Source organism: Sanguibacter hominis ATCC BAA-789 (assembly GCF_012396185.1).
GTDB lineage: Bacteria > Actinomycetota > Actinomycetes > Actinomycetales > Cellulomonadaceae > Flavimobilis > Flavimobilis hominis.
In genome coordinates, this window is sequence record NZ_JAAXOW010000006.1 from 1 (window position 1) to 56595 (window position 56595).

Here is a 56595-nt window from a genome sequence, read left to right on the forward strand (position 1 = left end):
GCCGAGGGCCGGCGGACGTCGTGACGAAGTCCGCCGGCCCGACGCCGTACCTGCCCGCCACGCGGGCGAACATCCCCCCACCGCTGCGTCCTGACGCAGCACCAGAATTGGAGTCGACGTGGCCGTGACCAGCTCACCCACATCGTCCGAGACGTCCGCCGAGACACCAGGCGGAGAGGTCCGGACCGGCGCAGACCGCGCACCGGCAGCGCCCGACGGCGCCACCGTCGCCGCCGAGGTCTTCCTGCGCACCTCGGGAGCCCGACGGCTCGCCGACAAGATCTTCCACGGCGTCTCGGCAGCCGCCGGCGTGACCATCCTCGTGGTGCTCGCCGCGGTGGCCGGGTTCCTCGTCCTCCGCGCCTGGCCCGCACTGACCGCCTCGGACGACGAGCTCGCCAAGATCTCCTGGCTCAAGGGCGCCTCGATCCTCGAGTACGTCGGGCCCCTGATCTTCGGCACGCTCCTGTCCGCGTTGCTCGCCCTGCTGATCGCGGTGCCGCTCTCGGTGGGGATCGCGCTGTTCATCTCGCACTATGCGCCGCGCCGGGCGGCGCAGGCGCTCGGCTACGTCATCGACCTGCTCGCCGCGATCCCGTCGGTCGTGTACGGCCTGTGGGGCGCGCTGTGGCTGTCGGGCGTGCTCGACCCCGTCTTCCGGTGGTTCACCGACGTCCTCGGGTTCGTGCCGCTGTTCGAGGACTACACGGCCCCAGCCCGCAACGTCCTGATGGCCTCGACCGTCCTCGCCGTGATGATCCTGCCGATCATCACCGCGGTGGCTCGCGAGGTGTTCCTCCAGACGCCGGTCCTCCACGAGGAGGCGGCGCTCGCCCTGGGCGCCACCCGCTGGGAGATGGTCCGCACCGCGGTCCTGCCCTTCGGCCGGTCGGGCCTCGTGAGCGCGTCGATGCTGGGCCTGGGACGCGCGCTCGGCGAGACGATGGCCGTGCTGATGATCCTGTCGCCCGGCTACCTGTTCTCGTTCTTCCTGCTCAAGCCCGGGCAGCACCAGACGATCGCCGCGAACATCGCGGCGAAGTTCCCCGAGGCCTCGGGGCTGTCGGTGAGCGTCCTCATCGCGACCGGCCTCGCGCTGTTCGTCATCACCTTCGCGGTCAACATGGTGGCCCGCTGGATCATCTCGCGCCGCGCCGAGTTCTCGGGAGCCAACTGATGACTGCCATCGACACGAACGAGCCCACGACGGCGGCCCTGCTCAGCTCGGGCGGGTACCGCTCGCTGCCGCGCTGGGCGCCGTGGAGCGTGGCTGCCGGCTCCGTCGCGGTCGCCTTCCTGGTCCTGCTCGTGACGGGCACGCCGACGATCGTCTCGGTCGTGGCGTTCGGTGCGCTCGTGCACCTGGTGGTGCTGACCGTGCTGTCGCGGACGCTCGAGGGGCCGCGCCGCTCGGCGGACAGGCTCGCGACGACGCTCGTGACGTTCGCGTTCGCCCTCGCGCTCATCCCGCTCGTCTCCCTGCTGTGGACGGTCGGCTCCCGCGGGATGGGACTGTTGTCGGCGGAGTTCCTCACGACCGACATGGTCGGCGTGTTCGGCGACATGACCTCGGGCGGCGTGGTCCACGCGATCATCGGCACGCTCATGGTGACGCTCACCGCGACGCTGATCTCGGTGCCGATCGGGCTCCTGACGGCGATCTACCTCGTCGAGTACGGACGCGGCCCGGTCGCACGCGGGATCACGTTCCTCGTGGACGTGATGACGGGCATCCCGTCGATCGTCGCGGGCCTGTTCGCCTTCGCGCTGTTCACGCTCATCATGGGGCCCGCGTACCGGTCGGGGCTCATGGGTGCGGTCGCGCTCGCGGTCCTCATGACGCCCGTCGTCATCCGGTCGGTCGAGGAGATGCTGCGGCTCGTCCCGAACGAGCTGCGCGAGGCGTCGTACGCCCTCGGGGTGCCCAAGTGGCTCACCGTCGTCAAGGTCGTGCTGCGCACGTCGATCGCGGGCATCGTCACGGGCGTGATGCTCGCGATCGCCCGCGTGATCGGTGAGACGGCGCCCCTGCTGATCACGGTGGGCATCGTGACCCGGACCAGCTGGAACGTCACCGAGGGCCGGATGGCGACGCTGCCGGTGTTCGCCTACAACCAGTACCACCAGGGCGGTGTGGGCGTGGACCGCGCCTGGGCTGCGGCCCTGACGCTCATCCTCATCGTCATGCTCCTCAATCTCGTGGCCCGCGCGATCAGCCGCCTCTTCTCCCCGAAGACCGGCCGCTGAGCCGCTGCCCGGCCATCCCCCGAAAGGACCCTCCAGACATGTCCAAGCGCATCGACGTCTCCGACCTCAACGTCTTCTACGGCGACTTCCTGGCAGTCCAGGACGTCAACATGGTGATCGAGCCCAAGTCCGTGACCTCGCTCATCGGCCCGTCCGGCTGCGGGAAGTCCACCTTCCTGCGGACCCTGAACCGCATGCACGAGGTCATCCCGGGTGCTCGCGTCGAGGGGAAGGCCGTCATGGACGGCCAGGACCTCTACGCCCCGGACGTCGACCCGGTGCAGGTGCGGCGCCAGATCGGCATGGTGTTCCAGCGCCCGAACCCGTTCCCGACGATGTCGATCGCGGACAACGTCCTCGCGGGCGTCAAGCTCAACAACAAGCGCATCTCGAAGAGCGACGCGTCCGACCTGGTCGAGGAGTCGCTGCGCGGGGCCAACCTGTGGAACGAGGTGAAGGACCGTCTGGACCGGCCGGGCTCGTCGTTGTCCGGCGGGCAGCAGCAGCGCCTGTGCATCGCCCGGGCTATCGCGGTGAAGCCGCAGGTGCTGCTGATGGACGAGCCCTGCTCGGCGCTCGACCCGATCTCGACGCTCGCGATCGAGGACCTGATCTCGCAGCTGAAGAACGACTACACGATCGTCATCGTCACGCACAACATGCAGCAGGCGGCGCGCGTGAGCGACTCGACCGCGTTCTTCAACATCGCCGGGACGGGGCAGCCGGGCAGGCTCATCGAGATGGGCGACACCGCGACGATCTTCTCGTCGCCGACCGTGGCCGCGACCGAGGACTACATCTCGGGCCGCTTCGGGTGACCTGTGCGCCTGCCAGGCCCGTGCTCGTCCGGGTCGTGGTGCAGGCCGTCGAGACGCCCGCCCGGCTCGCCCGGGCGGACGACGAAGGCTCCGCTCCCGTGGGGGGAGGCGGAGCCTTCGTGCGTTCGCGCGACGCCGAGCTGGGCGCCGGTCCGGGGTCTCAGCTCGCGGCGGGGACCAGGTCTGCGTACTCGGGCAGCGTGCCGTCGAGGACGGGCACGAACACGGTCTCGCCCGTCGCGCCGTCGAGGCCGACGGTGAGCTGGGCGTTGGCGCCGGGTGCGGCGGTGGTCTGGTCGATCACGAGCTCGTCGCCCGTGCTGCCGCCGAGCAGGACCGTCGCGCCGGCGGGCACCTCGACGGTCACGTCACCGATCACGACGGACGCGGGCTCGGCGCCGTTGTTGACGACCCCGCCCTGCAGGGCGCCCGGGGCGCCCTCGGCGGCGGCGATGATCATGAGGTTCTGCACGCTGACGGTGTCCGAGACCGCGACGCGCACGCCGTCGGACGCGGCGTACTGGATCTTGGTGGTGATGGGGGAGCAGGCGCCGAGCCCGGCTGCGACGGCGAGGGCGATGCCGACGGCGAGGCCGCGGCGGGTCTGGTGGCGGTTCACGTGCTCTCCTGTGGTCGGGCGGGCCTGGAGGCCCTGGGGTCGTCGTGCCTCAGAACCGACGCCGTTGCGCACAGGTCCTACGTGAGGTCCTAGGTTGCGAGGTTCGCGCCGTGGTATCCGAGAGCCGAGGCCCACTCTAGTGGCTGAGGGTGCCGGAGGACGACCGTCGTTGCCGCCGTACGTGGCCGTTGCGAGCGTCGGCGGCGACCGCGCGGCACGCGCGCCAGCGCTGGTCGGGGAGGTGCGGGGGCGCAGACTACGCCTCCTTGGCCCAGATCGGCCAGATCCCTGGGAGAGTTGAGAACTTCGCATGATAAGATAAGGGTCCGCGAAAGGGGAATTTTGCCGATGACTTTCACAGTTGGGGAGACGGTCGTCTACCCGCACCACGGAGCAGCTCTGATCGAAGAGATCAAGGTCCGGACGATTCGCGGAGAGGAAAAGACCTACCTCAAGCTGAAGGTCGCCCAGGGCGACCTCACGATCGAGGTCCCGGCTGAGAACGTGGACCTCGTAGGCGTTCGTGACGTCGTCGGGCAGGAAGGCCTGGACCGCGTGTTCGAGGTCCTGCGCGCGCCGTACACCGAAGAGCCGACCAACTGGTCGCGCCGCTACAAGGCGAACCTCGAGAAGCTCGCGTCGGGCGACGTCATCAAGGTCGCCGAGGTCGTGCGCGACCTGTCGCGCCGCGACGCCGACCGTGGCCTGTCTGCAGGCGAGAAGCGCATGCTCGCCAAGGCCCGCCAGATCCTCGTCTCCGAGCTCGCGCTCGCTGAGCACACCGAGGAAGAGAAGGCCGAGGCGATCCTCGACGAGGTCCTCGCCTCCTGAGCCGCGCACGCCCGTACCGCGAGCCTCCACCCTCTGGGTGGAGGCTCGCGGCACGTCCGGGTGCCGGTCGAAGCCTGTCGCCCGGCGGCGCAGGCTGGCGCGAGCGTCGCAGCCGCGCGATAACCTTCGAGCGTGACGCGCGCTGCCCCGCCGCGCGGCGACGACCAGACCCGTCCGAGGAGCGCTCATGACCCTGCCCCGCACGGGGATCGGCGTGGACGTCCACGCCCTCGCCCCCCAGGACGCACCTCGCGAGCTCTGGCTCGCCGGCCTCCACTGGCCCGGTGAGCGCGGCCTCGCAGGCCACTCCGAGGCCGACGTCGCCGCCCACGCCGCCGCTGACGCCCTGTTCTCCGCATCCGGTCTCGGCGACCTCGGCTCGAACTTCGGCACGGCAGCCCCCGAGTGGGCCGGAGCCGCAGGGGCGACCCTCCTCGCCGAGGCCGCTCGTCGGGTCCGCGAGGCGGGGTTCGAGATCGGCAACGTCGCCGTCCAGGTGATCGGCAACCGCCCGAAGATCGGGACGCGTCGCGCCGAGGCGCAGGACGCCCTGAGCGCCGCCGCCGGCGCACCCGTCACCGTCACCGCGACGACCACGGACGGGCTCGGGCTCACGGGCCGCGGCGAGGGGGTCGCCGCGATCGCGACCGCGCTCGTCGTGCCGAGCAGCGCGCCCGGCCGCTGACCCCCGCCTCAGTGCGTCATCGGACGTCGTGAGCGGGGCAGCCCGCTCACGACGAGGTCGTACGCATCCTCGACGAGCTGCTCGAGCAGCCCGGGATCCAGGTCCGGGTGCAGCACGACCGACACCCAGTGCTTCTTGTTCATGTGCCAGCCCGGTAGCACGTCGTCGTGCGCCGCGACGAGGCCGGGCACGAGCTCCGGCTCCGCCTTGAGGTTCACGTGCCAGTGCTCGCCCCCGACCTTCGGGTTCCGGGTGAGCAGCGCGAAGATCTTCTGCGCGACACGGAACGTCTCCGCCCCGGGACCGAACGGGAAGTCCGACGTCGCGTCCGGCAGGTCGAGGCACAGCAGACGGCAGGCGCGCGCCTCGGGCGACAGGTCGTCGGTCACGAGGTCGCCGGGCACCGACGCGTCGTCCGCGCTCACCGGCCGAGCACCCGCTCGAGGTACCGGTTCGTGAAGACCCCGTCCGGGTCGACGGCGTCGCGCACCGCCAGGAAGTCGTCGAACCGCGGGTAGAGCTCGCGCAGCCGCTCCGCCCCGAGCGTGTGGACCTTGCCCCAGTGCGGCCGCCCGTCGTACGCGGACGCGATCTCCTGCACCGCCGCGAAGTACCGCGACGCGTCGGTCCGCCAGAACTGGTGGACCGCGACGTACGCCGTCGGGCGGCCGTACGACGTCGACAGCCACACGTCGTCCGCCCGTGCGAAACGCACCTCGACGGGGAAGGACACCCGCTCGGCCGTCCGCGCGAACCAGTCCTGGACGTCCCGCAGCACCTCCCCGACCGTGTCGAGCGGTACCGCCCACTCGGACTCGACGAACCGCACGCGGCGCCGCGACACGAACACCTCGTACGACGGCGCCGTGAAGCGTCGCGCACCGAGAGCGCGCGACGACACCCGGTTGATCGTCGGGATCGCTGCAGGCACGGCGTGCGCGAGGCGGTTCGTCAGCTCGAAGACGCCGTTCGACAGCAGCTCGTCGTCGACCCAGCCGCGCAGCGCGTCGAGCGGGGCGTCGTCGAGCGCGCGCCGGGCGTTGCGCTTCGTCAGCGCGGTGCGCGTGTGCGGGAACCAGTAGAGCTCGGCATGGTCGCTCGCGAGGAACGAGCCGTCCGCGACCGCCTCGAGCGCGCGCTCGAGCGGCCACGGCTCTTCGCGCGCCTCGAGCACGTACGCGGGCTCGGCGCCGACCGTCACCGCGACGAGGATGCCGAGCGCGCCGAGGCCCAGGCGCGCGGCCTCGAACAGCTCGGTGTTCTCGTGGCGCGACGCACGGACGACGGACCCGTCGGCGACGACCACCTCGACCGCGCGCACCTGCGCCGCGAGGCCTGCGCCCGTCCCGGAGTCACCGCCCGTGCCGTGCGTCCCCGTCGAGATCGCGCCCGCGACCGACTGCCGGTCGATGTCGCCGAGGTTCGACAGCGCGAGCCCGTGCGACGCGAGCGCGTCGTTGAGCGCGTGCAGCCGGATCCCTGCGCCGACCCGCACCTCGTGCGTGACACGCCCCTCGGGCGTGGGCAGCCGGACGGGCTGGTCGACGTGGTCGAGTGCGTCGATCGAGAGCATCACCCCGTCCGTCGTCGCGACCGGGGAGAAGGAGTGCCCCGCGCCGACCGCACGCACGGTCAGACCCAGCGTGCGCGCGCGCTGCACGACCGTCACGACGTCGTCGACCGAGCGTGCCGCGAAGCGGTGCGCAGGGCTGCAGGACGCCGAGCCGCCCCAGGTCGTCCACGGCTGCTGCGGTGGGCGGGCGACGTCGCCCGCGCGGGAGGAGATGGCCACACCGCACTATCCGCGCACGTCGCCGCGTGAGTCAATGGTCCGGGAGAAGGAGGAGCCATGGGCCTGAGGGAACGTCTCGACACCGCGACCGCACACCTCGCCGGACCGCTCGTTGTCGTCGACCTGGACGCGTTCGAGGCGAACGCCGACGACCTCGTGCGGCGCGCCGGCGGTACGCCCGTGCGGCTCGCCTCGAAGTCGGTGCGCGTGCGCGGCCTCGTCGACGCGGCGCTCGCCCGGCCGGGGTGGGCGGGCGTCATGGCCTTCTCGCTCGCTGAAGCGTGCTGGCTCGTCGAGCACGGGCACGACGACGTCCTCGTCGGCTACCCGACGGTCGACCGCGGCGCCCTCGCCGCGCTCGCGGCCTCACCGGCCGCGCGTCGTGCGATCACCCTCATGGTCGACGACGTCGCGCAGGTCGCGCTGGCCGCGCACGCCGTGCGGGAGCACTCGCGCCTGGGCGGCGCGGACGGCTCCCCCGTGCGGCTGTGCCTCGACGTCGACGCGTCGCTCCGGCTCGGCGTCGGGCGGTGGCGCGCCCATCTCGGGGTGCGGCGCTCGCCCGTGCACACGCCTGCCGAGGCTGCCGCGCTCGCCGCGGCCGTCGCGGCGTACGACGGGGTCGACGTCGTCGGGCTCATGTTCTACGAGGCGCAGGTCGCCGGGCTGCCCGACTCGAGCCCGGCCGTGCGGCTCGTGAAGCGCATGTCCGTCGCGGACCTCGCCGTGCGCCGCGCACAGGTGCGTCGCGCGGTCGAGGCCGCCCTCGGGCGCGCCGTCACCCTCGTGAACTCCGGTGGGACCGGCTCGCTCGAGACGAGCGCCGCCGACCCGACCGTCACCGAGGTGACGGCCGGCTCCGGCCTGTACGTGCCCGGCCTGTTCGACGACTACCGCACGGTCGCCCGACGTCCCGCCGCGTTCGTCGGGCTCGACGTCGTGCGCCTTCCGCGCGACGGCATCGCGACCGCGTTCGGCGGTGGCTACGTCGCGTCCGGCCCCGCGAGCAAGAGCCGCCTGCCGCGGCTCGCCTTCCCCGCGGGCATGCGCTACGTCAGCACGGAAGGCCCGGGCGAGGTGCAGACCCCGCTGCGGCTCCCGCGCGGCACCACAGCCCGGGTCGGGGAGCGCGTGTGGATGCGGCACGCGAAGGCCGGCGAGGTCATGGAGCGGGTGACCCACGTCCACCTCGTGCGGGGCGACCGCATCGAGCGGACCCTGCCCACCTACCGGGGAGAGGGCAGGGCATTCGCCTGAACGCGCTGCCAGCGGGGGCAGATGCCCCGCGGACGGTAGCCTTGGAGCCGTGACCCTACGCCTGTACGACACAGCGACGCGCCAGGTGCGCGACTTCCAGCCGCGGACACCCGGCAAGGTCGGCATCTACCTCTGCGGCGCCACCGTGCAGAGCGCACCCCACATCGGGCACATGCGCTCTGCCGTCGCGTTCGACGTGCTCGTCCGCTGGCTGCGCCGCACGGGACTCGAGGTCACGATGATCCAGAACGTCACGGACATCGAAGACAAGATCATCGCGAAGGCCGCCGAGGCGGGCCGACCCTGGTGGGCGCACGCCTACCTCAACGAGCAGGCGTTCACCGAGGCGTACGACTCGCTCGGCGTGCTGCGCCCCACGTACGCGCCGCACGCGACCGCGCACGTGAGCGACATGGTCGAGCTCATGGAGCAGCTCGTCGAGCGTGGCCACGCCTACACGACGACGCCCGGCAACGTGTTCTTCGACGTGCAGTCCTGGGCCGAGTACGGCTCGCTCACGAACCAGCGCCCCGAGGACCTCACGGTCGCCGCCGACTCCGACGGTGACGAGCTCGGCAAGCGCAACCCGCACGACTTCGCGCTGTGGAAGGCGAGCCGTCCCGGCGAGCCCGAGACGGCGTCGTGGCCGACCCCGTTCGGCCGTGGCCGCCCCGGCTGGCACCTCGAGTGCTCCGCCATGGCACGCCGCTACCTCGGCTCCGCCTTCGACATCCACGGTGGCGGGCTCGACCTGCGGTTCCCGCACCACGAGAACGAGCAGGCGCAGTCGCGAGCCGCCGGCGACGAGTTCGCCGGGCTGTGGATGCACTCCGCGTGGGTCACCCAGGGCGGCACGAAGATGAGCAAGTCGCTCGGCAACGGGCTGCTCGTCACGGAGCTGCTGGGCCGCGCCCGCGCCGTCGTCGTCCGCTACGCGCTCACGGCGGTCCAGTACCGCTCGATGATCGAGTGGAGCGAGGACACGCTCGCGGACGCGGAGGCGACCTGGGCGCGACTCGAGGGCTTCGTCGAACGGGCCTCCGAGCATGTCAGCACGGTGACCGACGACGAGGTGCGCACGGCCGAGCTGCCCGCAGCGTTCGTCGACGCGATGAACGACGACCTCAACGTGTCCGTCGCGCTCGCAGCCGTCCACGAGGCCGTGCGCGCCGGCAACTCGGCCCTCGCCGCCGGGCAGGTCGCGGAGGTGCGCGAGGCGCTCGTGCAGGCCCGGGCGATGCTCGACGTCCTCGGCCTCGACCCCGTGTCGGGCACCTGGGCGAGCAGCACGACCGACGACCGCGCAGCGCGCGCGCTCGACGCGCTCGTCACCGCCGAGCTCGAGCGGCGGGCCGCCGCACGCGCCGAGCGAGACTTCGCGACCGCGGACGCCGTCCGCGACCGCCTCACCGCCGCCGGGATCGTGGTGGAGGACTCCCCGAACGGAGCCCGCTGGTCCCTGGCCGCCGACACTCCGAAGGACGAGAACTGATGGCAGGCAACTCCCAGCGCCGAGGCGCGACCCGCAAGCCGGGCTCCAAGAAGGGCGCCCGCGTCGGCACCGGCGGCCACAGCCGCAAGGCTCTCGAGGGCAAGGGGCCCACGCCCAAGGCCGAGGAGCGCCCGTACCACCCGGCCTACAAGGCGAAGGAGGCCGCGGAGCGCCGCGGCGCCGCGCAGCGTCGCGGCAGCCAGGCCGGACGCCGCAGCGGCGGCGGACGGTCCTCGACCCACGAGATGGTGGCCGGGCGCAACTCGGTCCTCGAGGCGCTGCGCGCCGACATCCCCGTGACGACCGTCTACATCGCGTCCCGTCTCGAGGCGGACGACCGCACCAAGGAGATCCTGCTGATCGCCTCGGAGCGACGCATGAACCTCCTCGAGGTGACCAAGCCCGAGCTCGACCGCCTGACCGACGGCGCCGTGCACCAGGGTGTCGCGCTCCAGGTCCCGCCGTACGAGTACGCGGACGTCGACGACCTGCTCGACGCCGCAGCCGCGTCCGGTCGGGCCCCGCTCGTCGTCGCGCTCGACTCGATCACCGACCCGCGCAACCTCGGTGCTGTCCTGCGCTCCGCGGGTGCGTTCGGCGTGCACGGCGTGCTCGTGCCCGAGCGGCGCGCCGCGTCCATGACGGCTTCGGCATGGAAGGTGTCCGCCGGTGCCGCGGCGCGCGTGCCAGTCGCCCGGGTCACCAACCTCGTGCGCGCCCTCGAGACGCTCCGCGAGGCCGGCTGCTTCGTCGTCGGGCTCGACGCCGGCGGCGACGTCTCCGTGCGCGACCTCCCCTATGCGGCGGACCCGCTCGTGCTCGTCGTCGGGTCTGAGGGCAAGGGCCTCTCGCGGCTCGTCCGCGAGACGTGCGACGTGATCGCGTCGATCCCGATCGCGTCCGAGACCGAGTCGCTCAACGCCGGCGTCGCGGCGGGCATCGCCCTCTACGAGGTCGCAGGCCAGCGCGACTGAGGGCTGACGCAGAGCACGAAGGGCGGGCGCTGAGCGCCCGCCCTTCGTTGCGTCCGACCCCCTGCGGCCAGGGATGCGGTGCGGTCCAGGCCTCTTCGGGCCGGGCACCGGGTGACTAGCCTCCGAGCAGCGCCGCCTCGTCGCGACGGTGCCGCAGGACGTTCATGACATAGCTCGCGGTCGCCTCGCTCATCGGGACGTCACGACGCTGCTGCTGCGAGATGTACCAGCGGTGGTCGAGGATCTCGTGGAACATCTGCGCCGCCTCGAGCTTCCCCCGCATCTCGCGCGGGACCGCGCGCACGGCAGGCTCGAAGACGCTGGTGACCCAGTCGTGCGCGACGAACTCCTCGTCCTCGTCCTGGCGCCCGCCCGACGCGCGGTACTCGTCGAGGTCGTTGAGCAGGCGGCGCGCCTGGTTCTCCTGGACGTCGAGACCGGTCAGGTGCAGCAGCCGGCGCGAGTGGTGGCCAGCGTCGACCACCTTGGGCTGGATGCGGACCGTCGTGCCGTCGTCGTGCGTCGAGATGCTCAGCTCGCCCACGTCGAAGCCGAGCGCGTTGAGCCGCTCGATGCGCGCCGAGACACGCCAGCGCTCGTTCGAGCCGAACGACTCCTCGTCCGTCAGCGCCGCCCAGAGCTCGTTGTACCGGGCGACGAGCGCGTCACCGATCGCGACCGTGTCGACGGAGTCCTCGAGCAGCTCGCCAGCGGCGAGGTCCATGAGCTCGCCGATGATGTTCGTCCGTGCGAGGTCCACGTCGTAGTTGCGCTGGCCGTCGGTCAGCTTCTCGTGCATGTCGCCCGTCTCGGCGTCGACGAGGTAGGCCGCGAAACGGTCCGCGTCTCGCCGGAACAACGTGTTCGACAGCGACACGTCACCCCAGTAGAAGCCGACGAGGTGCAGACGCACGAGCAGGACCGCGAGCGCGTCGATCAGACGCGTCGCAGTCTCCGGGCGCAGCTCCTGGCTGAAGAGCGCGCGGTACGGGAGCGAGAACTGCAGGTGCTTCGTCAGGAGCACCGCCTCGAGCGGCTCACCCTCGGGCGACCGTCGGCCGGTGATGACACCGACCGGCTCGACGCACGGCACGCCGCCGATGCGGTTGAGCTGACGCAGCAGCTCGTACTCGCGGTAGGCGACGGACTCGCCGATCTCCTTGATCGCGATGACGCCGGAGTCGACACGGACGAACCGCACGATGTGCCGGGAGAGGCCGCGCGGGAGCGCGGCGATGATCTCCTCCGGCCACGACTCCAGCGGGATGTGCCACGGCAGGTCGAGGAGCGCGGGGTCCGGGGAGACGGCGGAGATGGTGAGCTGCTGCTGCACGGTGGCCTCGAGACGAGAGGAGGGGCGAGAAGAGATGGCTGTCACCAGCATAGGAGGGTGCTGGTACGCCCGAGGGGGCGGACCCGGACGAGCCGGACCGCCCCCTCGGGGTGCAGCGGGAACCGATCAGGTGATCAGTTCGGCAGACGCAGGCCGGAACCGGCGGCGAACAGGTGCTCCTCGCCGGGGCGGATCGCGACGTAGATGCGCTCGCCCTTGGCGGGCACGTTGCGCGGGTCGATACGGATGATGATCTGGTTGTCGCCAGCACCCGAGTGGAGGTCCGCGTCAGCGAGCGAGCCGCGGAGCGTGCCGTAGACGAACGCGTCGGAGCCGAGCTCCTCGACGATGTTGACCTCGACCGGGAACGCGGACGCCTCGGCCTGCGACACGACGTCGAGCGCCTCGGGGCGGAAGCCCAGGGTGATCTTGTTGTCGTCCTCGGGCTTGAGGGCAGCCACGGCGGCACGCGACACGGGGATCCGCGCCGGGCCGACCTCGGCGATGCCGCCGTTGACGCGGAACGTGCCGAGGTTCATCGCGGGCGAGCCGATGAAGCCGGCGACGAACACGTTGGCGGGCGTGTCGTACATGTCGCGCGGGGTGCCGACCTGCTGGAGCAGACCGTCCTTGAGGACCGCGATGCGGTCACCCATCGTGAGCGCCTCGGTCTGGTCGTGGGTGACGTAGACCGTGGTGACGCCGAGGCGACGCTGCAGCGACGCGATCTGCGTACGCGTCTGGACGCGGAGCTTGGCGTCGAGGTTCGACAGCGGCTCGTCCATGAGGAACACCTGCGGCTGGCGGACGATCGCGCGACCCATGGCGACACGCTGACGCTGACCACCGGAGAGCGCCTTCGGCTTGCGGTCGAGGTACTCGGTGAGGTCGAGGATCTTGGCAGCCTCCTCGACGCGCTGGCGGATCTCCGCCTTCGGCGTGCCGGCGATCTTGAGCGCGAAGCCCATGTTGTCGGCGACCGTCATGTGCGGGTACAGCGCGTAGTTCTGGAAGACCATCGCGATGTCGCGGTCCTTCGGCTGGACGTCGGTCACGTCGCGGTCGCCGATGAGGATGCGGCCGGAGTTGACGTCCTCGAGGCCCGCGAGCATGCGGAGCGAGGTGGACTTACCACAGCCCGAGGGGCCGACGAGGACGAGGAACTCGCCGTCCTCGATGTGGAGGTCGAGCTGGTCCACCGCGGGACGCTCGGTCCCTGGGTAGACGCGAGAAGCCTTGTCGTAAGTGACGGTAGCCATAGCTGTCGCCAATCCCTTCACCGGCAGGTACGTGCCGGACGATCCGAGTGAAGAGTGCCATGTAGCTGCGGGTCCAGTAGATGTCCTCGCTGACACGACGTCTGCCGACGGTGGCAGGCGCTACGGGTCATCCTGCCACATCAGACGGGTGCCTCGGAGAGACCCAGGTCACAGACGTCCGGTCAGGTGGCCTGCACCGGCCCGGTCAGCAGGTCGGCGAGGCGCGCCAGCACGTGCGCGGCCTCGTCAGGTCCGGCGACGCGATGCCGGGCGACGGTCTCGCCCGGCCCCACCCTGACCGACACGTCGTCGTCGCGGAGGACGGCGAAAGCACGCTCGTCCGTCACGTCGTCGCCCATGTAGAAGACCGCGCGCGCCCCTGCCTCGGCGCGCAGCGCGTCGAGCGCCTGTCCCTTCGACGTAGCGACGACCCCCGTCTCCACGACGTCCTTGCCGCGCATGGCCGGTAGGCCGAGCGACCCGGACGCCGCGACGGCGTCCAGAGAGGCACGTGCCGCGTCGTCGGGCGAGGCGAGGCGGACGTGGAGGACCGCCGCGGTCGGCTTGTGCTCGACCCACGCCCCCTCGGCGCCCTGCGCGATCGCCTCGAACGCGGCCGTGAGACGTGCCAGCCGCTCCGCCTTGTCCGTGTCCAGGGTGACAGGCGAGTGCTCGAGGCCCTTGGCGGTCATGTGGCCCCGCTCGGCTCCGTGGCTGCCCACGAGCAGCGTTCCCGCGGGGACGCGGGACACTCGCGCCAGGTCCTCGAGGCGGCGCCCGCTCACGAGGGCGAGGCGTGCCACCTCAGGAGCGCACGCCGCGAGGCGCGCGAGCGCGGCCGCAGCCCCGGGGGTCGGGCGGGACGCGTCGGGCTGGTCCACCAGCCTCGCGACGACGCCGTCGAAGTCGGTCGCGACGAGCACGGGGCCGCTCGCGGCCTCGGGAACGCCGCGAGCGTCGCCCGCGAGGCGGGAGAGGTCGCGCTCGAGAGCGTCAGGGAGCTGGCGTGCAGGGTCAGGCACCGGCGTGCTCCAGCGCTTCCTCGGTCGTCGCCTCCGGGTCGGGCGCGCCGAGCGACTCGGCTGCGAGCTCGCGTGCTGCAGCGGGGGAGCCCGGCTCGGGGACGGCCCGGAGCGTGTCGAGGAAGCTGCTCGCCCACGCGGCGACGTCCTTCTCCATGACGACGCGCCGCAACCTGCGCATCCGGCGACGCATCTCCCGCGGGTCCATCTGCGCCGCGCGGACCAGGATCTCCTTGAGCCCGTCGATGTCGTGCGGGTTGCACAGGAGCGCCCCCTTGCCGAGCTCGTCGGCGGCACCCGTGAACTCCGAGAGCACGAGCACGCCGCGGTCGTCCGAGCGCGCGGCCACGTACTCCTTCGCGACGAGGTTCATGCCGTCGCGCAGCGACGTCACGAGGAGGACGTCAGCAGCCAGGTACAGCGCCGCCATCTCCTCCGCGGGGTAGGAGTGGTGCATGTAGTTGATGACGCTGTGGCCGATCTCGCCGTAGTCGCCGTTGATGCGGCCGACGAGGCCTTCGACGTCTTCGCGGAGCTGCTGGTACGCGTCGACGTTCTCCCGGCTCGGGCTCGCGACCTGCACGAGGGTCGCGTCCTTGACGTCGAGGCGGCCGTCCGCGATGAGCTCCCCGTACGCCTTGATGCGGTGGCGGATGCCCTTCGTGTAGTCGAGCCGGTCGACGCCGAGCATGACCACCTTGGGGTTGCCGAGCTCGGACCGGATCTCGCGGGCGCGCTCCTGGACCTCGGGGGTGCGGGCGAGCGCGTCGAACCGGGCGGAGTCGATCGAGATGGGGAAGGCCTGGACGTGGGCGAGGCGGTAGGCCGGGCCCGGGAGGGGGCCCGACGAGCTGCGCGGGGCCTTGGCCGGGACCGTGACGACCCGACCGCGGACGTTGTGCCCGGTGAGCCTGCGCGCGACGCGGAGGAAGTTCGCGGCGTCGCCGGCACGCTGGAAGCCGATCACGTCCGCGCCGAGGAGCCCTTCGATGATCTGCGTGCGCCACGGGAGCTGGCTGAAGATCTCGAGCGAGGGGAACGGGATGTGGTCGAAGAAGCCGATGCGCAGGTCAGGGCGCAGCGTCCGGAGCATCGCCGGGACGAGCTGGAGCTGGTAGTCATGCACCCACACCATCGCCCCCGGGGCGGCTGCGGCCGCGGCGGCGCGGGCGAACCGGTGGTTGACGCGGCGGTAGGCGTCCCACCACTGACGGTGGTAGGACGGCGTCTCGATGACGTCGTGGTAGAGCGGCCACAGCGTGTCGTTCGAGAAGCCCTCGTAGTAGCTCTCGACGTCCTCGGAGGTCAGCGTGACCGGGACGCAGCGGATCCCGCTCGCGTCGAACGGGTCGTGCTCGACGTCGGCCGTGCCGGACCAGCCGACCCAGGCGCCGTCGGCGCCCTCCATGACCGGCGCGAGCGCGGTCACGAGGCCGCCGGGGGACCGCTTCCAGGAGACGGAGCCGTCCTCGGCGGCGGTGAAGTCGACGGGCAGGCGGTTGGCGACGACGACGAGGTCGTACTCGCCGGGCTCAGCGACGTCCGACGGGGACGGAGCAGAGCGGGGCGTCAGGGCGGTGCGCGGGTGCCCGGGGGTCGCCGGACCGCTCGGGGAGTCTCCCAGCGGGGTGGCGTTGTCGCTCGGGCTCGGGCGGGTCGGCATCAGTTCTCTCCCTGTCTCAGGTTCACGGGTGGCGCGGCGGCGCTCCGCGGCTGATCTGCTTTGCGTGAAGTTGACCTGACTTTGCTCGCTTTTGGCGCTCCACGAGCATACCGGTGCCCTGTCGCCCCCGCCCGGCGAGAGGAGGAGGAAGCGGGGAGCGTCACACCCCGAGACGCCTGCGCGTCCTCTGGCAGTAGCTCACCGGCGTTTACCCGGCAGGAGACGCGACCTCGCCGCGAGCCGCAGCGCGCGCCGCCCCGCGGGTGCCCGAGGACTCGACTACCGTGCCGTTATGGAGCGCAGCGAGAGGACTCCCGGCGACGACGTAGGCGGCTACACGATCGTGCGGCCGCTCGGCACAGGTGCGACCGGGACGGTGTACGTCGCCGAGGACGGCGGCGGCACCCAGGTCGCGCTCAAGGTCCTCCACCCCGCGTACGCGGCCACGCCCGACTCCCGCGACCGCCTCCTGCGCGAGGTCGCCTCGATGCGCAAGGTCCGCGACGACGCGTTCGTCACCGTCCTCGACGCCGAGGCGGACGGCCACGAGGCGTTCATCGTCATGGAGCTCGTCGACGGCCCGAGCCTCGAGGACGAGGTCCTCGGCGGCGGCCCTTTCGATGCCGAAGACCTGCTCGAGCTCGCCGAGAAGCTCGCGCGAGCACTGCGGTCGGTCCACGCGGCGGGACTCGTCCACCGGGACGTCAAGCCGTCCAACATCCTGCTCGCCGAGCACGGCCCCGTGCTGATCGACTTCGGCATCGCGCAGGCGACCGCCGACTCCCGGCTCACCTCGCACGGGTTCGTCATGGGTACCCCGGGCTACCTCGCGCCGGAGCTGCTCGACGGCGCCGAACCGTCCCCTGCCGGGGACTGGTGGGGCTGGGCCGCGGCGCTCGCGTTCGCCGTCACGGGCCGTGCGCCGTTCGGCGTCCGCCCGCTCGAGGCCGTCCTCGGCCGGGTACGTGCCGGTGAGGTGGACCTCGCGGGAGCAGGGCCCCTCACCGCGGAGGCGCTGCGCGGCGCGCTCGATCCGGACCCCGCCCGGCGGACCTCGCCCGACGAGGTCATCGAGGCGTTGCGTGACGCCGTCGGCACCGGCGAGGAGCACGAGCTCGTCCCGACCGCCGCGCCCGGCGTCCCCCGCCCGGTCGTCGTCACCGTCCCCCTCGACGCGGCTTCGGACCTGCCCGCGGACCTCGTCGAGCGCGAAGGTGTCGGCCCGTACGGCGAAGGGGTCTCCCGCGCCCCTCTGACGGGCGACGTGCCCGTCGAGCGGACCGCGGTCCTGCGCGTCCCCACCGGCGTGTTCGAGCAGCCCGCGGCCGACGACGAGGACGCGGCCGAGCCCGCCACGGTCGGCGCGCTGCCGCCCTGGCAGGACATCGTCGACCGCGACCGGGTCCCGACGACCGCGCTCCCCGCAGACGGCCCCGGGCGCACGCTCGCCCTCCCGCAGCACGACGACACGGGTGCGGTCCCGCCCCCCGACCTCGGCGCGGCCGCTCGCCGCGAGCCGGACCCGGACGAGCACGGCTCCGACGAGCACGGCATGGTCGAGCCCGAGCCCGAGCCCGAGCACGAGCTCGAGCACGACGGGTACGAGCGGCCGCACCACGGGCGCCGCCCCGTCGCCCTCCTGGCGCTCGCCGCCCCGCTCTGCGCGCTCGCGGGGCTGTTTCCCGTCGCGACGTTCATCGGGATCGCCATCCTCGTGCTGCTTCTACGGTCGGTCTCCGTCACGACCGACGCCCTGCACACGCGCCGCGAGGAGCGTGGCGTGCGCCGCGGCGACGCGCTCCGGGCCGCAGGCGCCTACCCCTGGTACCTGCTGCGCGCGCTGACGACCATGATCCCCGGGCTGCTCGTCGCGGCGAGCGTCACCGTGACCGTGCTCGGCACGCTCTGGTGGCTGCTGCAGACCAACCGCTGGGTGCCCGTGCCGCGCGGTGAGGCGCCCGCCGCGGTGCTCACCGGCGGTGTGCTGCGCGGCCCGGACGGAGAGGTGGTCGCGGCTCTCGGCACGCAGAACGCGAGCTGGGTGTTCGTCGTCGCGCTCGCGGTCACCGCGCTCGTGACCCTGCTCGTCCTGTGGTTCGGACCCATGTCGTGGCCTGCGCGCGACGGCGCCCGCACGCTGCTCGGGCACCTCGCGCCCGGCCGCGGCGGGACGGTCTTCGCGGTGCTGGTCGGTATCGCGCTCACCGCCCTCCTCGTGCTGTGGGCGGTCGTCGACAAGCCGATCGTCTGGTGGCCGTTCGGCGGACCGCCCGACCTGTCCTGACGCCGACCGCCCGCCAGTCCGTGCCGGGTCGCGCTGGCGCAGGGGAGTGCCGTCTCCCAGCGCCGTGGGCTACCCTCGGCGCGTGGACCTGCGACTGCTCTCGACCGCGACGCGCGCCGTGCGCGTCGTGACCGCTGCGGTCTTCGTGCTGGTCGTCGTCGGGCAGACGTGCGCGAACGTCGGCGTCGCCCTGTCGCAGCGCGGCCTCGCCCTGACGAGCGGCTGCCTCTCCGACCAGCTCGGTCTGGGCTGGTGGGGTACCCACCTCGCGATGGTCCGGACGTCGGCCGAGTGCCCGGAAGGAACGCTCGCGGTCGGCGGCGAGCCTGGCGTCGCCGCCGCGGTCGTCGTGTCGGTCGCGCTGCCCGCCCTCCTCGCCCACGCCCTCGCCGCGCTCGTCAGCGCGGGAACGCTCGGCGCCGTGCGCTCCGCCCTCCACGCCGTCGGGCACCTCCTCGGGCGCGCCACGGCGCGCCTCCCGCGCCCCGCCACCGTGCCCGACGTCGAGGCGCGGCCCAGCTTCGTGCGCACGGTCCACGAGCAGACCGCCCACACGCTGCGGCTCGCGCTCGCCCCGGTGCGCCGAGGCCCCCCGGTGCTCGTCCCCGCCTGACGGCCCCGCCGTCCCGGACCGACCACCCCCGCGCCGTCCCGGCGCCCCCAGACCTGAGGAAGATCATGGCCAAGAGCTCCAGCAACACCAACAAGCAGACTGCGCGCCAGCTGTCCGCGCAGATGCGCCAGGACGCAGCCCGACGCGAGAAGAGGTTCCGTCTCATCTCGATCGGCGTGCTCGTCGCCGCAGTCCTCGGCCTCGGCATCGCCGCCGTGCCGATCGTCAAGGGCTACCTCGACGAGAAGAACAAGTCCGCGCCCACGCTCGGCGACGTCACGCGTCCTTCGGTCGTCAACGCCGACGGCGGCATCACCGTCGGTGCTGACGGCGCCGCAGGCTCGACCGGCGGCGCGGACGCCGTCGAGGTGGCGACGTACGTCGACTACATGTGCCCGGCGTGCGGTGCGTTCGAGGACGCGACGGTCGGCCAGATGGACCAGCTCCGCGAGGCAGGTCTCGTCACCCTCGTCGTGCAGCCCGTCGCGATCCTCAACCGCTACTCGCAGGGCACCGAGTTCTCGACGCGCGCAGGTGCCGCTGCCGTATACGTCGCCGCGAACGCCCCGGAGCAGTTCCTCGCGTTCCACACGGCGATGTTCGCCAACCAGCCCGAGGAGAACTCCAAGGCGCTGACCAACAAGGAGATCGGCGCGATCGCGCTGACCGCGGGCGTCCCTGCCGAGGTCTCCGACGCGATCGCCAGCGACAAGGCGGAGGACGAGTACGCCGACTGGATCGACGCGCAGACGGCCGACGTCGCGGAGCGTCCCGAGCTCCAGTCCGAGCGGGGCTTCTCGACGCCGACCGTCACGATCGCGGGCAAGCGCTGGGACGGTAACTGGACCGTCGAGGGTGCGCTCGTCCAGGCCGTCAACGAGGCCTCCGGCTCGACCGAGGGCTGACGCAGGAGGGTCCCGCCCGGAGGCGGTGGTGCCGACCACCGCCTCCGTGCGGGCTCGCCCGTTTGGTAGTCTCGGCTCCGCGCCGCCTTAGCTCAGCTGGTAGAGCACCGCTCTTGTAAAGCGAAGGTCGTCGGTTCGAACCCGACAGGCGGCTCCGACACGAGAAGACCCCTGACCTGCGGCGACGCTGGCAGGGGTCTTCTTCGCACGACGTCGACCGTTCCCGCCGCACCCTGAAGGAGCACACGATGGCTACGACCGCACTCATCGTCGTCGACGTCCAGAACGACTTCTGCGAGGGCGGCACGCTCGCCGTCGCGGGCGGCAACCAGGTCGCGGCCGACGTCGCCGAGCTGCTCCGCACGAGCCGCTACGACCTCGTCGTCACGACCCAGGACTGGCACGTCGACCCGGGCTCCCACTGGTCGACCGAGCCCGACTATCGCGACACGTGGCCCCGGCACTGCGAGGCAGGCACCCCGGGGGCTGAGCTGCACCCTGCTCTCGCCGCCGCCGTCGCCGAGCTCCCGACCGCGCCGGTCGCCGTCCGCAAGGGCATGTACGAGGCGGCCTACTCCGGCTTCGAGGGCACCACGGCGACCGGCCGGTCTCTCGCCGACGTGCTCAGTGAGGCAGGCGTGACCGACGTCGACGTGGTGGGTCTCGCGTTCGACCACTGCGTGCGGGCGACAGCGATCGACGCGGTCGACGCGGGCGTTCGTAGCCGCGTCCTGACGAACCTGACGGCTGCTGTCGCGCCCGAGACCGCCGCGCTCGCCCGCGACGAGCTCACGGACAAGCACGTCGAGCTCGTCTGACGACACGATGCTGGCAGGCAGGTCGACGCCCGTCCAGGCCAGTACCGTGTCGGTGCAGCCGCCTCAGGCGGGGCCCGTCTCCTCGATCAGCCGCAGCGCCGCGCTCACGCGCGGGTTCCGCTCGGGCGAGGCGTCGATGCCGAGCGTCGAGTAGATCGCGTTGACGTGGTTCTGCACCGACTTCTCCGCGATGCCCAGCTCGTGAGCGATGCCGCCGTTCGAGTAGCCGGCCGCGAGCAGGCGGAGCACCCCGTACTGGCGGTCGGTCAGCTGGGCCACCCGTGACCCCGCACGGGGCTTCATCCGGTTGAGCAGGGCGGGGTCGAGCGTGGACCCTCCCGCGGCCGCGATGTGGATGGCCCGCAGCAGTGCGGCCGAGTCGTTCGTCGACGTCTTGGACAGGTAGCTCCAGCCACCGGCGATGTCCCGCGGCAGGTCGAGCATGAGGTCCATCGCGTCCTGCGCGCTGAGCAGCACGACCTTGATGTTCGGGTCGGCGCGGCACAGGACCACGCCGAGACCGATGCCGTTGCCGTCGGGGAGGTCGACGTCGAGCAGCACGACGTCCGTCGAGCCCGGCGTGATGCGGGCGCGAGCCTCGGTGACCGTCGCTGTCGAGCACGTCAGATCGAGGGCGTCGTCGTCCCCCAAGATCTTCTCGAGCATGCTGCGGAACAGGGTGTGGTCCTCGACCACAGCCACGCGAATCCGTGCGTCATCACTCGTCATCTTCCTAGTATTGCCGAAGATCGGCGCAATACTGGGTGGATGGACAGCACGCGCGGACTCGCGGCTTGGATCCGGCAGTCTGACGAACGCCAGGACAAGTGGGCGCTCACCGCCTCGACGTTCGCGATACTCGCGCTCTTCTTCGTCGTCGGCGGGTTCTACGTCGCCACCGTCGGGGGGCTCGCGGACCCGAGGACGCTCGTGGGAGCGAGCGTGCGCGCGCTCGCCAACCTCGTCGTCTCGCTGTTCTTCTGCGGCCTCCTGTGGTTCAGCGGCGTCGTCAGGTTGCGGGCGTCGTGGCGCTCCGCAAGCCGGGTGATGACAGCGGCCGCTATCGCCGCCTTCGTGCGCAACTGGGCGTTCGTCGTGACGGGCGTCGTCGACGAGCACAGCGGGCAGCTCCACGTAGCCGAGCTCGTCGCCGGGGTCGCCTTCTTCACGACGTCCGCCCTGCTCGGGCTGCGCTACATGGTCTCGCAGCACCGGCTCAGACTCGAGGAGCGTCGGCGCGCCCACGAGAACCTGCAGCGCGAGCTCGCCCTGCGCGCACTCGAGAAGGAGGAGATCAAGGTCCGCCGGTCGATCGCCGAGGGGCTGCACGGGAGCCTCCAGCAGCGGCTCGTCATCCTCGCGGTGCGGCTCGACCAGCTCATCGAAGCAGCGGCGGAGCACGACGCCCCACCCGGGGTCGTGCAGCAGCTCGCAGAGATGCGCGCCGACCTCGACCGCACCCGCGAGGACGACGTGCGCGCCATGAGCCGCATGCTCTACCCCGAGGGGCTCGAGATCGGCGTGGTCGCCGCCGTCCGCATGCTCCTGCGCCGGCTGCCGACGGGTATCGCGACGCACCTCGAGGTCGGGGAGGCGCTGCGCGAGATCGACGAGTCCGGCAACTCGATGATCAGCGAGTCGGACCGGCTGCTCGTCGTGCGCATCGTCGAAGAAGGTGTCACCAACGCGCTGCGGCACGGGCACGCCACCCAGTTCCACCTTGAGCTCGACGTCGTCGACGGGGCGGTGCTCGTGCACCTGTCCAACAGCGGCGACACGGTCGACAAGGCGCGCCTCGGTCAAGGACCCGTGCTCGCACGCCTCCGCGAGCGCCTCGAGCTCGTGGGGGGGACGGTCGTCCTGACGGACGACCTGCACCGGCCGGGAGCCGACCTGACGCGCACCGAGAGGCTGCACGTCCACCTGCGTGGCGTCGTCCCGCTCGACCTCGAAGGGCACGACCGCCTCACGGCGCTCGAGGCGATCGACGTCCTCGAGGGCTGGACCGTGCGCGGCTTCCTCGACCCGGCACGGCGCGACGCCGTCCCGACGCCGACGAGCCCGAGCGAGCCGGCCGCGGAGGCGCCGGAGGTCACGCGGGCCGACGACGCCCGGGAACCGCTCGCATAGTCCGGGCGCTGCCGCTAGTCCTGGGAGCGGCGCACGGCACCGGGCACGGGCTGCTTCGCGACCCGGGAGTCTCCCGACGACTGGTGGCGCACCCGCCGCTGGACCCACGGGTACGCGTGCTCGCGGACCCACTGCGCGTTCTGCCGCACGCGGTCCGCCCACGCCGCGGCGTCGGGCGGCGGGAGCGGCGTGTCCCACTCGGGGTCGTCAGGGACGAGACCGAGCGCCTCGAGCGCGCCCTGCGCCATGCGCCGGTGGCCCTCGGGGGTCAGGTGGATGCGGTCCTCCGACCACATCCGCCAGTCCTTGAGGAACCGCATGCCCCACAGGTCGAGGACGTACGCGTCGTGCCGGCGGGCGATCGACCAGATGTGCGAGTTGAAGATCGCGGTCTTCGAGCGGGTGAGCTTGATGACGGGAGACTCGGCGGTGTCGACGCCTGTCGAGATCAGGACGTCGGCGCCGGTCTCCCGGATGCGCGCGACCGTCGACTCGAGGCGGTCGGCGAGGAGGTCGACGTCGGACCCAGGCCGCAGCACGTCGTTGCCACCGCCGATCACCGAGACGAGGTCAGGCTCGGACCGCAGCGCGGCTGGGACCTGCTCGGTGAGGATCGGCCGCAGGAGCCGGCCGCGCACGGCGAGGTTCGCGTACTCGAGGTCGCCGCCGCGGCGAGCGTCGAGGATCTCCGCGAGCCGGTCGGCCCAGCCGCGGCAGCGGTCCTCGTCGCCGGGGGTCGGGTCCCACAGGCCTTCGGTGAAGGAGTCGCCGACGGCGACGTAGCGCCGCCAGCGCGGGGTCGGGGCGCTCTCGTGGGCGGGGACAGGCCGGGCGGAGTCTGCAGCGGTCACAGGAGAGTCTCTCTCTGCTCGTGGGCGAGGGTCCAGTCGACCGGTGCGCTGCCTGCAGCCCGCAGGTGTGCGTCGACGGCGCTGAAGGGGTGCGACCCGAAGAACCCGCGGCGTGCGGAGAGGGGGCTCGGGTGCGCGCTCGTGAGGACGGGGTGCGGTGCGAGACGCGGGGCGAGGCGTGCGGCGTCGGCGCCCCACAGCACGCCGACGAGCGGGGCGGGCCGCGCGGCGAGCGCGTCGACCGCGACCTCGGTGACCTCTTCCCAGCCGTGGCCGCGGTGCGAGCCGGCCTCGCCGGCGCGCACCGTGAGCACGCGGTTGAGCAGGAGGACGCCCTGGTCCGCCCAGGCTGACAGGTCGCCGTCGGGCGGGGGCAGCAGCCCGACGTCGTCGTGCAGCTCCGTGAGGACGTTGCGGAGCGATCGTGGCAGGGGGCGCACGTGGCGGTCGACGGAGAACGCGAGGCCGTGCGCGTGGCCCGGGGTGGGGTAGGGGTCCTGCCCGACGACGAGGACGCGCACGTCGTCGAACGGACGGCGGAACGCCCGCATGATGTCGGCGCGCGGGGGCAGGACCTGGTGGCCCGCGCGTTCCTCGGCGACGAGGAACGCGGCGACGCGGTCGAGCGCGTCCGTGGCCGGTGCGAGCGCGCGGGCCCAGCCGGGGTCGACGTCGTCGAGCAGGTGTGCCGCGGTGAGGTGTGCCACGGTTTGTGATGCTACGGCGCCCACGGGGGAGGGGGCGAGGGGAGCGGGCGAAGTCCGGACCAGCATGAATGACACGCGTGTCATTCGCGCCTACGATTGGACGTACGCATGCCGGAGACCAGGGAGGGGCGCGTGATGAACGACGAGCACGAGACGCACGAGGCGGCGGCGCCGCCAGCGTCCGGCATGTCGGACCGCGACCACAAGATCCTCGCCTTCGAGCGGCAGTGGTGGAAGTACGCGGGCGCCAAGGAGCAGGCCGTCAAGGAGCTGTTCGACATGTCCGCGACGCGCTACTACCAGGTGCTCAACGCGATCATCGACACCCCCGAGGCGCTCGCCTCCGACCCGATGCTCGTCAAGCGCCTGCGCCGTATGCGCGCGAGCCGCCAGAGGGCGCGCACCGCGCGTCGGCTGGGCATGGAGGCCTGATCTTCCGCCGACGGCGGTAACCTGTCCACCGTGACCGACTACCCGTACCCTGCCGACGAGTTCGACGAGGCGCCGGCTGGCGGCCAGTCCGCAGGCATCCACCGAGCGCCCGTCTCGCGCTGGAGCCGTGTCTGGCCCTTCCTCGCTGTCGTGCTGATCTTTGCGGCGCTCGCCACAGGTCTGTACGTGTGGTTCACGAGCCAGTCCCCGTCGACGCCCGCCCCCGCGCCGACCGTCACGGCGCAGGAGACGACTCCTGAGGAGCCCACGACGACCGAGGAACCCGCGACCACCGAGGAACCGACGACTCCCGACGAGACGACGACGGACGACGCGACCACGGACGACGCGACCACCGATGACGCGGCAGGCGACGACGAACCTGCCCAGGAGCCTGACCGCACGATCACGGTGCGCGTGCTCAACGCGACCCGCACGCAGGGCCTCGCCGCCGGGGCGGTCGCCGACGTCAAGGCGCTCGGCTACACGGACGTCTCGGGCGACAACTACCGCGGCGCCGCCGTCAGCTCCTCGCAGGTCTGGTACAAGGGCGCCGAGAACGCCGCAGCGGCGAAGGAGATCGCCGACAAGCTCGGGATCGCCTCCGTCGACGAGGTCAGCTCTCTCGTCGGGCACCTGTCGGTCATCCTCGCCAGCGACTTCGCATCCTGAACCCTCCTTCCCACGGGCTTTTCCAGCCCCTAGGCTGCGAACATGCCGTGCGACCGCACGGTTCGTAGGTGCCGGGCCGCGGCTCGGCAGCAGCATCTGCAAGGAGCATCCATGGCCCAGGGCACGGTCAAGTGGTTCAACGCTGAGAAGGGCTTCGGGTTCATCACGCCCGAGACCGGTGGACAGGACCTCTTCGTCCACTTCTCCGCCATCCAGACCGACGGTTACCGCACGCTCGACGAGGGACAGGCAGTCGAGTTCGAGGTCGGCCAGGGAACCAAGGGCCCGCAGGCCGAGCAGGTCCGCCCCCTCTGACATCCCCGCAGGTCGTCGTCCCGGCGCTGCAGCCGGGACGACGACGTGTGCGAGCATGAGCGCGTGAGCATCCTGAGCAGCGCCGCCGTCCTCGTCGAAGGGCCCGGCCGGTCCTCAGCCACCTACGGCCGCTGGCACGGCCCCGACGTCCCCGTCGTGTGGGGATCGGTCACGAAGCTCTTCCTCGCTGGAGCGGTGCGCGAGCTCGTCGACCGCGGCGGGCTCACCTGGGACACGCGAGTGTCGACGATGCTCGCCGCCGTGACGCCCGCCGACGTCACCGTCCCTCCCATCACCGTCCGTCAGCTCGTCGAGCACACGTCCGGCCTGCCGCGGCTCCTGCCCGAGCAGATGAAGCTGGTGCAGGACCCGTACGGTCCGTACGACGACGCCCGCTTCGACGCCGAGATCCTCGGCCGGCTGGGCGACCTCCGCAACGAGTCGCTCGCCGACGGCGCGCCCCAGTACTCCAATCTCGGCTACGCGCTCCTCGCGCGCGCCGTGACCGTCGCGACCGGCAAGCCGTGGATCGACACGGTGCGCGAGCTCGTCGTCGTCCCCGCCGGCGTCGACCCCGCCGAGGTGTTCGTCGCGAGCGGCGACGCCCCGCGGCCGCGCGCGCAGGCGCGCACCCTCCGTGGGAAGGCACAGCGCGACTGGAACCCCGCGTCCGGCCCGTTTGGCGGAGCGAGCGGCCTGTGGGCCAGCGCGACCGTCATGCTCGAGCTGCTGCGCAGCGCCCTCGTCGAGGGCTCGCCGCTCGACCCGCGCCGCACCCCGAACGCGTGGGAGGGCAGCGCGCCCCGGCACACCGTGCACGGCGCCATCATGCGCCAGGGCGGATACGTCCTCGTCGACACCGACGAGCAGCTCGTCGCGGTCGGTCATGTCGTCGGCGGCACCCCCGGCCGCGGGTCGGAGCGCGCCGAGAAGCTCGTCCGAGCCGCGCTCAAGCGGCGCTAGATGGTGCGGTCGCGCTAGTCCTCGAGCGCGGCGAGGGCGAGCAGGACGTTCGACGCCGACCACGCGAGCGGTGCGACCGCGGCAGGCGACCCGTCGGCGAGGACCTTCTCCGGTATCGCGCCGGACGCCGTCCGGTGATCGTCGATCCAGTCGAGCCAGTGCTCAGCGGCGGTGCGGTCCCCCTGGGCGGCGGCAGCCAGCGCGTAGAGCGACGTCTGCGGCGTCCACGAGATGCCGTCCGTCTTCCACGACCCGCCCGGGGCGAGCCCGCCGGCCGGGCGGAGCATCTCCGCGACCGACGCCCGCCACGCCTCGACCGCGCCGTCGAGCGGCTCGTCGACGAACGGCGGCAGCACGAACGCCGTCGCCGCGTCCCGCGCCCCGCCAGTGACGTGGCGCGGGTACCCGCGAGAGCCGAACTCCCGCTCGATCGCCGCACGCAGCCGCGCCGCGCCGTCGGCGGTCCGCGCTACGAGGTCCCTCTCACCCAGGACGCTGTACGCGTCCGACGCCGCCTCGAGCCCCGCGAGCAGCGGCGCGGCTGTGCCGAGCGTGAGGTGCTTCTCCTTGACCTCCCAGTAGTCCGGGGACGCGGGCGGCAGAGCCGAGCGGTTCGCCACGAGCTCGAGCGTGCGCTCTGTCGACCGGTCGAGGAGGGGACGCAGGGTCGCGGCGGTCGAGCGCGCCGAGTCCTCGTCGAGCGTGTCGAGCACCTGCCCGATCGCCCACAGCGCCCAGCCCGTCCCGTCCGCCTGCGGCGCGCGGTCGTCAGGCGGGCCCGCGCCGTCGAGCGTGTACCGCGCCTCGAACGAGCCGTCCGCACCCTGCACCTGCTCGAGGTGCACGAGAACGCGCACGGCCTCCTCGAGGTGCCCCGTCCGGGCGAAGGCGACCGCCGCGAACGAGTTGTCGCGAGGCCACGAGTAGCCCCACCGGGGGTGCACGGCCGCGACCATCGCGCCGTCGTCGGCGAGCATCGCGCGCAGGTCCGACAGAGCCGCCGCCGCCATCGGCTCGAACCGCGTCCCCGCGCCCGGCACGGTGCCCGCCGCGAGCCACGACGACTCCTGCGCCGCAAGCTCGATGAGCGCCTCCTGCTCCGCGGGCGTCGCCGACCCCGCGGGCGCCGGGACGCGCGTCGCCCCGAGATAGGCCTGGGCCGCACCCGGGGCGAGCGTCGCGACCCCCGCGGGCGTCACGACGAGGCCGTCCATGTAGAGGTCGATGTGCGCGTTGTCCGTCGGTGCCACGTTGGCGCCCCACACGACCGCGAGCAAGGAGAGCGCGGCGAGGGCCGCGCCGACGCGCGTGCGCCTGTGAGGCCTCGTCATGGCGACGACCCTAACGGCTCCCGGCGGAGGTATCGACACCGCCCCCGTGACCCGGCGCACGCGGGCGGCGCCGCGTGCGTGGTGTGATGGACGCGATCCGAGGAACGCCGGGAGGAGCGAGGATGCGAGACGTCGTCGTCGTGGGCTCCGGCCCGAACGGGCTCGCCGCCGCAGTGACGCTCGCACGCGCAGGCCTCGACGTCCTCGTCCTCGAGGCCCAGGCGACCGTCGGCGGAGGCGCCCGCACCGCGCCGCTCGGCCGCAACGTCGTCCTGCGCCCCGGCGCGGACGCGGACGCCGTCGCCGAGCTGCCGCACGACCTCTGCTCGGCCGTGCACCCGCTCGCCTTGGCCTCGCCCTTCTTCCAGGACCTCGACCTCGCCGCGCACGGCGTCCGCCTCGTCTCGCCCGAGGCGTCCTACGCGCACCCGCTCGCGGCGGGCCCGCGCGGCCGGGCCGCTGTCGGCTACCGCGACCTCGGCCGCACGCTCGAGCACCTGCACGAGCTCGGCGGCGCCCCGGCCGCACGGGCGTGGGCGCGGACGTTCCGCCCGCTCGTCGACCAGCACGACGTCGTCGCGCGGCTGCTGCTCGACGACCGCCGTCGTGCGCTCCGGGCGGGCGGCGCCGCCAGGTCGAGCCTCGCCGCGGCAGCGGCCGTCGCGCGCGGGATCGCCGCGCCGCCGCGCTCGGGCGTCGCGGGCGCGCTGTTCGCGGGCGTCGCCGTGCACGCCATGGCGCCGCTCGCCTCCGCCGCTGCCGCAGGCACCGGCACGCTCCTCGGAACGCTGGGGCACGCGCGCGGCTGGCCCGTACCACTCGGTGGCTCCCAGGCGATCACCGACGCCCTTCTCGCTGACCTCGAGGCCCACGGCGGGACGGTCGTGACGGGCGTGCGGGTGCGCACGCGCCGCGACCTGCCACCCGCACGCGACTACGTGCTCGACACGAACGTGCCGACCGCGCTCGCGGTCCTCGGCGACGACCTGCCCGTGCACGTCCGTGCCACCCTGCGCGGTTTCCGCGGCGGCCCCGCGGCCGCGACGGTCGCGCTGGTCCTCGACGGCCCGGTCCCGTGGGCCGACGACGCCGTCGGGCACGCGGGGACCGTGCACCTCGGCGGGAGCGCCGCGGAGATCAGCGCCGCGCAGGCCGACGTGAGGGCCGGCCGGCACGCTGCGCGCCCGGTCGTGCTGCTCGGCGACCCGACCGTCGCCGACCCAGGCCGGGAGCGGGGTGGGCTGCGCGTCGTGTGGGCGTACGCGCACGTGCCCGCAGGCTCGGACCGCGACGTCACCGAGGACGTCCTCGCGCACGTCGACCGGTACGCACCCGGAGTGCGTGACCGCGTCGTCGCGACACGTTGCGTGCCTGCCGCGCGCCTGTCCGCGCACGACGAGAACCTGCACGACGGCGACATCGCCTCGGGTGCGATCACGACGTGGCAGATGATCGCGCGGCCGCGCCTCGCACGGGACCCGCACCACCTCGGAGACGTCGGAGGCGGCACCCGCGCGTACCTCGCGTCCGCCGCGACGCCGCCCGGGCCCGGTGTGCACGGCATGGGCGGGTTCCTCGCAGCGCAGAGCCTCCTGCGGCGCAGAGGCGTCGGCACGGTCCTGGGCAGTGCTCGGACGTGATCTCGCCTGCGGCGAAATCTTGAGCCGGGGCGGCTCAGCCGTCTTGCACTCACCGGTCGCGAGTGCCAATAATGGCGTTAGCACTCGGCTCGATCGAGTGACAAAGACTCCACCGGGCGGGCACGCCCGCCCACCACCCTGGGTCGACCGGTGAGGCTCGAGCTCGGCGGCGTGACATGAACGCCGTCCGACCGAGCCGTCCGTCGCGGGCGCCGACCGACCTTCCCAGCGCCACAAGCGGAGGATCACACCCCCATGGCAAAGCTCATTGCCTTCAACGAGGAGGCCCGTCGCGGCATGGAGCGCGGACTCAACGTCCTCGCCGACACCGTGAAGGTCACCCTTGGCCCGAAGGGCCGCAACGTCGTCCTGGACAAGAAGTGGGGCGCCCCCACGATCACGAACGACGGTGTCTCGATCGCCAAGGAGATCGAGCTCGAGGAGCCGTTCGAGAAGATCGGCGCCGAGCTCGTCAAGGAGGTCGCCAAGAAGACCGACGACGTCGCTGGTGACGGCACCACGACCGCCACGGTCCTCGCCCAGGCGCTCGTCCGCGAGGGCCTGCGCAACGTCGCCGCCGGCTCCAACCCGATCGCGCTCAAGCGCGGCATTGAGAAGGCCGTCGACGCGGTCACCGCCGAGCTCATCTCCGCCGCCAAGGAGATCGAGACGAAGGAAGAGATCGCGGCCACCGCTGCCATCTCCGCCGGCGACCCGGCGATCGGCGAGCTCATCGCCGAGGCGCTCGACAAGGTCGGCAAGGAAGGCGTCATCACCGTCGAGGAGTCGAACACGTTCGGCCTCGAGCTCGAGCTCACCGAGGGCATGCGCTTCGACAAGGGCTTCCTCGCCCGCTACTTCGAGACCGACCCCGAGCGCCAGGAAGCGGTCCTCGAGGACCCGTACGTCTTGATCGTCGAGTCGAAGATCTCGAACGTCAAGGACCTGCTGCCGCTGCTCGACCAGGTCATGAAGGCCGGCCGCTCGCTCCTCATCATCGCCGAGGACGTCGAGGGCGAGGCTCTTGCGACCCTCGTGCTCAACAAGATCCGCGGCACCTTCAAGTCCGTCGCCGTCAAGGCCCCGGGCTTCGGCGACCGCCGCAAGGCGATCCTCCAGGACATCGCGATCCTCACGGGTGGCCAGGTCATCTCCGAGACCGTAGGCCTCAAGCTCGAGACCGCCACGCTCGACCTCCTCGGCACGGCCCGCAAGGTCGTCGTCACGAAGGACGAGACCACGATCGTCGAGGGTGCCGGCGACGCCGACCAGATCGCCGGTCGCGTGAACCAGATCCGCTCCGAGATCGAGAAGTCGGACTCCGACTACGACCGCGAGAAGCTCCAGGAGCGCCTCGCCAAGCTCGCGGGTGGCGTCGCCGTCATCAAGGCGGGCGCGGCCACCGAGGTCGAGCTCAAGGAGCGCAAGCACCGCATCGAGGACGCTGTCCGCAACGCGAAGGCTGCCGTCGAGGAGGGCATCGTCGCCGGTGGTGGCGTCGCGCTCATCCAGGCCGGCAAGCTCGCGTTCGAGTCCGAGGCGATCACCGCTCTCGAGGGTGACGAGGCCACGGGTGCGCAGATCGTCCGCGCCGCCATCGACGCTCCGCTCAAGCAGATCGCGATCAACGCCGGCCTCGAGGGTGGCGTCGTCGCGGAGAAGGTCCGCAACCTCCCGTCGGGTCAGGGCCTCAACGCCGCGACCGGCGTCTACGAGGACCTGCTCGCCGCTGGTGTGAACGACCCGGTCAAGGTCACCCGTTCTGCCCTGCAGAACGCGGCCTCGATCGCGGCCCTCTTCCTCACCACGGAGGCCGTCGTCGCCGACAAGCCCGAGAAGGCTCCGGCCATGCCGGGCGGCGACGAGATGGGCGGCATGGGCTTCTGAGCCTGACTGACCACCGCACGCAGCACTGACACGAACCCCCTGGCCCGACGGGCCAGGGGGTTCGTGCATGCCTGGGTAGGGCGACGCGCCTGCCCTCAGCGGGCGAAGAGGCCCTGCGCCGCGGACTCCGCCTCCTCGTACGTCGTCGCCGCGCTCGACAGCGCGGTGGCGATCGACGTCAGGGCAGAGCGCACACTCGCCTGGGCGGTCAACCACTCCGAGTACGCGGAGTCGAACGCCGTCGACGCCGTCCCGCGCCACGACGCCTTCAGCTCGGTCAGGTGCGTCGTCATCGCCGCCGTCTCGGTCTCGATCGACGTGCTGGTCGTCTGGACCTTCGTCGACGCTGTCGCGATCTGCGTGTAGTCGACCTGGAAGCTCGTCATGGGTTCCTCCTTGTCGCCGCGTCCGCGGCGTGCTCGCACAGCACCCCGGTGGCGCCGCGTGCCGACGACGCTAGGCAGGCGACGGGAGCGGCACGACGCTCGGCGGCAGCACGTGCGAGGCCGTCCGCTGGCGACGAGGCTGTGGGCAGGGCAGTCCAGGTGGCCGCAGCAGACGCGGGCGCGACGACCGAGGGCCCGGCAGGGGAGCGGGCCCGGGACGAGGTCTAGAAGTCGTCCTCGTCGATGTCGACCTCCGACCAGCCGCGGACCGGGCCCGGTTCGCCGACCGTCGGAGGTGACGCCGGGGTCGCCGTCCGGATCGCTGCAGGGCCGGGGCGGAGCGGGGACGCCGTCGTGCTCGGACCGAGATCGCCCGCGCGCGCAGCGCCGGGGGACGCCCCGCCCCGCATCGCACCGGACGGACCTGCGTCAGGCGCCGCAGCCTGAGCGGGTGATGCTGGAGGGAGCGACGCCGCGAGGTGACCGTCGTCCCCGGCCCCGGTCGGCGCGGGACGCGCCGGCACCGCGGTGCCGTCCGTGCCGGTGACGCCCGTACCGGTGCTCTCAGCGACGAGCCGGAGCACGTCGTCCGTGCAGAGCAGGGCCGCGCCGTCGGCGTTGAGCTTCGCGAGCTCCTTCTTCAGCCGCATGAGCTCCGCCGCGACGTTCTGGCGAGCCGCGTCCTCCCACGCCGCGCCGAGCGGGCTCGAGAACAACGACGGGCGGCTGAGCAGCTTCGAGAGGATCGCGATACGTGCGCGGACGTAGTCCTCGGCGGGGATGTGCGCGTACTCCGCGCGGACGTCCTCGAGGTACGCCTTGTAGCGCTGCGGCTCCTGCGCGAGCATCCCCAGGTCTGCGTCGCACAGCACCGCGCAGTCGAAGTCTGCCGGGTCTGGGGCGTGCCGCAGCAGCGCCGTCACGAGCTGAGCGACGCGGTGCGCGCAGCGGTCTGGGACACCGAGAGCCGCGAGCTGCTCGTGCGCGAGCACCGCGCTCGCCGTCTCGTTCTCCCCGCCGCGCTCCGCGTACGCCGCCTTGCTCTCGGCGTCGAAGATCGCCCCGTGGTACCAGGCCGCGAGCCTCACGAGAGACGGTTCGTGCGTCTCCTCCGCGAGCTCGTCGACACGGCTGAGGACGTCGCACAGGTGGCGCAGGTCGTGGAAACGACGCCGCGGGTCCATCCAGCGAGCCAGCAACGCCTCGCCGGTCTCCCGGACGTCGTCCGGCGCAGCCGTCGCGCCTGCCTCTGCGCACGCGCGCATCCACGAGGACAGGAGCCACTGCGGTGCGTCGGTATAGGAGACGCTCATCGCTCAGCCTTCTGTGCAACCACCGGGGCGCAGGCCCCGTCGCGGTCCGCATGACCGCCGACCGACCAGGCTACTACCGCCCGGCCGAGTTGGCACGGTCGTCTGCGAGGGGCAGCGACAGGCGCAGCGTCGCACCTCCGCCAGGCGTCTCACGGACCTCGACCTCGCCGTCGTGCACCGTGACGATGTCGCGGACGATCGCCATGCCCAGGCCCGACCCTCCGGACGACGAGTTGCGCGACGGGTCCACCCGGTGGAACCGCTCGAAGACCAGGTCACGGTGCTCGGCCGGGATGCCCGGACCGTGGTCGCGGACCTCGGCGACCGCGCGTCCGCCCACGACGCCGACCGCAACCTCGACAGCCGACCCCTCAGGCGTGTGCTTGACGACGTTGCCCATGAGGTTGGTGAAGACCTGACGGATCCGAGCCGGGTCAGCCATGACCGTCACAGGCGGAGGGGGCACCGCAGGAGAGCCGTCGACCGTCGGGGGAACCCCGACGTCCGAGCCGTCGGGGGCGAGGGCGACCGACGCCGTCGGCCGCGTCGGGTCCATCGCGTGCAGGTCAGAGAGCGCGCCGCTCGCAACCTCCCGCAGGTCGAGCGCCTCGAGCGTCACCGGTCGCCCCTCGTCGAGCCGCGCGAGAGAGAGAAGATCCTCGACGAGCGCCCCCATCTGGACGGCCGACGACTCGATGCGAGCCATCGACTCCCTCGTGTGCTCCGGGGTCGTCACCGCACCCATCCGGTACAGCTCGGCATAGCCGCGGATCGACACGAGCGGCGTGCGCAGCTCGTGGCTCGCATCCGACACGAACCGGCGCATGCGCGCCTCCGACGCGACCTGTGCGTCGAACGACTCCTCGATCTTGCCGAGCATGACGTTGAGGCTGCTCGCGACCGCCCCCACCTCGGTGTTCGGCGGCATCGGCGGGATGCGCTGGCTCATGTCACCGTCGGCGATCGTGCGAGCGGTGTGCTCGATCGTCCGCAACGGGCGCAGCGACCGACGCACAGCGAGGTAGCCGAGCGTCGCGCCGAGCAGCGCGATGCCCACGCACGTGAGCGTCAGGATCTTCCAGAGCTGCGCCGTCGTCGCGTGGATGTCCGCGAGCGGCAGCGCGACGATCAGCACGGCGTCCTGCACCGCGAACGCCGAGCGGAGCTGGACGTCGCGAGCCACGACCCGCCACTCCGAGTACGCCTCGCGCTCACCCGACGACGTCGTCGCGCCCGGCACCGTGAACGGCACACCTTGCGTGGGCGCAGACGCCGGCTCGAGGGTGGGGATGCGCGGAGCGCCCCGCGACATCGTCGTGCCAGAGCTGACGGTGCGTCGCGTGCCGTCCTCGAGCTGGAGGAGGACAACGTAGTCGGACGGCAACGAGGGGTTCGAGCTCAGTGACGCGAGGTCCTGGACCTCGAGGATCGACTCCGCGGACGCGACCAGCTGGCGGTCGCGCTCGTCGAGCAGGTACTGCTTGAGCATCGTCGTCGCTGCGACCGTCGAGATCGTCAGGCCGACGACGAGGACGACAGCCGTGATGAGCGTCATCCTGCTGCGCAACGGCACGTGGTGCAGCCGGCCGCGCAAGAACTCCGGGAACTGCAGGAACCGTCGGCGCCGCGACGGCGTCGGCTCGGGCGGTGTCGGCTCAGACGGTGCCGACTCAGACGGTGCCGTCGCGGGTGGCTCGGCTGCTGAGGGCGGTGGCGGCGGGGGCGGGGCGGGGGCGGTCATGCGGGCTCAGCTGCCCGGCAGCTCGCGCAACAGGTAGCCCACGCCGCGCTTCGTCTGGATGAGCGGGCTGGGCTTGACGCCGTCGACCGGGGCGTCGATCTTCCGGCGCAGGTAGGAGATGTACGACTCGACGATGTTCGCGTCGCCCGCCCAGTCGTACTGCCAGACGTGGTCGAGGATCTGCGCCTTGGAGAGCACCCGGTTGGGGTTGAGCATGAGGTAGCGCAGCAGCTTGAACTCGGTCGGGGAGAGGTCGATCAGCCGACCGGCGCGGCGCACCTCGTGCGTGTCGTCGTCGAGCTCGAGGTCCGCGAAGCGCAGGACCGCGTCGCCGTCCGCCGCGTCGTCGCCGCGCGTGCGGCGCAGCACCGCGCGGATCCGCGCGATGACCTCCTCGAGGGAGAACGGCTTCGTGACGTAGTCGTCGCCCCCGACCGTGAGCCCCGTGATCTTGTCCTGCGTGTCGTCGCGCGCCGTGAGGAACAGGACCGGCATCGTCTGGCCTTTCTCCCGCATCCGCGTCGTGACGGTGAAGCCGTCCATGTCGGGGAGCATGACGTCGAGCAGCACGAGGTCCGGGAGCACCTCACGGGCGAGCCGCAGCGCGCTCGCGCCGTCGGCAGCCGTATGGATCTCGAACCCTGCGAACCTCAAGGAGGTCGCGAGGAGCTCACGGATGTTCGGCTCGTCGTCGACGACGAGAAGTCGCGCCTCGGTCGTGGTCATGCCACCAGCATGCTCCGTGTTTCTGAGAACTGCCTGAACCAGTGCTGAGTCGGCGGTGGGCGCGGCCCGCACCCGCCCGCCCCCGGAGGCTCCTCCGGTTCCTCTGTACCTCCGGTCCCCCTGGTCCCCCTGGTCCCCCTGGTCCCCCCGGTCCCCCCCGGTCCCCCCAGCCGAGAATGCGCATGATCTGCAGCAGATCGCAGCAGTTTGTGCGCATTCATCGGGGACGGGGACGGGGACGGGGACGGGGACGGCCTGGTGTCCCGGGCGTCCGCGCGCTGGAGGTCGTCCACAGGCAGTCGTCGGGACGTCCGTCATCGACAGAGCGTGCCGCGCCACCCGCCCGGCCGTTCGCTGCGGCACGGTGCGGAGATGACTCAGCTGTCCCCTCGGTGGGTACCCCCCGACGCACGCGGCGGCGTCTTCACGGCCGCGCAAGCTCTGGCGGGCGGCGCCAGCGCCGGGGTGGTCCGCTACCGGCTGGGCGCGGGCATGTGGGCCCGTGTGGTCGGAAGGGGGATCCGACTGGCCGACGACCCGCCGCATCGCCGCACCGACGCGTACGCGCGTGGCTGACCTGGCCGAGCGCCGTGCTCTGCCGCGAGTCGGCGTTGCGGTTTCACCTGCCGCGGCTCCCGGCGGAGCTGCGCGAGCGACCCGTGCACGTCTGGGTGTCACGCCCGATGCGCGAGGTCGGAGGCCTTGTACCGCACCGGTTCCGGCTTCCGGTGGACGACGTCGTGGACCGGGACGGAGGGCGTGTCACCACAGTCGAGCGCGCCGCTGTCGACACGCTCGCCGGGCTCGGCGCACACGACGCCAGACGTCTGATCGCGTGGTTGTTCACCCGGAACGTCCTCTCGAGGGAGCACCTGCTCGCTCGGCTCGAGACGCACCCGAAGATGTGGGGCAACGTGCAGCTTCGGCGACTCGCGGAGCTGACCCGGGGCGGGGCGCTGAGTCCGGCGGAACAGATGCTCCATGAGATCTTGCGAGCCGCGGGGCTCACCGGGTGGCAACCCAACATGGCGGTCTTCGACGCGATGGGCGTGATCGGGTCGGTCGACGTGCTGTTCGACGCGGCGCGCGTCGCCATCGAGGTCGACGGGCGTGCGTATCACGGCGTCGACCGGTTCCAGTCCGATCGTGAGCGGGACAACCGGCTCGTCGGTGCCGGCTACGTCGTCCTCCACTTCACCTGGGAGGACCTGCACAGTCGGTCCGATTATGTGATCCACCAGGTCCGCGCGGCCCTCAGCAGGAGCAAGAATGCGCAGTATCCGTTGTGATCAGCAACAGATACTGCGCATTCTCGGGAGCTCGGGAGCTCGGGATCCGGAACCCTGGGACCCGGGATCCTGGGGTCAGAGGTAGCGCAGCGGGTCGAACTCCTCGATCGGGATGATGCGCACGCGCGGGAGGAGCGTGTTGAACGCGTTGACGTCACCCTCGAGGTCGAAGAACTCGAGCCCGCGCTCGGCGAGCTCCGCCATGTGCGAGTTGACGAACTCGCGGAAGCACAGCAACGCCACGCGGCGCGTGCCGTCGAGCAGCGCGTCCACCTGCGGGATGAAGTCGCCGTCGTGGCTCGCGAGGATGACGTCCGCGTCGCGGGGGACGAGTGCCTCGAGGGTGCGCTGGATACCCATGTCGACGACCTTGAGGCCCGGACCGCCCGCGAGGGGGATCGGCCGGTAGCTCATCGCGAGCAGCGCCTGCACGAACGGCATCGGCATCTGGCCCGAGGTGGCGTTGAGGAAGAACAGTCCCTGGACCGGCTGGTCCCACACGCTCGCCGCGAAGTCGCTGATCCGGTCCCAGCGCGGCCGCTCGTCCGGGGTGGGCCGATGGCCCAGGACGTTGACGCCGAGAGTGGCGTCGATGTTCTCACCGTCGACGATGAGATAGGTCTTGCGTGGGGCCGAGCTCAGATCCGACATGCTCCGATCCTAGTGGCCCTGGGCGTGCCGTCGGGCGGGCTGTGAGCGGGCGGTTTGCGCCGCAGAGCGCCGCCGCCTAGCGTCGCTCCCATGCCTGAAAGCCCTTCCACACAGGTGCGCCCGACGATCACGGTCGTCCAGAGCTGCGCGGACTCACCCCTCGGGGCGCTCGCCGCGCCGCTCGAGGAGCGCGCGCACGTGCGGATCGTGCGTCCGTTCGACGGCGACGCGATCCCGGACGCCCACGCGTGCGGCGCGGGTCTCGTCGTGCTCGGCGGGTCGACAGACGTGCTCGACGACGCGAACGCACCGTGGCTCCCGGCCATCCGCGCGCTGCTCGCCGACGCCGTCGCCACGGACCTGCCCACGCTCGCGACAGGCCTCGGCGCCCAGCTGCTCACGGTCGCGTGCGGCGGCCGGGTCGCGCTCGACGCCCCGCCGGGGCTCGAGGCCGGCATCATCGAGGTCGCCTGGCGTCCTGAGGCCGCCGACGACCCGATGTTCGGCGAGCTCGCCCGCCGTGCCGGGGTCGACGACGGCGCGGGACCCGTCCGGCGCGGCGAGCCTACGCTCGTCGCGACGATGCACTCCGACGCGATCGTCGAGCTGCCTGCCGGCGCCACCTGGCTCGCGTCGTCGGCCATGTACCCGTTCCACGCATTCCGTCTCGGGGCTGCTGTCGCCGTGCAGTTCCGGCCCGAGGCTGACGCCGACCTCCTCGCGTCCTGGGCCCGTGCGGCGGGCCTCGACGCGACCGCGATCGAGATGGACGCGATCGCCCAAGCTGAGCGTCTGAGCGACCTGACGTGCACGATCACCCGAACGTTCGTGGAACACGCCCCCGGAGTGTCGTCCGGGATGTCCACTGTTGTGTGACACTTCTTCCGTTGCCTGCGGCGGCTGGCCCCCGACAGCCCGCCCGGTACGGCCGTGGCCCCGACGCGTCTGAAAGACGTATCGGGGCCACGTTGCTCTGCGGGGCGCTTGCTCAGCCCTGCTCGGGCGCCTCGATCTGAGCGGCCTGGATCCCGCCGATCGCACCGCGGTTCTTGAGGGCTGCGAGACGCGCCTCGATCTCGATCTGACCGGCGTCGGCCTCGAGCTCGGCGAACTGCGAGTCGAGCGACGACGCCGCGAGCTCTGCGTGCCCCTGCGCGAGCGCCTCCTCGCGCCGCACCTTCTCCTCGAACCGCGAGAGCTCGCTCGTCGGGTCGAGCACGTTGATCGAGGAGATCGCGCCCTGGACGGCGTTCTGCGCTTGCGCCGACTTCTGGCGGGCGACGAGCTGGTCGCGACGGCTCTTGAGGTCGACGAGCTTGTCCTTCATGAGCGCGAGACCGCTCTTGAGCTTCTCGACCGTGTCGTTCTGCGCGGCGATCATCGGCTGAGCCTGCCTCGCCTCGGTCTCGGAGGCGATCTGCTTGGACAGCGCGACCTTGGCGAGGTTGTCGAACTTGTCGGCCTCGACCGTGTTGCCCTGCGCGCGGAACTGGTCGGCGCGGCTCGAGGCGGCGAGCGCCTTGGTGCCCCAGTCGGCGGCTGCGGCGACGTCCTCCTGGTAGTCCTTCTCGGCGAGACGCAGGTTGCCGATCGTCTGCGCGACGGCCTGCTCGGCCTCGGCGATGTTGTTCGTGTAGTCGCGGATGAGCTGGTCGATCATCTTCTGGGGGTCCTCGGCCTTGTCGAGGAGCGCGTTGATGTTGGCCTTCGCCAGCTGGGTGACGCGTCCGAAGATGCTCTGCTTCTCAGCCATGGTGTCGCCTTCCTGATACGGGATGCTGCCGGTCTGTGCCTGATTGGTCTGTGGGGCCGGGGCCCGGGTGGATGCTCGCGCGCGTCGTCAGAAGCGGCCGCCGCCTCCGCTGAAGCCGCCGCCACCGCCGCCCCCGAAGCCGCCGCCCCCGAAGCCGCCGCCCCCGAAGCCGCCGCCGCGGTGCCCACCCCCGAGGATCTCGCCGAGGATGATGCCGCCCAGGAGGAGGCCGGCGTTGTTGTTGCCACCGCCTCCGAACGGGGTGTTCTGGTTGTTCTGCCAGCGGTCGACGTCCTGACGGGCCATCGTCTGTGCTTGCGTCGCGAGCTGCTGGGCGAGCTGCGCGGCCGCGAGGGCCTGCACCGGGTCCGAGGGGCGCAGCTGGTGTGCGTTGCCCAGGTGGCGGATCGCCTCGGAGAGCCGCGTGCGAGCCTCCGGCCCGACGGCGCCGCGTCGCGTCTCGATGAACTGGTTCGTCGCGCGGATCTGCGAGTCGACCTGCCCGAAGAGCGAGTCCAAGAGGGCATCGGCGCGACGGCGCTGCTCGTCCGCCTCCCGGTAGGTGGCCAGGACCTCGTCGATCTGCGCCTCGGCGTGGGTGAGCTCGGCGAGCGCGGCGAGCGGGTCGCCGCCAGACTGCGCGGAACGTCCCAGCGCCACGGCGTCGCGTGCACGCTCGACGGCCGAGCCCACCGCGGCGTCCTCCGGGGCGAGACGTGCGGCGTCGTCGAGGTCGGAGCTGATCGACGCGAGGGCCGCCTGGAGGCGCGGGCCAGCGCTCGCAAGGTCGTCGCCAGCCTGATCGACGGCGTCGAGCAGGGCGGCGGCCTGGCCGATCGCCTGCTGCGCGCTGCGGGCGCGGACGACCGCCGTGGGCCGGTCGTCGCGAGCGAGGTCGCCGCGGGCGTTCGTGACGGACTCGGCAGCGCCAGCAAGGAGCGCCTCGACCTGGGCCGGGTTGGTGCTGATCGAGGCGAGCGCTGTGGCGGGGTAGCGGCGACCGAGCTCGTCGAGCGCCGCACGTGCGGTCGTCAGCCGTGCCCGGACCTCGTCGCGCCGCTGGTCGAGCTCGTCGAGGAGCTGCGGTGCGCGCGCCTGCATGTCGCGCAGCTCCTCGAACTCCGCCGTCTGCGCGTCGAGCGTCGTGGCGACCGTGCCGCAGAGGTTGATGATGTCGACGAGCATCGTGCGCTTGACGTTCTCGGGCTCCGGGATCTCGTCGTCGAGCTGCTGCTGGATCGCGAACGCACGCTGCGCCGTCGTGCGAGCCTCGGCGAGCGCCGCGGAGAACTTGTCGGTCGCCTGGAGCCCGAACTGCGCCTGTGCGAAAGCGAGCTCCTGCTCGGACGTCTTGACGGCGTCGTCCACCTGGACCAGTGCCGCGCCTGCGCGGCGCGCGAGCTCCTCCGTCGGCAGCGCCTCGAGGCCCTCGACCCGCGGGGCGGACTTCTTGGACCGCACGACTGCCCAGACGACGATCCCGACCAGCGCGAGCACGAAGAGGAACACGACGACGCCGAGGAAGCCGCCGGAGCTGGAGCCGTTGACGGCGTCCGCGGTGGCCTCGGCGAAAGCGACCGCGGCGCCCGACCAGTCATCGTCACCGAGCGGGCCGGCCACGGCCTTCTGGATCGCCGAGACGTCGGACTGGTCGAGCGGACCGTCGTTGGCGCGGCCCACGCCGTAGCTGCGTTCCTCGACCGCGACCGCGAAGACGGCGTTCTGCGCGCCCATGTTGGACTCGCTCATGGTCGCGGCGGCCCACTCCTTGCCACTGCGCCCGTCGAACTCGTCCGTGAAGACGACGAACGCCACGATGTCCGCCTCCTCGGCGAGCGTGTCGAGCGCTTCCTCGATCTTCGCCTCGTCGGCCACCGAGAGGACGTCCGCATTGTCCGTGACGCGATCCTGCAGGTTGACGGGCGGCTCGGCGGGGATTGCCGTAGCAGTTGCAGCCGGTAGTCCGAGGAGCATCGTCAGGAGGGCGAGCAGCCCGGCGGTGGTCGCCGCCGCCAGCCGGCGCGAACGGCCGTGCCGCGCAGGCGCAGAGATGCGGCCGGTCCGCGAGGGCGCGGCGTGGTGGGAGCCTGGAGTCGTCGTCGTCACCCCTCGATCATCGGGGTCGAGCGCGCAGGACGCAAAGAAAACGCAAAGCCACGGTGCACGCTCAGAGCGAAACCGCTCGCCGCCACGGTCACACGCGCGGCGTCAGTGCACGTCAGCGATGCGAAGGCTCGGTGGCCGACGACGGCGTCAGGACCGCAGCGATCGCCTCGACCGCAGGCGTGAGCTCCGCCCAGGAACGTGCGTAGAGGGCGTCGTCCCCGCGGTACGGGTCGATCACGTCATCCTCGGCTGCCCGCTCGGCGGGAAGGACCGCGCCAGGCGCCGTCCGGCTGGCCTGCGCACGCGCGATCAGCTCGACGACGCGTTCCGCAGGGTCGGCGGGCAGGCCCCCGAGGTCGGCGAGAGCGAGGAGCCGCGCGAGCTCGCGCAGCGTGAACGTGCGCCGCAACGCCGCCGGCTCGAGCCGCACGACCGCCGAGCGGTGCTTCCGCGTGAGCGCGAGCACGAGCGAGGCGTCACGGACCAGCTCACGGGTCAGCTGTTGGGCGACGAAGCCCCGCGTCGCGATCCCTGCTCCGTCGAGGAGGGTGGCCATCGGGGGGCTCACCGGCGCCCCGACGACCGCACCGACACCAGCGCTCGCCACGTCGACGTGCACCCCCAGACGGTCACGGAGCAGCAGCTCGACGGCGGGGGAGCGACAGATGTTGCCCGTGCACACGGCGAGAACGCCGGCGCGGCCCGGGCCGGAGGTGGACATGTCCATAGTCTGTCTCACGTGACGGCAGGTCCGGCGGCGCAGGCAGCCCGGCTCAGGCGCCGAGCACCGCCGCTGCGAAGCCGTCCGACGCGCACGCCGCCGCCCAGCGCTCACGCCAGTCGCCGATGGGCGTGACGCCGACGCGCTCGAGCTCGTCGTGGCCGAGCACGGAGTACGACGGTCGCGGCGCAGGGCGCACGAACGCGTCCGACGTCGTGCGGCCGACGATCGCCGGGTCCAGACCGGCCGACCCGACAGCAGCCTGAGCGAAGTCGAACCAGGAAGCGACGCCGCCGGACGTCGCGTGGAACGTCCCGCCAGGCACGTCCGCTGCGACGAGCCGCCAGACGAGGTCCGCGACGTCGCCCGTCCATGTCGGTTGGCCGACCTGGTCGGTCACGACGCTCACGGCGCCGCGCTCGCGGGCGACCTTCACGATCGTGCGCGGGAAGCTGCCGCCGCCCGCCCCGTACAGCCACGCGGTGCGCAGCACGAGGTGCCGCCCCGCGGGGTCCTCGGCGCGCACCGCCCACTCGCCGGCTGCCTTCGTCCGTCCGTACGCCGAGCGTGGGGCGATCGGGGCGTCGGCGGCGTACGGCGTCGTCGCCTCGCCGTCGAACACGTAGTCGGTCGAGATCTGCACGAGGCGCGCTCCTGCCGCGGTCGCTGCCCGGGCGAGGTTGGCGGGGCCGACGGCGTTCGCCCCGAACGCGGCGCCCTCCTGCGTCTCGGCGTCGTCCACCGCGGTCCACGCCGCGCAGTTCACGACGACGTCGAAGCCCTCGACGGCTGACGTGCACGCGGCGGCGTCGGTGATGTCCAGGTCAGCCTGCGTGCTCACCGAGACGTCCTGGTCTGCGGCGCGCAGCCTCGCGACGACGTCCTGCCCGAGCATGCCCGCTCCACCCACGACCAACCAGCGCACGTTCCACCTCTGTCCTCGATGATGATTGCGACCATTGTGCCCCGCGGTGCGGAGCGCGCCCAGCGGGCGGCGGCGGGGCGGCCGATAGGGTTGCCCGGTACCGCCCAGCCGGCGCAGTGCCGGCCGACGACCGAGGAGAGACCCCGATGGAGTACCGCGAGCTGAGCATCCCTGGCGCGTGGGAGATCACGCCGAAGCAGTTCGGCGATCCGCGCGGCGTGTTCCTCGAGTGGTTCAAGGACGCGCCGTTCGCGCAGGCGACCGGGCACTCGCTCGACCTCCGGCAGGCCAACATGTCGGTGTCCGCGGCAGGTGTGCTGCGCGGTATCCACTTTGCGGACGTCCCGCCCGGGCAGGCCAAGTACGTGACGTGCCCGAAGGGTGCGGTGCTCGACGTCGTCGTCGACATCCGTGTCGGGTCGCCGACGTTCGGGCAGTGGGACAGCGTGCTGCTCGACGACACCGACCGTCGCGCGATCTACCTCTCGGAGGGTCTGGGGCACGCGTTCCTCTCGCTCGAGGACGACTCGACCGTGGTGTACCTCTGCTCGACCGGGTACAACCCGGGCCACGAGCACGGCATCCACCCGCTCGACCCGGAGGTCGGCATCGACTGGCCGACGGTCGCGCGGGACGGCTCACCACTGACCTACCAGCTCTCGGACAAGGACACGGCGGCGCCGAGCCTGGCCGAGGCCCGGGAGTCGGGTCTCCTGCCGACCGCCGAGGCGGTCGCGGCGTTCCTCGGAGGACTGCGCTCGCGCAGCTGACGTCGGCAGGACCACGTCCTCGTCTGCCTCTACCCTTGGACCGTGGATACCCCTGTCAGCACGATCGAACGAACCCGAGAGACGCGAGAACGGCGGATCCACCCGACCAGCTTTCGCCCTGACATCCAGGCGCTGCGCGCCGTAGCCGTCGGTGGCGTGCTCCTCTACCACCTGTGGCCCAACCGCCTCACCGGCGGCTACGTCGGCGTCGACGTGTTCTTCGTGATCAGCGGGTTCCTGATCGCGGAGCACCTCGTGCGGGAGATCGAGCAGACGGGAAGCGTCCGGCTCGGCGCGTTCTGGGCCCGCCGCGCCAAGCGGCTCCTGCCGGCCGCGCTCCTGACGATCGTGGTGACTGCCGGGGCGACCCTGCTGTGGGCGCCGCGCGCACTCTGGGAGCAGTTCTACGGTGAGATGATCGCTGCCACGCTCTACGTGCAGAACTGGAAGCTCGCCGGGGACGCTGTCGACTACCTCGCCGCTGACAACTCGCCCTCACCCGTCCAGCACTACTGGACGCTCTCGGCGGAAGAGCAGTTCTATGTCGCCCTGCCGATCATCCTTCTGCTCGCCCTCCTCGTCTCGCGACGCATGCGCACCGAGTTTCATCGCACCGCGGTGACCTTCGTCACCGTCGTGCTGGTGTCCTCGCTCGTGTGGTGCGTGGTGCAGACCGGCTCAGCGCCCGGGACGGCCTACTTCTCGACGCTGACGCGAGCGTGGGAGTTCCTCGCCGGCGTGCTCCTCGCGCTGCTCGCGTCGCGGTTCCGGCCGCGCGGCCAGACTGCGACCGTCGGTGCCGCCGCTGGGCTGCTCCTCGTCCTGGCCGCGTTCGTCGCGTTCGACGACCAGACCACGTTCCCCGGGGCGATCGTCGCCGTGCCCGTGGTCGGGTCGCTCCTGATGATCGCTTTCGGCAGGACGACGTTCCTCGAGCGCGCCGGGGCGTTCGCACCGGTCGCGCACGTCGGGCGCGTCTCCTTCTCCATCTACCTGTGGCACTTCCCGCTGATCGTGCTGCTGCCCCACGTCACGGGGCACCCGCTGACGACCGTGGACAAGATCGGCATCGCGCTCGCGTCGCTCGCGCTCGCGACCGTGTCGACGCTGTGGATCGAGGACAAGGTGCGCTTCTCGCCACGCCTGCTCGGGACGCGTCGACCCGCCACCGTCGGGATCGTGTCCCTCGCGATGATGTCCCTCGCGCTGGTCTCGACGGCGTTGCCCCTGCAGGCGGCGCGAGAGACGTCGGCACGGCAGGCCGAGCTCGCCGCCGAGCTGCTCGCCGACCTCCCCGAGTGCTTCGGCGCGGCCACCATGGTCGAGGGCTCGGACTGTGCCGAGCTCGTGCACAGCGACGCGTACGTGAGCTCGTCGTCGCTCGCGGGCAAGGACGCGAACCGTGCCGAGTGCTGGACGACCGGCGGTGAGATGACCTTGCGGTCCTGCACGCTCGGGCCGCAGACCGGCTACACGAAGCACCTGATCGCCGTCGGCGACTCGCACAACAACGCGCTGATCGACACCTACGAGGCGATCGCGTTCCAGAAGGGATGGAGGATCGACGTCGCGGGGCGGCGCGGCTGCTACTGGACCGACGCCCACCCGGTCCACCCGTCGGACGCGATCCGCGAGGAGTGCGCCTTCTGGCGAGGCGAGCTGGCCCGGCTGATCGACAGCCTGGGACCGATCGACGGGATCGTGACCACGCACGCACGCTCGAACGGGCGGGTCGTCGCCGAGGCGGGGCGGACCTTCGAGCAGACCGTCGTCGAGGCGCAGGTGAGCGCGTGGGGACGCCGGGCGCACCCCAAGGTCCCGATCATCGCGCTCGTCGACAACCCGCACCTCCCGAAGCGCGCGATCGACTGCGTGACGTCCGGAACGCCGTCGCCGGCGACGGCATGCGCGGTGCCGCGGAAGAAGGCGCTCGCCGACACCGACGGGCTTGCCGAGGCCGCGGCCATCGACCCGAACGCCCGCACGGTCGACCTGACGGACCTGTTCTGCACCGCGACAGTCTGCTCGCCCGTGATCGGCGGGGCGCTCGTCTACTCCGACGGCAACCACCTGACGGACACGTACGCGCGCAGCCTCAGCCCCTATCTGGCGGAAGGCATCGAGCGCGCGCTGGCGGAGGGGTAGCGACGACGCCCCCCGCCGGGCGTGGAGCACCAGGCGGAGGGCGTCGTGATGACGGCTGCTACTGGCCTGCGGCCGCGTACTTCGCCTCCGTCGCGGCCTTCGCCGCGCGCCACCAGGGCTCGTTGTCGCGGTACCACGCGACGGTGTCGCGCAGGCCGTCCTCGAAGCTCGTGAAGCGCGGCTCCCAGCCGAGCTCCTCGCGCAGCTTCGTCGAGTCGATCGCGTAGCGCAGGTCGTGGCCGGGGCGGTCCTTGACGTGCTCGAAGTCGTCGGGCGCGAACCCGAACTCCTGCAGGATCAGCTGCACGACCTCGAGGTTGTTCTTCTCGCCGTCAGCGCCGATGAGGTAGGTCTCGCCGATGCGGCCCTTGTCGATGATCGCCCACACGGCCGAGTTGTGGTCCTCGACGTGGATCCAGTCGCGCACGTTCTCACCGTTGCCGTACAGCCGGGGCTTGACGCCGTCGATCAGGTTGGTGATCTGCCGCGGGATGAACTTCTCGACGTGCTGGTACGGGCCGTAGTTGTTCGAGCAGTTCGAGAGCGTCGCCTCGATGCCGAACGAGCGCGCCCAGGCGCGCACGAGCAGGTCGGACGACGCCTTGGTCGAGGAGTACGGGCTCGACGGGTTGTACGGGGTCGACGCCGTGAACTTGGCCGGGTCGTCGAGCTCGAGGTCGCCGTAGACCTCGTCGGTCGAGATGTGGTGGTAGCGCACGCCGTGCTTGCGCACGGCCTCGAGCAGCGAGAACGTGCCGACGACGTTCGTCTGCACGAACGGCCACGGGTCGTTGAGCGAGTTGTCGTTGTGCGACTCGGCGGCGAAGTGCACGACGAGGTCGGACTCGGCGACGAGCGAGTCGACGAGCTCGAGGTTCGCGATGTCGCCCTCGACGAGCCGGACGCGCTCGAGGCCCTCGATCGACGACGCGTTGCCCGCGTACGTGAGCGCGTCGAGGACGGTCACGTCGGCGTCGGGGCGCTCACGGACTGTCTGCCGGACGAAGTTCGCGCCGATGAAGCCGGCTCCGCCGGTGACGAGGATGCGCACGTGTTGACTCCTTGTGTCACGGGCCCGGACGAGCCCAACCGTCTGGCCTGAGACACGCAGCCAGCCCGTCGAGGCTACCAACGACACGTGCGCCCGCGCTGCGACCCGTGACGGGCGGCGCCGGGTGCCGGGGTGAAGATCGCGCAGGCGCGAGTGAGGCGCGGAGTGAGACTCGTCGCGGCGGCAGGCATCGGTGGTTGGCTCGACAGCATGACCTCGACGCGCGTCCCACCGTCTGCGACCGTGACGACGCCGGAGCGGCTCGCATGGCCTGACGTGATGCGTGCCGCGTGCGTGTGCCTGGTCGTGGTGTTCCACGTCGAGCTGTGGGTCGTGGAGACGACAGGCCTGCCGGTGGTGGGGGACACGAGCCGCTGGTGGGACCTGGCGCACGGGATCATGGACCGCTTCCTCATGCCTGGCCTCTTCCTGCTGTCGGGGATGCTCGTCTCGCGCAGGCTCCTGACGTCGGGGCGTGCCCGGATCGACGCGACGAGCGTGCGCCGCGCGGTCTCGTCGTACTACCTGTACGTGGTGTGGCTCGCCGTGTACTGGGCGGTGTTCGCAGCCGCTGTGGCGGTGCGTCCGTCGACGACGGGCTACCCGCACGCGTTCACGTCGGCCGCGGACGCGGTCCAGCAGCTCGTCGCCCCGGCGACGTCGCTCTGGTACCTGTTCGCGCTCGCCTGCTATGCCCTGGTGATGATCGTGATCGTGCGCCTGCACGTGCCTGCTCTGGTCGTGATCCTCGCCGCGGGCGCGCTCGCGGTCCTCATCCGCGGCTGGGAGGTGTGGGCGGCCGAGCGGATCGGGTTCAACTTCGTGTTCTTCGTCGTCGGCGTGTACCTCGCGCCGCACGCGGCGGCGTTCGCGCGCCTGCGCTGGTGGTGGCTGTTCCCGGCGGCCGGGGCGTTCGTGCTCGTCACGGTCGCGGGGACGCTCGCGGACCTCACGTCGTCGGTGTTCGCGGTCGTCGCACGCCTCGCCACGGTGCCGATCGTGGTCGTGGTGTGCGTGCTCGCGTCGCGGGTGGCGCCGCTCGCGCGGCTGGGCGCCTTCGTCGGGCAGCGGACGCTGTCCGTGTACGTGCTGCACCCGCTCCTGCTCGTCCCGCTGTGGTGGTGGGCGACGGGGGACCACGCGAGCGCGGTCGCCTTCACGAGCAACCCTGCGGGGCTCGCGCTCCTCCTGTACGGAGGCGGGGCGGTCGTCGTCGCGCTCGCGCTGCTCGTCGAGGCGGCGCTGCGCCGCCTCGGGGCGACCGCGCTGTTCGCGCTCCCCGCGGCTGTGCTCCCGTCCCGGGTGCGAGAGGTCGACGCCGTTCGCCGCTGAGCTGACGGCGTCGCCGGGGAGGGCGGGGCTGCGCCCGCACCTGCGCTCGACGACCGCGGTGGGGCCGCGCACGTCCACCGTGGTGCGCCCGCGCACGCGGCTGGACCCGGCCCGGTATCCTGGACACGCATGCCCGATGTCGGCGCCGCGCGCCGGATCCCTACGAACATCCCGAGGTTCACGTGCCCACCGGCAAGGTCAAGTGGTTCGACACTGAACGAGGTTTCGGTTTCATCGCGTCCGACGACGGCGACGAGGTCTTCCTGCACGCCTCCGCGCTGCCGGAGGGCGTGTCGCCCAAGCCCGGCGCGAAGGTCGAGTTCTCCGTCGCCGACGGCCGCCGCGGCCCGCAGGCGCTCGCGGTGACTCTCACCGACCCGGTGCCGTCGGTCGCCAAGGCTGCGCGCAAGCCGGCGGAGGACATGGCGGTCATCGTCGAGGACCTCATCAAGGTCCTGGACAAGGTCGGCAACGACCTGCGTCGTGGCCGCTACCCCGAGAAGGCGAGCGGCACGAAGGTCGCAGGAGCCCTGCGGATCGTCGCCGACAGTCTCGAGGCATGAGCATGATGGCCACGGCCGTCGCCAAGTCGTCGCGCGCCCGCACGGACGCCGTACTGTCCGGCGCCGTCGACCTCGCGCGTGCTGCTGCCGAGGAGGTCGCGGACCGGGCGGAGCACGTCGGCGCGCACGAGGGGGCGACCATCGTGTCGGAGCGCCTCGTCGAGCACCGTTTCGCGTGCACGATGCCGGGCTACCGCGGCTGGTCGTGGACCGTGACGCTCGCGCGCGTGCCGCGCGGCCGCAGCGCGACGGTGTGCGAGGTGGAGCTGCTGCCGGGGGTCGACGCGATCCTCGCGCCGGAGTGGCTGCCGTGGTCCGAGCGTCTGCGTCCAGGGGACATCGGACCGGGCGACGTCCTGCCGTTCCGCGCGGACGACCCGCGCCTCGAGCCGGGCTTCGTCCCGACCGGTGACGACGAGGTCGACGAGGTCGCGATCGGCGAGCTTGCGCTCGCTCGGGCTCGCGTCCTCTCCCACGACGGGATCGAGGAGGCGGCGCAGCGCTGGTACGACGGCGCAGCGGGCCCGCGCAGCCCGCACGCGGTCGCCGCGTCCGCGGACTGCCAGACGTGCGGCTTCCTGGTGCCGCTCCAGGGCGAGCTCGGGCAGATCTTCGGCGTGTGCACCAACCCGTGGTCGCAGGACGACGGTCGCGTCGTCGCGTTCGACCACGGTTGCGGTGCGCACTCCGAGACGGACGTCCCCGCTCATGCCGCCGACTGGCCCGAGCCGGCGCCGATCATCGACGAGATGAGCCTCGAGGTCGTCGACGTCGCTCCACGCACGACGGTCGCGGCCGCCACCGAGCCGCAGCCCGAGGCTGCGCGCGCTGACGAGACGCTGGTCGACGCCGTGGCTCAGGACGAGTCCACGCGCGCCGAGGTCGACGCGGCTGCGGCTGAGGACGTACCGGCCGGCGAGTGATCGCAGCGCCGCGATGAGCCCACACGCGCACGACCCGGCCGACCCGTTCGGGACTGCGCGCCTGCGCGCTGCGACGCTCGCCGCGTGGCTCGCCTCGCCCGACCGCTTCCGCGAGGACGCGAACACCGAGGAGGACCACGGCCGCGGCTACTACCGCGACCGCGTCGTCACCGAGCTGCTGCAGAACGCGGCCGACGCCGCGCAGTCGCCGTCCGCCTCCCTGGCTCCGGCTGGCCGGGTGCTCCTGCGGCTCGACCCGCAGGCGCAGGTCTTCGAGGTCTGCAACACCGGGGCGCCGCTGACCGCCGACGGGGTCCGGGCCCTCGCCTCGATGCGCGCATCGACCAAGTCCGCGCCCTCCGCGGCCGAGGGCCGCCGCGAGGGTTCGCCCGTCTCGCGGCCGGGTCCGGTCGCGTCGGTCGGACGGTTCGGCGTCGGCTTCGCTGCGGTGCGCTCGGTCGCCGACGAGATCGAGGTCGTCACGACGGACGCCTCCGGTGGCTCGGCCGGAGTGCTGTTCTCGACCGTCCAGACGGCCCAGGTGCTCGCGGATGCTGCCGCCGGGACGTGCGACGCCGACGACGAGCGTCGTCGCGCCCTCGCGACCGCCGTCGCCGCACGCCACGGCTCGCTGCCGGTGCTGAGGCTCCCGTTCGCCAGCCCTCCTCACGACGGGGGCGCCGCCGAGGCCGCCCTCGGGGGCGGCTGGACGACCGTCGTCCGGCTCGTGCTCCGTGACGACGACGCTGTCGCGTCCGTCCGGTCCCAGCTCGACGCGCTCGACGCCGTCACGCTCCTCGCGCTCCCGGCCCTCCACGACGTCCGGGTCGAGGACGGAGCGACGGGTCGGACGATCGAGCCGCCGCACGACTGGGACGTCGTCACGGTCACAGGCGAGCACGACGCCGCCGACCTCGCCGACCGACCCGTCGAGGAACAGAGCCGATCCTCGTGGGCCGTGACGTGGGCGCTCCCGCCCGGCGCCCGTGCGGGCGACGGCGGCCTGGCGACCGGTACGGACGGCTCCCGCGCGACGGGCGGGCTGGGACGCGTGCACGCGCCGACACCGACCGACGAGCCGTGCACGCTCCCGGCCGTCCTCGTCGCGTCGCTCCCGCTCGACCCGACCCGTCGGCACGTCGCCCCCGGGCTCGCGACGGACGCGGTGCTGCGCGCGGCGGGGGAGGCGTACGCGCGTCTCGCCGAGCGGGTCGCGCGGCGCGGCGGTGACGCGCTCGGTCTCGTGCCGACCGCCCTGCCCGCGGGTGCGGTCGACGCGGCACTGCACGAGCACGCGCTCGAGGCGCTCCGGTCAGCGCTCGTGCTTCCCGTCCCCGCCGCGGGAGACCCGGCCGCACGGCTCGTCGCGCCAGGGGACGCCGTCATGCTCACCGACGGTGACGCCGCGGACGATCCCGCGCTCGTCGCAGCGTTCGCGCGGCACGTCGACGGGCTCGTGCACGTGCCGCGCGCACGCCGTGCGGCGGCACGCCGGGCCGGTGCCCGGTCCCGCACGCTGACGGACGTCGTCGACGAGGTGCCGTTCGCGGACGGCCCGCTGCTGCGCGCGCTGCGGCCGCACGCTCGAGGCCGCGACGCGGAGGCGTTCGCCGGGCTGCGTGTCGCGCTCCTGGGCGGCGCGGTCGCGCCCGGACCGCGCGACGTGCTCCTCCCGCCTGACAGTCCTGCGGACGACGGGCGGCTCACCGACGCGCTGCACCTCCTCGGCGCGAGCGTCGCCGACCCCGAGCACGCGCCGGCGGACGTGCACGACGTGCTCGAGCGGCTGGGCGTCGTCGTCGCGTCTCCTCGCGTCCTCCTCGACGGCGCTGCGGCGCGCGCAGCGGTCGCGACGCTCGACGACGCCCTCGACGAGGCGGTCGACCCGCAGGACCTCACCGCGAAGGAGACGGGGCTCGTCGAGGCGCTCCTGACGATCGTGGGCGCCGTCGCGGACGTGGACGGCGACGCGCGGTTCGCGCACCTCGACGGGCTGCCGCTCGAGAACGAGGACGGCGAGCTCATGGCCGCCCGCGACCTGTCGTTGCCCGGCTCGGTGGCCGAGGACCTGTTCGATGGCCTCGTGCCGGTCGCGGCGCACGTCGTCGCGCGTCACGGCGCGGCCGCGCTCGTCGCCGTCGGCGTGCGTGCGGACGTCGTCGTGCGGACGGTGCCCGACGTCGTCGCGACGCTCGACGCCGACCTGGCCGACGACGAGGGGCCGGACCGCTGGGGCGACTACCTCTCCGTGCTCGCGCACGCTCTCGGCGACGGGCAGGAGGTGGGCGACGTCGCCGTCGTCGCCGACCTGGACGCGGTCGCCGACGACCGCTGGGGCCGCCTCCTCGAACGCGTGGCAGGCGACCGCGACCCGCGCGCGGCGCTGCTCGTGGGCCCGGGAGCGCTGCCGAGCTACACGGCGTGGTGGCTGCGCGAGCAGCACGGGGGACCGTGGTCCCGTGGCGAGCGTGCCGCGGGTGCGTCGCTCCTCCCGAGCGTCCCCGACGCCCTCGCGGATGCGCAGGTGGACGACGCCGTGTGGCGCGCGCTCGGCGCGGTCGACGGTGCCGGGGACCTCGCCGCGCTCGACGTCACCGCGTGGGCCCGCGTGCTCGAGGACCTCCCGGAAGCCGGGGCGGCAGTGCCGGCGGACGAGGCGACGGCGCTGTGGAAGGCGCTGGCCGACGTCGCGCAGCTCGGCGAGGAGCCGCCCGAGCGCGTCGTCGCCGCCGTGCCGGTGGCGGACGGCGCGCGCTCGCGCCCCACGGACGCGTCCCTCGGGATCCGCGCAGTCGTCGTGCATGCTGCTGACGTCGTCGTAGGAGACGACCCCGCCTGGGCTCAGGTCCGCGCCGTCGTGCCCGGCGGTCCGGACGTCGCCGACCTGCTCGATGCGCCGTTCGTCGACGAGCTGCCTGAACCGGTGGTCCACGCCGAGGGGGCGCACCCTGTGCAGCCCGTCGCGGGACTGCCCGGCTGGACGCGCTGCGACAGGATCACCGTCGATGGCGTCGACGTCGCATGGTGGCCCGGCGACCCGGTCCTCGCGCGCGACGAGGCGGGCGCGGCGCGCGGCCTCGCGCTGGCGGCAGGCGACTGGGCGGACCGGCACCGCATCGAGGTGGTCCTGCGGGCCGCCGACCCCGAGACGCTCGCGCTCGAGGCCGGCTGGTAGAGCAGGCCCGGGGACGACGAACGCGCGGCGCCACCGGTCGTGGCCCGCGCGTTCGTGGGATGGTCGTGCGTGCTAGTTGTTGGCCGTCGCGAGAACGGTCGACAACGCCCACGGGATCGCCTCGAGGTAGGCGAGCGCGACAGCCTCGGGGGACAGGCCGGCGAGCGCGACCCCGTCAGGGTCGTGGTGCTCGTGCGCGATGACCGCCTGGAGGATCCGACCGAGCGGGCCCTCGTGCAGGATGAGCGCTGCCGACGCCTCGCGCGAGACGCGCGTGCGCTCGGCGAGCGCACGCGGCGGGATGCCGGTCTCGTTCGCGAGCGCGGACAGCAGACCCACCGTGTACGCGGCGTCGTCGCCTCCGGCCAGCTCGCGGCACGCAGCGCCGCGGGCGATGAGCAGCCACAGGTTGTCGATGTTCTTGACGGTCGACGAGATCAGCGACGCCATGACGAGGCCCGTGATCTTGGTCGCGCCGAGCAGGACGATCGCCTGCTGCAGCGAGTCGACGCGGTTCGGCAGGCCTTCGGTCGAGGCGTTGACGAGGTGGAGCAGACGCATGACCATCTCGGGGTCCGTGCCCAGGACGGTCGCGATCTTGGACGGCTCGACGTCGTCCTCCGCGAGCAGGCGCACGGCCTCGAGGCACGCGAGCTCGTTCGGCGAGAGCTGACGCTCCGTCTCGTGCTGCTGCGCGCCGTAGCGCGCGTCCATGACGAGCTGTGCGCCCGTCGGCCAGGCCGAGCCCTGCAGCCCGCCCGGAAGACCCTCGGCGATGACCTTCACGCCGGCCGCAGACGCGCGCGCGACGAGATCCGCGTGGTCGAGGACGTCCGACCCGAACGAGACCTGGACGTGGCTCGCGAACGGGAGCAGCTCGTCCTGCCGCTCCCCGCCGCGGTAGTCGCTGAGCACGGTGAGCACGCCCTCGTTGCGCAGTCGGCGCATGTGCTCCCCCGCGCTGGGAGCCTTCAGGAGCTCCGGCGGGATTACGAGGCCCAGGACGCCGTCGTGGGAGGGAAGCCTGACGCTCCCGTCGAGGAGGTTCATGGTGCCGGGCACGAGCAGCGGGCGCGTGTAGGCGAGCTTGTCGAGGTCGAGCTCGTGCAGCGCGATCTCGAGCTTCTCCTCGTTCCCGGCGCGAGTCTTCGTCGGGTCGACGACCGCGAGGCAGTAGCCCCACACCAGACCGTCCGCCGCGATGAGCGGCATGCGGTTGAAGAACACGGCTGGCTCGTCTTCGAGGATCTGCGACTCGAGCTGCCTGAGGGCAGCGCTGAGGCTGTCTTCGCTGGTGGGGTTCTCTGAGTAGGCCACAAGGTCTCCGTGGTCAGGCGTAGGAGTGGGCGAGGGTCAGGCCGCGTGCAGTGTCGCGCGCAGGGGCCAGGAGCCGTCGTCGAGGACGACCTGGAGCGCGTTGCCCGTCGTCGTGTCGATCACGACCGGTGCGAGCAGGTTCGCGGTGGTGTCCTGGGGCGCGGCGCCAGGGTTGAGCACGACGAGGACCGCGAGGTTCTCAGGCGTGGTGGGTGCTCCCGGCGCGCCGAGAGCGGCGAGGGTCTCGTCGCTGATCGTCGGCTCGTAGTCGGGGAAGTAGACGCCGGGGTGGATGAGGAACAGCCGCGGAGCGACTCCGCCGGCGAACGAGGCGTCCGCGCCCTTCGCGGTGAGCGAGAACAGGGCGCCCTCGGCGCTCAGCGAGCGCAGCGAGAAGTCGTGGAGGCCGTCGAGGCCGGGAGGGGCGACGACGAACGTGATCGAGCTCGGCTCGGTCTCCGCCTGCACCACGGGGTCTGCCATGCTCAGCGCTCCCATCATCGGATGAAGTCCAGCAGCGTCGGCTGCAGGACCCGGCTCGTGGCACCGAGCGCCGCCTTGTAGGCGACCTCCTGGGCCTGGAGGTTGACGAGCGTCTCGGCGAGGTCGACGTCCTCGACCGCGGAGATGTCCGCCTTCACGGCGAGCTTCTTGCTCGAGTTGGCCTGGAGCTGGGCCTCGATCTGGTTGGTGCGAGCACCGATCGTCGCCGTCTCCTGGAGGATCGCGTCGTGGTGCGCGTCGATCTCGTCGATGTAGCCAGACACGTCTGCTCCTGCCCGAAGGTCTGCCGCGAGGCGGTCGAGCGTCGCGAACACCGAGGTGGCGCCGGTGCCGAACACGGCACCACCGTTCCCGTCGACGCGAACCGTGACGTCCTCGGCGATGCGGCGCTCGACGGTGCCCGCGCTGCCGTTGTAGGTGTACGTCCCGGTGAGGGGGTCGCGCTCGAAGGCGGCGGAGGCGTCCGAGGTGCCGGCGAAGACGGCGCGACCGAGGTAGGTCGTGTTCGCCTGCCCGAGGAGCGCGTCGCGCGCTGCCTCGATCTCCTGGGCGATCGCCTCGCGCGACTGCGCGTTCATGGTGCCCGAGTTGGCACCCTGGATGGCGAGCGTGCGGGCGCGGGTGAGCTGCGTCGACGCGGTGGTCAGCGCGGTGTCGACCGTGTTGAGCCAGGCCGCGCCGTCGCTCGCGTTGCGGTCGTACTGGCTCAGCGCGCGGCTCTCGGAGCGCAGGCGCAGGGCCTGGGCCGTGCCGGCCGGGTCGTCCGAGGGCTTCTCGATGCGACGCAGGCTCGACGCCTGGCCCTGCAGCTTGGACATCGCGCGCAGGTTCGTCTGGATGTTCTCGAGCGACGTGCGCTGCGTCATCTGGTGCGTGATACGCGTGATCATCGGCCGACGACCCCCGTCCGGTTGATGAGCGTGTCGAGCATCTCGTCGACGGTCGTCATGACACGCGCGGCGCCCTGGTAGGCCCGCTGGAAGGCCAGCATGTTGATGGTCTCCTCGTCGATGTCGACGCTCGTCTGGGCGAGCTGGATCTGCTCGGCGGTCGAGCGAGCGTTCTCGGCGACCGTCGCGGAGCGGACAGCGGACTGGGTGTTCACGCCGAGGTCGACGACGAACCGCTGCCAGTCACGGTCGGGGCTGTCGACGGCGGTGCCGATCTGCGCGATGCGGTCGGCGATCGACCCGTCGAACGCGCCGTTGCCGGGCGCCGCGGCAGCGATGTTGCGGTAGTCGGTCGATGCGAGCGTGAGCGCGATCGACGGCGGGACGGCCGGGTCGGTACCGAGCGTGTAGAAGGCGCCTCCGGGGGCGCCCGTCGTCGTGACACCGGTCGAGTGGATCGCGTTGACCTTGGTCGCGAGCGACGTGGCGAGCGAGTCGTAGGCGCGTGCCGCCTCGGCGAGCATGCCGCCCGTGCCGCCGGCGTTCGCCGGGGCGAGCGCCGAGACCATGCCGGCGAGGGTGCCCCCGTCGAGGGAGACGGGACCGGCGGAGTCACGGTCCCAGGCGAGGAGCGGGACGTCGGACGCGGCGCCCGTCATCTTGGTCGCACCCTCGAGGTGCAGGCCGTACGCACGGTCGCCCGACACGACGGGGTTGCCGCCGATCGAGACGGTCACGGTGCCGTCGTCCATCGGGCGGGCGGTCGCGCCGGTC

52 protein-coding genes and 1 tRNA gene (1 of these 53 only partly in view) are annotated in these 56595 nt (G+C 72.3%); 28 read left to right on the forward strand and 25 right to left on the reverse strand.

What is annotated here, in order from left to right; all coding sequences use genetic code 11:
* Positions 1–124 precede the first annotated feature (124 nt).
* From pstC to pstB, 3 genes are read left to right on the forward strand one after another with little or no spacing between them, the layout of a single operon-like run.
* Complete coding sequence (gene pstC / locus HF995_RS13015) at positions 125–1177, forward strand: phosphate ABC transporter permease subunit PstC (RefSeq protein WP_434060867.1); 1053 nt, start codon at positions 125–127, stop codon at positions 1175–1177.
* Positions 1177–2247 (forward strand): phosphate ABC transporter permease PstA, encoded by a 1071-nt coding sequence (gene pstA, locus HF995_RS13020; protein WP_168448254.1) that lies wholly within the window; start codon positions 1177–1179, stop codon positions 2245–2247. The genes pstC and pstA overlap by 1 nt, the downstream gene beginning before the upstream one ends.
* A gap of 38 nt (positions 2248–2285) precedes the next feature.
* Positions 2286–3065 (forward strand): phosphate ABC transporter ATP-binding protein PstB, encoded by a 780-nt coding sequence (gene pstB / locus HF995_RS13025; protein WP_168448255.1) that lies wholly within the window; start codon positions 2286–2288, stop codon positions 3063–3065.
* Positions 3066–3225: 160 nt separating this feature from the next.
* Here pstB and HF995_RS13030 read toward each other — a convergent pair whose 3' ends face one another.
* Positions 3226–3684: a hypothetical protein gene (locus HF995_RS13030; RefSeq protein ID WP_168448256.1), complete on the reverse strand. Its 459-nt coding sequence runs from the start codon at positions 3682–3684 to the stop codon at positions 3226–3228.
* Positions 3685–4032: 348 nt separating this feature from the next.
* On the opposite strand from HF995_RS13030, the gene HF995_RS13035 reads away from it, so the two are divergent.
* Together HF995_RS13035 and ispF are read left to right on the forward strand one after the other, a co-directional pair.
* The gene (locus tag HF995_RS13035) at positions 4033–4515 is read left to right on the forward strand and encodes a CarD family transcriptional regulator (RefSeq protein WP_098458403.1); all 483 of its coding nucleotides are present in this window, start codon (positions 4033–4035) and stop codon (positions 4513–4515) included.
* Positions 4516–4702: 187 nt separating this feature from the next.
* Positions 4703–5200 (forward strand): 2-C-methyl-D-erythritol 2,4-cyclodiphosphate synthase, encoded by a 498-nt coding sequence (ispF, locus tag HF995_RS13040; protein WP_168448257.1) that lies wholly within the window; start codon positions 4703–4705, stop codon positions 5198–5200.
* 8 nt (positions 5201–5208) lie between these two features.
* Here ispF and HF995_RS13045 read toward each other — a convergent pair whose 3' ends face one another.
* Entirely contained in the window at positions 5209–5625 is a 417-nt protein-coding gene (locus HF995_RS13045; protein ID WP_350308908.1) for an MmcQ/YjbR family DNA-binding protein, read from the reverse strand.
* Complete coding sequence (locus HF995_RS13050; RefSeq protein ID WP_350308909.1) at positions 5622–6992, reverse strand: D-arabinono-1,4-lactone oxidase; 1371 nt, start codon at positions 6990–6992, stop codon at positions 5622–5624. Before HF995_RS13050 ends, HF995_RS13045 begins: the two co-directional genes overlap by 4 nt.
* Before the next feature lie 57 nt (positions 6993–7049).
* On the opposite strand from HF995_RS13050, the gene HF995_RS13055 reads away from it, so the two are divergent.
* Genes HF995_RS13055 through rlmB form a run of 3 tightly spaced genes read left to right on the forward strand, consistent with a single transcriptional unit; the run spans position 7050 to position 10715 of the window.
* Positions 7050–8249 (forward strand): alanine racemase, encoded by a 1200-nt coding sequence (locus tag HF995_RS13055; RefSeq protein ID WP_168448258.1) that lies wholly within the window; start codon positions 7050–7052, stop codon positions 8247–8249.
* A gap of 49 nt (positions 8250–8298) precedes the next feature.
* Complete coding sequence (gene cysS, locus HF995_RS13060) at positions 8299–9741, forward strand: cysteine--tRNA ligase (RefSeq protein ID WP_168448259.1); 1443 nt, start codon at positions 8299–8301, stop codon at positions 9739–9741.
* Complete coding sequence (rlmB, locus tag HF995_RS13065; RefSeq protein ID WP_168448260.1) at positions 9741–10715, forward strand: 23S rRNA (guanosine(2251)-2'-O)-methyltransferase RlmB; 975 nt, start codon at positions 9741–9743, stop codon at positions 10713–10715. Before cysS ends, rlmB begins: the two co-directional genes overlap by 1 nt.
* A gap of 115 nt (positions 10716–10830) precedes the next feature.
* Here the strand turns inward: rlmB and HF995_RS13070 are convergent, their stop codons facing one another.
* The 4 genes from HF995_RS13070 to HF995_RS13085 all read right to left on the reverse strand — a co-directional run bounded on the left by HF995_RS13070 (position 10831) and on the right by HF995_RS13085 (position 15992).
* Positions 10831–12093, reverse strand: a complete 1263-nt coding sequence (locus HF995_RS13070; RefSeq protein ID WP_434060868.1) for a DUF4032 domain-containing protein — start codon at positions 12091–12093, stop codon at positions 10831–10833.
* A gap of 89 nt (positions 12094–12182) precedes the next feature.
* On the reverse strand, positions 12183–13307 hold the full coding sequence (locus HF995_RS13075; protein WP_168448262.1) for an ABC transporter ATP-binding protein: 1125 nt from the start codon (positions 13305–13307) through the stop codon (positions 12183–12185).
* 182 nt (positions 13308–13489) lie between these two features.
* Positions 13490–14329, reverse strand: a complete 840-nt coding sequence (otsB, locus tag HF995_RS13080; RefSeq protein WP_168448263.1) for a trehalose-phosphatase — start codon at positions 14327–14329, stop codon at positions 13490–13492.
* Positions 14322–15992, reverse strand: coding sequence for an alpha,alpha-trehalose-phosphate synthase (UDP-forming) (locus HF995_RS13085; RefSeq protein ID WP_168448264.1), 1671 nt, complete (start codon positions 15990–15992; stop codon positions 14322–14324). Before HF995_RS13085 ends, otsB begins: the two co-directional genes overlap by 8 nt.
* A gap of 292 nt (positions 15993–16284) precedes the next feature.
* Here HF995_RS13085 and HF995_RS13655 point away from each other — a divergent pair, with 292 nt between their 5' ends.
* From HF995_RS13655 to HF995_RS13110, 5 genes are all read left to right on the forward strand, one after another.
* Positions 16285–18276, forward strand: a complete 1992-nt coding sequence (locus tag HF995_RS13655) for a serine/threonine-protein kinase (protein WP_210727498.1) — start codon at positions 16285–16287, stop codon at positions 18274–18276.
* 82 nt (positions 18277–18358) lie between these two features.
* A complete protein-coding gene (locus tag HF995_RS13095) occupies positions 18359–18889 on the forward strand; it encodes a hypothetical protein (protein ID WP_168448265.1) in 531 nt (176 codons plus the stop codon).
* Positions 18890–18954: 65 nt separating this feature from the next.
* Positions 18955–19794, forward strand: coding sequence for a DsbA family protein (locus tag HF995_RS13100; RefSeq protein WP_168448266.1), 840 nt, complete (start codon positions 18955–18957; stop codon positions 19792–19794).
* 81 nt (positions 19795–19875) lie between these two features.
* Positions 19876–19948, forward strand: a tRNA-Thr gene (locus tag HF995_RS13105).
* A gap of 94 nt (positions 19949–20042) precedes the next feature.
* A complete protein-coding gene (locus HF995_RS13110) occupies positions 20043–20612 on the forward strand; it encodes an isochorismatase family protein (RefSeq protein ID WP_168448267.1) in 570 nt (189 codons plus the stop codon).
* A 63-nt stretch (positions 20613–20675) separates the two neighbouring features.
* Here the strand turns inward: HF995_RS13110 and HF995_RS13115 are convergent, their stop codons facing one another.
* A complete protein-coding gene (locus HF995_RS13115) occupies positions 20676–21341 on the reverse strand; it encodes a response regulator (RefSeq protein WP_168448268.1) in 666 nt (221 codons plus the stop codon).
* Positions 21342–21380: 39 nt separating this feature from the next.
* Between HF995_RS13115 and HF995_RS13120 the strand changes: the two genes are divergently transcribed.
* On the forward strand, positions 21381–22742 hold the full coding sequence (locus HF995_RS13120) for a sensor histidine kinase (protein ID WP_168448269.1): 1362 nt from the start codon (positions 21381–21383) through the stop codon (positions 22740–22742).
* 14 nt (positions 22743–22756) lie between these two features.
* On the opposite strand, the gene HF995_RS13125 is transcribed toward HF995_RS13120, so the two are convergent.
* Together HF995_RS13125 and HF995_RS13130 are read right to left on the reverse strand one after the other, a co-directional pair.
* Positions 22757–23593, reverse strand: a complete 837-nt coding sequence (locus HF995_RS13125; protein ID WP_168448270.1) for an SGNH/GDSL hydrolase family protein — start codon at positions 23591–23593, stop codon at positions 22757–22759.
* Positions 23590–24366 carry a uracil-DNA glycosylase gene (locus HF995_RS13130; RefSeq protein WP_168448304.1) on the reverse strand — a complete coding sequence of 259 codons (777 nt, stop codon included), beginning with the start codon at positions 24364–24366 and terminating at the stop codon, positions 23590–23592. Before HF995_RS13130 ends, HF995_RS13125 begins: the two co-directional genes overlap by 4 nt.
* Before the next feature lie 69 nt (positions 24367–24435).
* Between HF995_RS13130 and napA the strand changes: the two genes are divergently transcribed.
* The 4 genes from napA (at position 24436) to HF995_RS13150 (ending at position 26682) form a co-directional block, all read left to right on the forward strand.
* Positions 24436–24732, forward strand: a complete 297-nt coding sequence (napA, locus tag HF995_RS13135) for a nucleoid-associated protein NapA (protein WP_210727505.1) — start codon at positions 24436–24438, stop codon at positions 24730–24732.
* A 30-nt stretch (positions 24733–24762) separates the two neighbouring features.
* A complete protein-coding gene (locus HF995_RS13140; protein WP_168448272.1) occupies positions 24763–25404 on the forward strand; it encodes a LytR C-terminal domain-containing protein in 642 nt (213 codons plus the stop codon).
* A 111-nt stretch (positions 25405–25515) separates the two neighbouring features.
* Entirely contained in the window at positions 25516–25719 is a 204-nt protein-coding gene (locus HF995_RS13145) for a cold-shock protein (RefSeq protein ID WP_098458421.1), read from the forward strand.
* Positions 25720–25782: 63 nt separating this feature from the next.
* A complete protein-coding gene (locus HF995_RS13150) occupies positions 25783–26682 on the forward strand; it encodes a serine hydrolase domain-containing protein (protein WP_168448273.1) in 900 nt (299 codons plus the stop codon).
* 14 nt (positions 26683–26696) lie between these two features.
* Here HF995_RS13150 and HF995_RS13155 read toward each other — a convergent pair whose 3' ends face one another.
* Positions 26697–28013 (reverse strand): glycoside hydrolase family 15 protein, encoded by a 1317-nt coding sequence (locus tag HF995_RS13155; protein ID WP_168448274.1) that lies wholly within the window; start codon positions 28011–28013, stop codon positions 26697–26699.
* 122 nt (positions 28014–28135) lie between these two features.
* Between HF995_RS13155 and HF995_RS13160 the strand changes: the two genes are divergently transcribed.
* Together HF995_RS13160 and groL are read left to right on the forward strand one after the other, a co-directional pair.
* Positions 28136–29653: a phytoene desaturase family protein gene (locus HF995_RS13160; RefSeq protein WP_168448275.1), complete on the forward strand. Its 1518-nt coding sequence runs from the start codon at positions 28136–28138 to the stop codon at positions 29651–29653.
* Positions 29654–29908: 255 nt separating this feature from the next.
* On the forward strand, positions 29909–31540 hold the full coding sequence (groL, locus tag HF995_RS13165; RefSeq protein WP_168448276.1) for a chaperonin GroEL: 1632 nt from the start codon (positions 29909–29911) through the stop codon (positions 31538–31540).
* A gap of 95 nt (positions 31541–31635) precedes the next feature.
* On the opposite strand, the gene HF995_RS13170 is transcribed toward groL, so the two are convergent.
* The 4 genes from HF995_RS13170 to HF995_RS13185 form a co-directional block, all read right to left on the reverse strand.
* Positions 31636–31926 carry a WXG100 family type VII secretion target gene (locus tag HF995_RS13170; RefSeq protein ID WP_168448277.1) on the reverse strand — a complete coding sequence of 97 codons (291 nt, stop codon included), beginning with the start codon at positions 31924–31926 and terminating at the stop codon, positions 31636–31638.
* Between the two features lie 224 nt (positions 31927–32150).
* Entirely contained in the window at positions 32151–33239 is a 1089-nt protein-coding gene (locus HF995_RS14180; RefSeq protein WP_350308911.1) for an HD domain-containing protein, read from the reverse strand.
* Positions 33240–33312: 73 nt separating this feature from the next.
* Positions 33313–34980, reverse strand: a complete 1668-nt coding sequence (locus HF995_RS13180) for a sensor histidine kinase (RefSeq protein ID WP_168448278.1) — start codon at positions 34978–34980, stop codon at positions 33313–33315.
* Between the two features lie 6 nt (positions 34981–34986).
* A complete protein-coding gene (locus tag HF995_RS13185; protein WP_168448279.1) occupies positions 34987–35706 on the reverse strand; it encodes a response regulator transcription factor in 720 nt (239 codons plus the stop codon).
* 902 nt (positions 35707–36608) lie between these two features.
* Between HF995_RS13185 and HF995_RS13190 the strand changes: the two genes are divergently transcribed.
* Positions 36609–36995 (forward strand): endonuclease domain-containing protein, encoded by a 387-nt coding sequence (locus HF995_RS13190; RefSeq protein WP_168448280.1) that lies wholly within the window; start codon positions 36609–36611, stop codon positions 36993–36995.
* Between the two features lie 75 nt (positions 36996–37070).
* Here the strand turns inward: HF995_RS13190 and HF995_RS13195 are convergent, their stop codons facing one another.
* Positions 37071–37646 carry an NYN domain-containing protein gene (locus HF995_RS13195; protein WP_168448281.1) on the reverse strand — a complete coding sequence of 192 codons (576 nt, stop codon included), beginning with the start codon at positions 37644–37646 and terminating at the stop codon, positions 37071–37073.
* Between the two features lie 90 nt (positions 37647–37736).
* On the opposite strand from HF995_RS13195, the gene HF995_RS13200 reads away from it, so the two are divergent.
* Positions 37737–38522 (forward strand): type 1 glutamine amidotransferase, encoded by a 786-nt coding sequence (locus tag HF995_RS13200; protein ID WP_168448282.1) that lies wholly within the window; start codon positions 37737–37739, stop codon positions 38520–38522.
* A 112-nt stretch (positions 38523–38634) separates the two neighbouring features.
* On the opposite strand, the gene HF995_RS13205 is transcribed toward HF995_RS13200, so the two are convergent.
* The 4 genes from HF995_RS13205 to rfbD all read right to left on the reverse strand — a co-directional run bounded on the left by HF995_RS13205 (position 38635) and on the right by rfbD (position 43151).
* The gene (locus HF995_RS13205) at positions 38635–39399 is read right to left on the reverse strand and encodes a PspA/IM30 family protein (RefSeq protein WP_168448283.1); all 765 of its coding nucleotides are present in this window, start codon (positions 39397–39399) and stop codon (positions 38635–38637) included.
* Positions 39400–39486: 87 nt separating this feature from the next.
* Positions 39487–41505, reverse strand: coding sequence for a TPM domain-containing protein (locus HF995_RS13210; protein WP_350308912.1), 2019 nt, complete (start codon positions 41503–41505; stop codon positions 39487–39489).
* A gap of 112 nt (positions 41506–41617) precedes the next feature.
* Positions 41618–42226, reverse strand: coding sequence for an arsenate reductase/protein-tyrosine-phosphatase family protein (locus HF995_RS13215; protein WP_210727499.1), 609 nt, complete (start codon positions 42224–42226; stop codon positions 41618–41620).
* A 52-nt stretch (positions 42227–42278) separates the two neighbouring features.
* Positions 42279–43151, reverse strand: a complete 873-nt coding sequence (gene rfbD / locus HF995_RS13220) for a dTDP-4-dehydrorhamnose reductase (RefSeq protein ID WP_168448285.1) — start codon at positions 43149–43151, stop codon at positions 42279–42281.
* 146 nt (positions 43152–43297) lie between these two features.
* Between rfbD and HF995_RS13225 the strand changes: the two genes are divergently transcribed.
* Complete coding sequence (locus HF995_RS13225; RefSeq protein ID WP_168448286.1) at positions 43298–43921, forward strand: dTDP-4-dehydrorhamnose 3,5-epimerase family protein; 624 nt, start codon at positions 43298–43300, stop codon at positions 43919–43921.
* Between the two features lie 42 nt (positions 43922–43963).
* Positions 43964–46066, forward strand: coding sequence for an acyltransferase family protein (locus tag HF995_RS14185; protein WP_168448287.1), 2103 nt, complete (start codon positions 43964–43966; stop codon positions 46064–46066).
* Positions 46067–46124: 58 nt separating this feature from the next.
* Here the strand turns inward: HF995_RS14185 and rfbB are convergent, their stop codons facing one another.
* Entirely contained in the window at positions 46125–47117 is a 993-nt protein-coding gene (gene rfbB, locus HF995_RS13235) for a dTDP-glucose 4,6-dehydratase (protein ID WP_168448288.1), read from the reverse strand.
* Positions 47118–47327: 210 nt separating this feature from the next.
* Here rfbB and HF995_RS13240 point away from each other — a divergent pair, with 210 nt between their 5' ends.
* The 4 genes from HF995_RS13240 to HF995_RS13255 all read left to right on the forward strand — a co-directional run bounded on the left by HF995_RS13240 (position 47328) and on the right by HF995_RS13255 (position 53110).
* Complete coding sequence (locus tag HF995_RS13240; RefSeq protein WP_168448289.1) at positions 47328–48449, forward strand: acyltransferase family protein; 1122 nt, start codon at positions 47328–47330, stop codon at positions 48447–48449.
* Between the two features lie 182 nt (positions 48450–48631).
* On the forward strand, positions 48632–49012 hold the full coding sequence (locus tag HF995_RS13245; RefSeq protein ID WP_168448290.1) for a cold-shock protein: 381 nt from the start codon (positions 48632–48634) through the stop codon (positions 49010–49012).
* 2 nt (positions 49013–49014) lie between these two features.
* Positions 49015–49935 carry a DUF3027 domain-containing protein gene (locus tag HF995_RS13250; protein ID WP_434060869.1) on the forward strand — a complete coding sequence of 307 codons (921 nt, stop codon included), beginning with the start codon at positions 49015–49017 and terminating at the stop codon, positions 49933–49935.
* Positions 49936–49948: 13 nt separating this feature from the next.
* Positions 49949–53110 (forward strand): sacsin N-terminal ATP-binding-like domain-containing protein, encoded by a 3162-nt coding sequence (locus tag HF995_RS13255; protein ID WP_168448291.1) that lies wholly within the window; start codon positions 49949–49951, stop codon positions 53108–53110.
* Positions 53111–53182: 72 nt separating this feature from the next.
* On the opposite strand, the gene HF995_RS14190 is transcribed toward HF995_RS13255, so the two are convergent.
* The 4 genes in view from HF995_RS14190 to flgK are tightly spaced (at most 36 nt apart) and all read right to left on the reverse strand, a layout consistent with a single transcriptional unit that may run on beyond the window.
* Positions 53183–54427 carry an EAL and HDOD domain-containing protein gene (locus HF995_RS14190; protein WP_168448292.1) on the reverse strand — a complete coding sequence of 415 codons (1245 nt, stop codon included), beginning with the start codon at positions 54425–54427 and terminating at the stop codon, positions 53183–53185.
* Between the two features lie 36 nt (positions 54428–54463).
* The gene (locus HF995_RS13265; protein WP_168448293.1) at positions 54464–54910 is read right to left on the reverse strand and encodes a flagellar assembly protein FliW; all 447 of its coding nucleotides are present in this window, start codon (positions 54908–54910) and stop codon (positions 54464–54466) included.
* 14 nt (positions 54911–54924) lie between these two features.
* The gene (gene flgL, locus HF995_RS13270; RefSeq protein WP_168448294.1) at positions 54925–55821 is read right to left on the reverse strand and encodes a flagellar hook-associated protein FlgL; all 897 of its coding nucleotides are present in this window, start codon (positions 55819–55821) and stop codon (positions 54925–54927) included.
* On the reverse strand, positions 55818–56595 hold the 3' portion of the coding sequence (gene flgK / locus HF995_RS13275) for a flagellar hook-associated protein FlgK (RefSeq protein WP_168448295.1). Its footprint extends 653 nt past the window's final position; 778 of the gene's 1431 nt are visible here — the last part of the coding sequence; its start codon lies beyond the right edge, outside the window — the gene reads right to left on this strand; the stop codon is at positions 55818–55820. The genes flgL and flgK overlap by 4 nt, the downstream gene beginning before the upstream one ends.

Bases quoted from the DNA above. Each gene is read 5' to 3' on its own strand.
- pstA (WP_168448254.1), top strand. From the start codon at position 1,177: ATGACTGCCATCGACACGAACGAGCCCACGACGGCGGCCCTGCTCAGC.
- pstB (WP_168448255.1), top strand. From the start codon at position 2,286: ATGTCCAAGCGCATCGACGTCTCCGACCTCAACGTCTTCTACGGCGAC.
- HF995_RS13035 (WP_098458403.1), top strand. From the start codon at position 4,033: ATGACTTTCACAGTTGGGGAGACGGTCGTCTACCCGCACCACGGAGCA.
- ispF (WP_168448257.1), top strand. From the start codon at position 4,703: ATGACCCTGCCCCGCACGGGGATCGGCGTGGACGTCCACGCCCTCGCC.
- HF995_RS13055 (WP_168448258.1), top strand. From the start codon at position 7,050: ATGGGCCTGAGGGAACGTCTCGACACCGCGACCGCACACCTCGCCGGA.
- rlmB (WP_168448260.1), top strand. From the start codon at position 9,741: ATGGCAGGCAACTCCCAGCGCCGAGGCGCGACCCGCAAGCCGGGCTCC.
- HF995_RS13075 (WP_168448262.1), bottom strand. From the start codon at position 13,307: ATGGCTACCGTCACTTACGACAAGGCTTCTCGCGTCTACCCAGGGACC.
- HF995_RS13085 (WP_168448264.1), bottom strand. From the start codon at position 15,992: ATGCCGACCCGCCCGAGCCCGAGCGACAACGCCACCCCGCTGGGAGAC.
- HF995_RS13655 (WP_210727498.1), top strand. From the start codon at position 16,285: ATGGAGCGCAGCGAGAGGACTCCCGGCGACGACGTAGGCGGCTACACG.
- HF995_RS13100 (WP_168448266.1), top strand. From the start codon at position 18,955: ATGGCCAAGAGCTCCAGCAACACCAACAAGCAGACTGCGCGCCAGCTG.
- HF995_RS13110 (WP_168448267.1), top strand. From the start codon at position 20,043: ATGGCTACGACCGCACTCATCGTCGTCGACGTCCAGAACGACTTCTGC.
- HF995_RS13115 (WP_168448268.1), bottom strand. From the start codon at position 21,341: ATGACGAGTGATGACGCACGGATTCGCGTGGCTGTGGTCGAGGACCAC.
- HF995_RS13120 (WP_168448269.1), top strand. From the start codon at position 21,381: ATGGACAGCACGCGCGGACTCGCGGCTTGGATCCGGCAGTCTGACGAA.
- HF995_RS13130 (WP_168448304.1), bottom strand. From the start codon at position 24,366: ATGCTGGTCCGGACTTCGCCCGCTCCCCTCGCCCCCTCCCCCGTGGGC.
- napA (WP_210727505.1), top strand. From the start codon at position 24,436: ATGAACGACGAGCACGAGACGCACGAGGCGGCGGCGCCGCCAGCGTCC.
- HF995_RS13145 (WP_098458421.1), top strand. From the start codon at position 25,516: ATGGCCCAGGGCACGGTCAAGTGGTTCAACGCTGAGAAGGGCTTCGGG.
- HF995_RS13155 (WP_168448274.1), bottom strand. From the start codon at position 28,013: ATGACGAGGCCTCACAGGCGCACGCGCGTCGGCGCGGCCCTCGCCGCG.
- HF995_RS13160 (WP_168448275.1), top strand. From the start codon at position 28,136: ATGCGAGACGTCGTCGTCGTGGGCTCCGGCCCGAACGGGCTCGCCGCC.
- groL (WP_168448276.1), top strand. From the start codon at position 29,909: ATGGCAAAGCTCATTGCCTTCAACGAGGAGGCCCGTCGCGGCATGGAG.
- HF995_RS13170 (WP_168448277.1), bottom strand. From the start codon at position 31,926: ATGACGAGCTTCCAGGTCGACTACACGCAGATCGCGACAGCGTCGACG.
- HF995_RS14180 (WP_350308911.1), bottom strand. From the start codon at position 33,239: ATGAGCGTCTCCTATACCGACGCACCGCAGTGGCTCCTGTCCTCGTGG.
- HF995_RS13180 (WP_168448278.1), bottom strand. From the start codon at position 34,980: ATGACCGCCCCCGCCCCGCCCCCGCCGCCACCGCCCTCAGCAGCCGAG.
- HF995_RS13185 (WP_168448279.1), bottom strand. From the start codon at position 35,706: ATGACCACGACCGAGGCGCGACTTCTCGTCGTCGACGACGAGCCGAAC.
- HF995_RS13190 (WP_168448280.1), top strand. From the start codon at position 36,609: ATGTGGGGCAACGTGCAGCTTCGGCGACTCGCGGAGCTGACCCGGGGC.
- HF995_RS13195 (WP_168448281.1), bottom strand. From the start codon at position 37,646: ATGTCGGATCTGAGCTCGGCCCCACGCAAGACCTATCTCATCGTCGAC.
- HF995_RS13200 (WP_168448282.1), top strand. From the start codon at position 37,737: ATGCCTGAAAGCCCTTCCACACAGGTGCGCCCGACGATCACGGTCGTC.
- HF995_RS13205 (WP_168448283.1), bottom strand. From the start codon at position 39,399: ATGGCTGAGAAGCAGAGCATCTTCGGACGCGTCACCCAGCTGGCGAAG.
- HF995_RS13215 (WP_210727499.1), bottom strand. From the start codon at position 42,226: ATGTCCACCTCCGGCCCGGGCCGCGCCGGCGTTCTCGCCGTGTGCACG.
- HF995_RS13225 (WP_168448286.1), top strand. From the start codon at position 43,298: ATGGAGTACCGCGAGCTGAGCATCCCTGGCGCGTGGGAGATCACGCCG.
- HF995_RS13240 (WP_168448289.1), top strand. From the start codon at position 47,328: ATGACCTCGACGCGCGTCCCACCGTCTGCGACCGTGACGACGCCGGAG.
- HF995_RS13250 (WP_434060869.1), top strand. From the start codon at position 49,015: ATGATGGCCACGGCCGTCGCCAAGTCGTCGCGCGCCCGCACGGACGCC.
- HF995_RS13255 (WP_168448291.1), top strand. From the start codon at position 49,949: ATGAGCCCACACGCGCACGACCCGGCCGACCCGTTCGGGACTGCGCGC.
- HF995_RS13265 (WP_168448293.1), bottom strand. From the start codon at position 54,910: ATGGCAGACCCCGTGGTGCAGGCGGAGACCGAGCCGAGCTCGATCACG.
- flgL (WP_168448294.1), bottom strand. From the start codon at position 55,821: ATGATCACGCGTATCACGCACCAGATGACGCAGCGCACGTCGCTCGAG.